The organism is Tsukamurella pseudospumae (genome assembly GCF_001575205.1).
GTDB lineage: Bacteria > Actinomycetota > Actinomycetes > Mycobacteriales > Mycobacteriaceae > Tsukamurella > Tsukamurella pseudospumae.
The window spans coordinates 229,243-282,215 of the sequence record NZ_LSRE01000012.1 but is presented as its reverse complement, the minus strand read 5'-3'; the positions used below and the strand labels follow the sequence as shown (position 1 = coordinate 282,215).

Sequence of the window (52,973 nt, the reverse complement as noted above, 5' to 3'; positions counted from 1 at the left end):
CGACAAGGCCTCACCCCGGATCTACAAGCAGCTCGTCGCGGTCTCGGCCGAGGTGGCCGCGGCCGCGGAGGCGGCCGGGATGAGCCGCGGGGTCATCGAATTGGTGAACCTGCGGTGCTCGCAGCTCAACGGCTGCGCGTTCTGCCTCAACCTGCACGCGCAGGCGGCGCGCGCCGCGGGCGTCAGCGATCAGCAACTCGACGTACTGCCCGCGTGGCGCGAGGCCCCGGGCCTGTTCGACGACCTGGAGCGCGCCGCGCTCGAGATCGCCGAGCTGGTGACCTCGCTGCCTCCGCATCACGCCGCGGACATCGCCTACGACCGCGCGACGGACGTCCTCGACGAGACTCAGACGTCCGTACTCATCTGGGCCGCGGTCACGATCAACGCGTTCAACCGCGTGTCCGTGGTCAGTGGGTACGAAGTGCGGCACCGGGGCTGATCCGCAGGGCGACGGTGCCACAGCGTCGCGAGAACGCCGACGATTCCCGCCGGACCCGGGACCAGCGTGGCCGATATGGTGTCACTCGTCCGTCCCCCGTCGCCTCCTTACCGATTGGACGCGCCGGGCGGCGGAACGGTTCCGTCAGATCGCGGGCTCGTACGAGATCTGGTAACCGTTCGGAGCGACGACGGCGAGGCCTCGACCCACGTCGAGGCGGTAGGTGTAGCCGTTGTTGACGGCGCTGTAGGACGAGCCGTTCGACCACACGACGGGCGCGGTCACCGCCAGGCCGTTGCCCTTGCCGAAGCCGCGGTACTCGGTGCGGCCGTCGCCCTTCCAGCGGCAGATCGACGCGCTGGAGCTGGGCGTCTCGATGTGGGCGACGACGGTCTGGTGGACGTCGCACGGGTTCGGCGACGCGTTCGCCGCTCCGGGTGCGACGAGGGCGAGGCCGGCTGCTGCGGCGACCGCTGCGGTGATGGTGACGGTCCTGGTGATCATGACGACTCCTCCGTCTTGCGGGTGTGCTGACCCCTCCACCGTGCGCCTCAACCCTTAAGCCTCGCTCAACATCCGCTGAATCGTCGCCGGACGACTCTCGCCAGCACGATGGCGGACGTGCTGAATCGGCCGGTGGAAGCTACTCCGCCTGACAGGTCACGCCGGGAGGCGGCCCTCCGCGACGTCGAGAACCCACTGCTCCGGCTCCTCGCCCCGGCGGCGAGCGACTTTGACCAGGATTTCCGCGCTGAGCTGTCGAGACCGTGGCGAATCGCCAGTGAGCTCGAACTTCGCGTTAGCTCGTGCTTTTGCGCTGTCGTAATCGCTCATGTCGCACCTCCTGAGCTGTCGTCGTCAGTGTTCATCATCGCGAGCCGCGCCGCCACTGCTGCGAGAATTGCCAGCTCACTGTCGGTTACCGGACTCTCGTCCGTCAGGGCACTCATCACTGCCTTTCCGAACTCCTGAGCACGGACGTTCTCCTGCTGATTCGCCTGCTCAGCGGCCCACTGATATCGACACCACCACTCTGTTCGCGCATCGTGACTGATCCGATGGGCGCGGTCCCTCGTCTCCGACCACGTGCGCTGCCCAAGGGTCGCGAGCACGCCGGCGACACCGGCCAGGCCGACCACCAACGTCACCAACGGTCCACTGAGCATCCCGCCCTCCCCTCACGAATTCGTCCCCTACCCATTGGACGCGCCGGGACGCCGAACGGTTCCGCGCATCTCCGCCCCGGGGCGGATGCCGCGCACCGTCGAGCGTGGTTGGGTGAGTGCATGACGGAACGGATCACGGAGTTCACCAGGTCGGGACTGGTCTTCCCGGTCGTCGACAGCGGACCGATCGACGGGGAGATCGTCGTTCTGCTGCACGGCTTCCCGCAGACGCCCACGTCCTGGGCGGCCGTATCGGAGCACCTGCACGCGCGGGGGTACCGCACCGTCGTCCCGTGGCAGCGCGGGTACGCGCGCACGGCGACCCCGCCCCGGCGCTGGCAGTACCGCAGCTCCGAGCTGGCGGCGGACATCGCCGCGCTGCTGGAGCGCACCGGTCCGGCGCACCTGGTCGGGCACGACTGGGGCGCGTCGACGGCCTGGCTGACCGCGTCGTCGTACCCGCACCTCGTGCGCACGCTGACCGCTGTCTCGGTGCCGCACCCGCTCGCCTTCCTGCGGGCCTTCCTCCGCTCGGACCAGGCCCTGAAGTCGTACTACATGTACCTCTTCCAGGTCCCGTTCGTCCCGGAGTTCCTGGCCCGACGGTTCCCGTCCCGGTTCGAGGCCTTCCTCCGCGCGAGCGGGATGCCGGGCCCGGCGATCGGCACCGTCGTCGACGAGGTGCTGACGCCCGGGCTCCTGGGCGGCGGCCTGAACTACTACCGCGGCATGCCCTTCACCGCGGTGAAGCCGGGCGAGGGCACGCGGATCGGCTGCCCCGTGACCTACGTCTGGAGCACCGACGACATCGCGCTCAGCCGCGCCGGTGCGGAGCTCGCCGGTGAGTACGTGGACGGGCCGTACCGGTTCGTCGTGCTCGACGGGGTGAGTCACTGGATCCCCGATGAGCGGCCGGAGCAGCTCGCGGGGCTCATCGCGGACAACGCCGCGCACGTGTGACGAGTCGGTGACGGGCGGCACGCGGATCTCGACGCGCCGCCCGGTGCCGGTCACGATGGATCCATGCGCGTACTCCTCACCGGCGCCGCCGGGTTCATCGGCTCGCACATCTCCGACCTGCTCGACGCGGGCGGCGAGCACGAGGTCGTCGGCATCGACACGATGCTCCCCCAGGCGCACGACACGGACGCGACCCCCGACGGCGTGCGGCGGCTCGACCTCCTCGACGCGCAGGGTCTCGACGACGCGCTGCGCGGCGTGGACGTCGTCTGTCATCAGGCCGCCGCGGTCGGCGCCGGTGTCGACGCCGCGGACGCGCCGCTGTTCGCCGCCAACAACGACCTGGGCACGGCCGAGCTGCTCGCCGCGATGGCCCGGGTCGGCTGCCGCCGCCTGGTGTTGGCCTCGTCGATGGTCGTGTACGGCGACGGTGCCTTCGTCGACGCGGACGGGCGGCCCGCGACGCCGCTGCCGCGCACCGTCGACGACCTGCGGGCCGGACGATTCGAGCGGATCCTGCCCGACGGCGCCGTCGCGCGGTGGGCCCCGACGAGGGAGGAGGCGCCGATCGCCCCGAACGGTCTGTACGCGGCTTCCAAAGCGGCGCAGGAGTTCTACGCCGCGGCGTGGACGCGGGCGACCGGCGGCTCGGTGATCGCGCTGCGCTATCACAACGTCTACGGCCCGCGGATGCCGCGAGACACCCCGTACGCGGGGGTGGCGTCGATCTTCCGCTCCGCGCTGGCCGCCCGGCGCGCACCGCGCGTCTTCGAGGACGGCCGGCAGACCCGGGACTTCGTGCACGTGCGCGACGTGGCCCGGGCCAACCTCCTGGCGCTGCACGCCGAGCCGCGGGAAGCCTTCCGAACGTACAACGTGTGCTCGGGCGTCCCGGTCACGATCGGAGAGGTCGCGCGGATCCTGGCCCGCGACACCGCCGACGCCCCCGAACCCGTGGTGACGGGCGAGTTCCGCGCCCCCGACGTTCGGCACATCGTGGCCGACCCCGCCCGCGCCGCGGCGGAACTCGGATTCACGGCGGCGATCGGGCCCGAGCGGGGCCTGGCCGAGTTCGCTACCGCTCCTCTGCGCTGAGCCCGCCCGGTAGCCGCACCTCGAACCGGGCGCCGCGCCGCAGGTTCGCCGCGACGACGGTGCCCCCGTGCACGTCCACGAGGCCCCGCGCGATGGCCAGTCCCATCCCGGTGCCCGCCGGGAGGCCGTCGGTGTTCACGGGCGACCGGTGCGCGGTACCACGGTAGGCGAGGTCGAAGATCCGCTCCAGGTCGACGTCGGCGATGCCGGTACCCGTGTCGTCCACGCGGAGCACCACCTCGTCTCCGTCGCGGCGAACGGCGATCGTCACCGTGCCGCCCGCCGGCGTGTGGGCGAGGGCGTTGAGCACGAGATTGCGCAGGATCCGGGCGAGCGCCGATACCCCGACGGGCGCCGGGACCGGCTCGGGCGCATCGAGTTCCAGTGTCACCTGCGCCCGCGCCGCGACCTGCGCCAGGCCCGCGCGGACCTCGTCCGCGACCTCCCGCACGTCGATCGTCTCGAGGTCCAGAGCGAGCGCACCGGAATGGATCCGGGACATCTCGAACAGGTCGTCCACCATGGCCGAGAGCCGCACGGTCTCCCGGTCGATCCGGTCCGCGAACTCGGTCACGTCGTCGGGGTCGGTGACCACCGCGTCGCGGAGTGCCTCCGACATGGCACGGATCCCGGCGAGCGGCGTCCGCAGGTCGTGGCTCACCCACGCGACGAGTTCGCGGCGCGAAGCCTCGGCCGCCCGCTCCTGTTGGCGGATCTGCCGCTCCCACACCGTGCGTCGGGCCTGGAACCGTCCGAGCGCGACCGCCGCCGGCACCGCGACCACGAGCACGGCGCCGAGCACCGTCACGGTGCGGGTGAAGTCGGCGGTGAACATGAACCCGCTGACCCCGATCACGCCGGACAGCACGGCGAGCACCGGGATCAGCACGAGGATCACCATCGACATCTGCAGCGACATGCGCCGCGCTCGCCACAGTACGAGCGCCCCCGCGAGCACCACCGGCGCCGACCACAGCAACGCGAGCAGCGCGATCTTCAGCACCTCAGGCATCGTCGTCCTCCTCACCGGCGCCCCAGCGGTATCCGCGGCCCCACACCGTCTCGATCCGGTGCTCCTCGCCGAGCTTGGCGCGCAGACGTTTCACGTGGACCGTCACCGTCGACATGTCGCCGAACTGCCACCCCCAGACCTGCTCCAGCAGGTCCTCGCGGCTGAACACCTCGCCGGGGTGGGCGAGGAAATGCGCGAGGAGGTCGAACTCGCGACGCGTCGTCGACACGACTCTGCCGTGCACCGTCGCGACACACGCCGCGGTGTCGACGGTGACCGCGCCCTCGCTGACCGCGGCCGTCGGTTCCCGGTGCGCGCGGCGCAGTACCGACGCGACGCGCAGCGCCAGCTCACGGGGGCTGAAGGGCTTGGTGACGTAGTCGTCGGCGCCCGCGGCGAGGCCCGTCACCCGGTCGTCCTCCTCCCCGAGCGCGGTGAGCAGGATCAGGGGCAGGTCCGACGGTGCGCCGGCCTCCCCACCGCGCACCCGGCGGCACAGCTCGATGCCGTCCGGGCCGGGCATCATCACGTCGAGCACCGCGAGGCGCACCCGGCCGGCGGCGAGGTGCTCGGCGGCCGCGGCACCGTCGGCGACGACGGACGTGAGCAGGCCGTCCCGCTCGAGATAGCGGCGCACGACGTCGCTGACCAGCGGGTCGTCGTCGGCGATGAGCACGTACCGTTCGTCGTTCACGCCCTGCTCCCTCCATCCTTCACTGGTAGATCAGCACCGTGTGGGCCACGAGCAGCGCGCCCACCGCCTGGGCCGCGAGCCAGGCCCGCGCGGTCGCGTCACCCCTTCCGTACCAGAGCATTCCCGCTCCGGCCGCGATCCACACGGTGAACGGCAACCAGATCCGCTCGACCTCCGCCTTGCTGAGCGCGGACAGGTCCGCGGCGAGCACCATCAGCGCGGCGCCCGCGACGAGGCCGATGAGTGCCGCCGGGGTCCCCAGCAGGGGGCGGCGGATGTGCCTCAGCAACCCCGGCACCCGGCCGATCGCGGCGGCGCCCGCGACGCCGAACGCGCACGCCGCGGCGGCGAGGTTCGCCCAGCCCCAGTAGACGAAGGGCCGGAAGGAGGCGATGCCCTGGTAGTAGCGCAGCACCACGCCGTGGTAGCCGTCCAGCCACCAGAAGCCGGCGAGCGCGAACAGCCCGACCACCGCCAGGGCCGCGGGGACCGCGGTGAACAGCGGGCGGGGGTTCCGGGCGATGAGCAGCACCGTCACCGCCATCAGGCCCATGAGGACCAGGCCGTAGTTGAGGAAGACCGACCACCCCAGGATCAGGCCCGCGAGCACGCCGAAGGCCGCCGCGCGCCGGCCGCGGGAGACCGCCGCGACCGCCAGCGCCGCGATCCCCCAGGCGGCCGTGCCGGCGAAGTAGGCGTCGCCCGACGGTGCTAGCCACAGCGCGCCCGGGAACAGGGCCAGGAAGGGCGCGCTGCACCGGGCGATCTCCTCCGTGCCCAGCGTGCGGACCGTGAGCAGGACCGCCGCCGCGGCCGAGGCGCCCGCGGCCGTGCAGAACAGTGCGGCCCAGGTGCCGCCGCCCAGGCCGATCCGGTCCAGCCCGACGAAGGTCAGCAGCGCCCCCGGCGGGTGACCCGAGACGTGCACCGTCCACGAGTCGGGCTGGTAGTCGGGGATGCGGCGGGCGAAGTCCCGGACGGCCGCCCCGACGTGCGCGCTCGCCCCGGGCACCTCGTGCAGGTACTGGTCGTAGCCGCTCAGCTTGGTCGCGAGGCGCTGCCACCCCGCGATGGTGCCCAGGCTCAGCGCCCATGCGAACAGCACCACCGAGGAGAGCGCGACGAGCCGGCCGAAGGGCAGGCGGCGGGCCAGCGCGGGGCCCCACAGTACGACCGCGAACGCGATGACCAGGGCGGGCACGGTGCCGGGACCGGTGTGCAGGCGGAACTTCCCGAACAGCGGCGCGGACTCCGCGACCAGGCGCATGCGGAACCCGACGTCGAACAGGTGCGGGACGATCATCGCCGCCGCGACGAGCAGCACCGCGCCCGCGGCCCACGCCAGGTCGCCGCGAGCAGGACCGCGGGACGTGCGACACGCGGCACCGCTGGACGCGACCGGTTCACTCGGCATGGCATCGACGGTATCGACGCAACCGCGCCACCGACAGCCCGAACGGCATGTGACGGCGCACCGTCACACTTTCGTCATCGCGAACGCCTGGCCCGGACGGCACGTCCTTCCTAGCGTGAAAGACATGACAGACATCGAGCCGGACACGGTCACCGTCGTGATCCCGTGCCGCGACGAGGCCTCGTCGATCGGACCTGTGATCGCTTCCCTCCCTGCCGGTTTCATCGCTCTGGTGGTCGACAACGGCTCCACCGACGGGACCGCCGAGGTGGCGCGTCGGGCGGGCGCCGAGGTGATCGTCGAGCCGCGTCCCGGATACGGCAGCGCCGTCCACGCCGGGGTCAGCGCGGCGCGCTCGGCGCTCGTCTGCACCGTCGACGGTGACGGCTCGATGGACCCCCGCGAGCTCCCGTCCCTGGTCGCCGCGGTGCGCGCGGGCGCGGACCTCGCCGTCGGGCGGCGCCGCCCCGCCTCCCCCGGCGTCTGGCCGTGGCACGCCCGGATGGGGTCGGCGCTCGTCGCCGCGCGTCTGCGCCGGAGGTACGGGCTGCCCCTGCACGACATCGGCCCGATGCGCGCCGTGCGCCGCGACGCCGTGCTGGGACTCGGCGTCGAGGATCGTCGCTCGGGCTACCCCGTCGAACTGCTCGCGCGCGCCGGCGCGGCCGGCTGGCGAGTGGTCGAGCGGCCGGTCCGCTACGGCCCCCGCACGGGTGGGCGCTCCAAGGTCTCCGGGTCGGTGCGCGGCACGGTCCGAGCCACCGTCGACTTCCTGCGGGCGGCGCGATGAGCACCGTGCTGGTGGTCGCCAAGGCGCCCGTCCCCGGACTGGTCAAGACCCGACTGACCTGCACGTACAGTGCTGATGACGCGGCCCGACTGGCCGCCGCCGCGCTCCGCGACACCGTGACCGCGGCGCTCGCCGTGCCCGGCGCCCGGTGCGCGGTGGCGCTCGGCGGGAGGCTCGAGGACGCCGTCGACGGTGCCGGACTGCGCGAGCTGCTCGTCCGCTGTGAGGTCTTCGGGCAGACGGAGGGCGGGCTCGCCGAGCGGCTGATCGCGGCGCACCACCGCGCCGCCGAGCTCGGCGACGGTCCCGTCCTGCAGATCGGCATGGACACCCCGCAGGTCCGGCCCGACCTGCTGGCGCTCGGCCTCGAAGCATCCCGACGGTCCGCCGCACTCGGCCCCGCCGAGGACGGCGGGTGGTGGGCGCTCGGCGTGCCGGAGGGTGCGGCGGACCGTCTGGCCTGTCTGCTGGACGTCCCGATGTCGACCGCATCGACGGGCTCGTCCACCCGGCGGGCGCTCGCCGACGCCGGGCTCGACCCGCGCGAACTGCCCGAGCTGCGCGACGTGGATCGGCCCGACGACGTCCGTGCGGTGGCCGCCGCATGCGCACCGGACTCGTGGTTCCGCCGAACTGCGGAAACCCTTCTCCCCGAGCGGGAGCGGAGCGCGTGACCGCGGCGCACTGGGACGCCGTGATGGCGGGCCGCGACGGCGAGCTGCAGACCGCCGGAGGCGAGGTGCGGCGGCTGCCCGTCGCGCGCTGGCTCGGGCACGAGCACGCCGACGAGTCGCTCCTCACCGTCGTGCTCGACTGGTGCCACGGCCCGACGGTGGACCTGGGCTGCGGCCCCGGCCGCATCGTCGACCTGCTGCTTCGACGGGGCATTCCCGCACTGGGCGTGGATGATTCACCGCATGCCGTACGTCTCACCCGGGAGCGAGGTGCCGCCGCGTTGCGGCGCGACGTGTTCGCCCCGCTCCCCGGCGAAGGACGCTGGTCGCACGCGATCCTGCTCGACGGCAACATCGGCATCGGCGGTGACCCCGCACGACTACTGCGCCGCGCGGCCTCACTGGTGGAACCCGGCGGCACCGTCGTCGTGGAGGTCGAGCCCGCGACCCGCGGCGTACTCCGGGAGGCGATCCGCGTGCGGGCAGCGGGCGGCACGTCCGTCTGGTTCCCCTGGGCGCGTGTGGGATCCGACGCTCTCGACGATCTCGCCGCCACCGCGGGGTTGCGGCTCGCGCGGTGGCTGGACCACTCCGGCCGACGGTGCGCGGAGCTGGTCCGGTGACCGCACCGTCGCCCACCGGCCCGCCCGCGCTCCGCCGCCCCGCGGTGGCGGCCCGGCTCGGCGCGATGCTCGGTGTGTGCATCATCGTGTGCTTCTCGACGGGGTTGTTCAGTCACTGGCTGCAGCACCCGCCCTCGTGGTTCGTGGAGCCGCGCTCGCCGATCTGGGTCTACCAGCTCACGCAGGGCGTGCACATCACATCGGGTGTGGCCGCGATCCCGCTGGTGCTGCTGAAACTGGCGGCCGTTTACCCGAAGTTGTTCGAGCGACCCATCATCGGGTCGCTGCCGCGGCTCCTCGAGCGCATCGCGACCTTCGCATTGGTGGCGTCGATGCTCTTCCAGCTGTTCACCGGCCTCCTGAACATCGCGCAGTGGTACGCGTGGAAGTTCTTCTTCCCGACGGCGCACTACGCGACGGCCTTCGTGGTGCTCGGCGCGGTCTCGATCCACCTCGCGATCAAGCTGCCGCTGGTGATCGCGGCATTCCGGCGCGGCAGCATGGAGGCGGCGTGGGTGCCCGGCGTGTCCCGGCGCACCGTCCTCACCGCCGGATTCGCCGCCGCCGGGCTGGCGGTGGTCACCGTCGGGAGCCAGTCGATCCCGGGGCTGCACCGGCTGGGCGTGCTCGCGCCGCGGTCCGGTCGAGGGCCGCAGAGCATGCCGGTCAATCGTACCGCCGCGGCCGCCGGCGTGGTGGAACACGTTCGCTCGCCGGACTTCCGGCTCATGCTCGACGGCCCGCGGAAGGTCGAGCTCACGCTCGCCGAGCTGCGGGCCCTCCCGCAGCACACCGTCCGGCTGCCCATCGCCTGCGTGGAGGGCTGGACGCAGTACGCCTGGTGGACCGGGGTGCGCGTCGCGGACCTCGCCGCGCTCGCCGGCCTCGACGGTGCCGACCTGCGGTTCGCGTCGAGGGAGCTGGGGCTGTACGCCCAATCGACGATGGCGTCCGCGAAGGTGCGCGACGAGACCTCGTTGCTCGCACTGCAGCTCAACGGCGAGGTCCTCGACCTCGACCACGGCTACCCGTGCCGGCTGATCGCCGCGGCGCGGCCCGGCGTGCATCAGACCAAGTGGGTGTCGAGGATCGGAGCGGCATGACGGAGGTGGGCACGGAACCGTCGGGCACGGGACGCGCAGGGACAGCGGTGACGGTACTGCGGGCCCTGCTCGTTGCGGCGGGCGTGGGCCTGATCGTCTACGGCGCACTGCGATTGACGGACCTGCCGCCGCGCGACCTGCTGTCTGCGGCGCTGTGGGCGGTCGCGATCCTCGTCGCGCACGACGGGGTGTTCGCGCCGCTGTGCCTGCTCGCCGGGCACGCCGCACTGCGGGTGCTGCCGCCCGCGTGGTGGCCGGGGGCGCTGTGCGGCGCGCTGGCCGCGGCGACGGTGTCGGCACTCGCCGCCGCCGTGGCGCTGCCACGCCCACCCGGGAAGGGCGCGCTGAACCCGACGGTGCTGGACCAGCCCTACGGGGTGGCGACGATCGCGCTGCTCGTCGCGATCGCGCTGGCCGTCGTGCTGTCCGGGGTGGTGCGGACGGTCAGAGGATCTTCTGCATGAGCACCAGGTCCATCCAGCGACCGAACTTGTAGCCCACCTGCGGCATCTGGCCCGTGACCCGGAAGCCGAGCTTGCGGTGCAGAGCGACCGAGGCGTGGTTCGACTCCTCGATCGCCGCGACGACGACGTGCACGTCGGACTGCTCGGCGCGCTCGATGAGCGCCTTCATCAGGGCCTCGGCGATGCCGCGCCGGTAGAAGCCGTCCGCCACGTACACCGAGTTCTCGACGGTGTGCTTGTACCCGCTCTTCGCGCGGAAGGGTCCGTACGAGGCGTATCCGCCCAGCTCACCGTCAACGATGGCGACGAGGACGGGGAACCCGGCGCCCCGGCGCGCGGACAGCCACGCCTCGCGCTCGGCGAGGTCGGCCTTCTCCTCGGTCCAGATCGCCGTCGAGTTCTCCACGGCGTCGTTGTGGATGACGAGGATCGCCGGCAGGTCGGACGGTTGCGCGTCGCGGATCTCCATGGGGTTCAGCTTATTGCTCGGCGACGAAGATGCAGAACGGGTGGCCGTCGAGGTCGGCGTAGACGCGGAGCGCCTCGACCGGATCGTCGAACCGGTCCTCGACGAGGGTGCCGCCCAACTCCAGGACCCGGCGGTGGTGCTCCTGCATCTCGTCGCGGTCGCGGACCGCGAGGTCGAGGTGCAGCTGCTGCGGCACGTCCATCGCGGGCCAGGTGGAGCGGGCGAAGGCGGGCACCGTCTGGAACGCGAGCAGGCGCCGACCGTCGGGCCCGGTCAGGACGAGGAAATCGTCGTCCGGGACGCCCTCGCGCGGCTCGTCGCCAGGGACATAGGCCAGGTCGAGGAGCTCACGGTAGAACTCCGCGGACCGTCGGGCGTCCGCGGCGTCGAGGACCACTTGCCGGAAGCGGGGAGGTGCCATGGATTCCAGCGTAGGCCGTGGCCGGCGCGGACAGGGCACTACCGACGGCGCGGGGACCGATGCCGGTGCACGTCGATCCGGCCGCACTGTCGTCGTGACCGTGACGGCCACCGTCGGCGACGGCTGACCGTGACGGTCAGGATGACAGGGGCCGCGGGACGCCCCCACGTCCCCCGAGCGGTGTGGAGCGCACCGGCGTAGGGCGAGACGTCAGTCCGCGACGATGCGGGGCAGCTCGGAAGCCTTCGCGGTGAACGCCGGATCGCGCTTCTCCAGGAAGGCCGCCACGCCCTCCTTGCCGTCGCCGATCGAGGTGTAGTACATGCCGAGCGAATCCATCAGGTGCTGGTCCAGCGGCTTCGCGGCGCCCAGGCCCCGGTAGATCAGCTGCTTGTTGATCGCGACGCCCGCGGCGGAGCGGCCCTTCACCCACGAGCGGGCGAGCTCCTGCGCGGCGGGGACGAGCTCGTCGGGCTCGTGGAGGCTGCGGACCAGACGACCCTCGCGGGCCTGCTCGGCGGTGAGGATGTCGGCGGAGTAGACCCACTCGAGGGCCTGCGCGGGGCCGACGATGCGCGGCAGGAACCAGCTCGAGCACGCCTCCATGACGATGCCGAGGCGGCCGAAGACGAAGCCGATGCGGGCCTTGGTCGAGGCCAGGCGGGTGTCCATCGCCAGCGTCATGGTCGCGCCGATGCCGACAGCCGGGCCGTTGATCGCGGCGATGACCGGCTTGGGCAGCGAGTGGATCGCGAGCGTGAGCTTGCCGCCGGTGTCGCGGACGCCGGTGTTGTAGGGCTCCTCGTCGTAGTGCGCGGCGAACTCCTCGGGCGTCGGCCGGACCGACTCGTCGAGGCCGAAGACATTGCCCTCTCCGGTGAGGTCCATCCCGGCGCAGAAGGCACGGCCGGCGCCGGTGACGACGACGGCGCGGATCTCGTCACTGTGGGCGTGCACCTCGAAGAACTCGGTCAGCTCGCGGGCCATCGTCACGCTGAAGGCGTTGAGCTGATCCGGGCGGTCCAGCACCAGCGTGGCGATGCCGTCGTCGTCGATGGTCCAGCTGATGGTCTCGAAGGAGTCACTCATGCTGGTCACGATATGCTGTGTGCCGTCGGCCTCAGGGCCACGCCTCCCTAGCTCAGTGGTAGAGCACCGCTCTTGTAAAGCGAAGGTCGTCGGTTCAATCCCGACGGGGGGCTCCAGGTCAGAGGCGGTTTCGACCCCCGCGAAGCCGCCTCAGCCGAGGGTTAGTGCCTCAGATTGCCTCAACTGGTCGCAAACTCTGCCCCGCCGCCTTCAGGGCGTCGTCCTGGCTGTGCACGTACGTGGCCAGCGTGAATGCCGCGCTCGCGTGTCCCAGCCACGCCGAGATCACCGCGATGGGCACGCCCTGGAGGTGCATGAGCGTGCCGCAGGTGTGCCGCGCGTCGTGGAGGCGCACGCGGTCGATCTTCAGCTTCTTCAGCATCCGGTCCCAGGCGTCCGAGATCCAGGTGGGGTCGTACGGCCGCCCAGCTTCGTCACAGGCCACGTACTCCCCGCCCGCGTACGCCGGGCCCAACGCCACCTTCTCGGCCCGCTGAGCGCGACGTGCAGCCTTCAGCGCCTTCACCACGTCCGGCGGCATCGGCAGGGTGCGGCGCGAACGCTTCGATTTCGGGGTCTCGACCACGACGCCGAGGTCCGGGCCCGCGTACACCCGCGCCTCGGAGATCGTCACCGTGCCGGCCTTCAGGTCGACGTTCTCCCACCGCAGACCCGCGATCTCGCCCCGCCTCAGCCCGTACAGGGCCAAAGTCCACAGGTGCCGCTCCCGGCACTGGTGATCGAGTACGCGCAGCATCTCCGCCTCGGTCAGCGTCCGGTACTCGGCGGCATCGTCGACCGCGATGCGCTCGACCAACGCCGCGACGTTGCGCACGACGTTGCCCTGCTTCAGCTCGGAGTCGATGACCTGCTCGAGCACGCGGAGCATCTTGTTCACCGTCCTGGCCTTGAACGCCCGTCTGCGCCCCTCGACTTCCCCAGCCCGGAGGTCGGTGACCAGCGAGTCCAAGTCGTCCTTGGTGAGTGCCTGCAGCCGCGTCGAGCCGTACCGGTCCCGGACGGGCTGCAGCGCTGTCGCGTAGCCGGTCCGTGTGGTCGCCTTCAGGTTGTGGCGGGATTCCAGCCACGCCTTGCACGCTTGCTCGACGGTGCGCTTGGAGACCGCGACGTAGGTGCCGGCCTGCATCGCGCCCAGCGTCTCGGAGTGGAAGGCCCGTGCCTCCCGCTCGGTGGTGAACGACCGGTTGACCTGGTGGCGTTCACCGGCCGCGTCGACGGGGTTGAGCTTCACCCGCCACCGGTCCTCCAGCTTCCCGGTGCGCCGGTTCGCGACCGCCACCTTCGTGATGCCCCGCGGGAGCTGCTGCCTAGCCATCGGTCGCCTCGACGAGCGAGGATTCCAGCGCGTAGCCCTTAGGTCCCGACACCCAACTCTCCCGCAGCTCCGCTAGATCGCGTTCTCGTTCCTTGAGGAGATCGTGAATCTGCTCCTGCCGTCTCATAGTGTCGCGCACGCGGTCCGGCTCAGACTTCCCGCTCAGCTTCCCTAGGAGACTGGTCGTAAGATCCAGATCCGTCCTCAGCCTGTCCACTTCGAAGGCTGTCGTGACGTAAGCGTGGGCCGCATAATTCGGTGGCACAGGGCCGCTCGCGAAGTGCGAACCGGTAGCCCACAGGGCGGCGCTGATCCCCGGCCACTCAACCCCGGGATACAACTGGACGGGCGTGTCATCAAGGTCGGGGTACACGAGGACCAGCGGCGACACCCCTAGTGCCACTGCAAGTATCGAGATCTCGGCAATGTCGGTGCGACCTCCGCGGATGTTGTTCTCAATCTTCGAGATGGTCACCCGTGGAATCCTGTAACCCAGCTCATCGGTGCGCTTTGACAGTTGCTCGGCGGTGAGCCCTTGTGCGATCCGCGCTCGCTTCACGCCGACTCCTAGTCGGGCGCCGATCTGGTCGCCCCACGTCTCAGCCTTGCCTTCAGTTTTGTTCGCCACAGGCACATTCTGTCACAACTCTCCATGATCGTGCTGGCGCTAGCGAACACGCCCGTGCTACCGTTCAAACGCGAACAAACACCAGATAGATTCCATCATCTGTTCGCCATAGGAACATGGGGTAGGTATGAATGACTGGAAGGGCGTGAGCGGTCAGCTCGGCGGCGTGAGCCGATCGACCGTGTTCGCGCTATGGAAGAGCGGCGAGTTGGCCTCGGTGACGATCCGTTCCCGCCGGTTCAGCACTGACAAGCAGATCGCGGACTATGTGGCACGGCTTGAGGCGGCGGCGTAGATGACCCTGCCCACCACCTCCGTCCGAGACGGAGAGACCGCGGTGAAGCCTGCCCGCAACCGTGAGCGCGCACACCAGATCCTTGACCGCGCTGGCATCACCTGGTCGCAGTCGCAGATCACACGGGCCGTGCGGGCGTACGAGCTGAAGGCTGAGCCGGCGGGGCAAGCGCTCGAGGTCTACCTGCGCGCCTTGCTCATCGAACGCGGGATGCAGCACGCCGCAGCCCGCATCCCCCGTGAGGACCGGGCCCGCGCGACCGTCCACACCGACATCACCGGTGAGACAGCGACCTGGCACTCACACCTCGCCGCACTCGCCCAGGAGGAACCGTGAACAGACCCCAGGAATCCCACTGCGACCTCGGACTCGTCGAGGACGACCACACCGAAGACCTCCGCAAGACGCGGAATGCCCCGGATCACCAGCTTGCAGGCACGAGATCCGAGGCAACCGACCACACCCCACCTAAGGAGCCGATCATGACCAAGTCTACCGCCACCACCCAGACCTCCCCGTGGATCGTCCGCGAGAAGGGCGTCGACACCGAGTGGCTGGCCGACGAGGTGGTCACCGTCGACGGCGACTCCGACACCGGTTGGGTCGAGTTCATCGCCGTCGCCGACCGCGACTGGGGACCGGAGATCGTGACTGAGCTGTGGATCACTCCGCAGCACGGCGCCACCATCAAAATCGGCCACCAGCCTCACCAGTGGCACGCGGCCCTGGACGCGATGACGAAGGTGGTCACCGCGCTCGACGCCGCCTACGCCGAGAAGGACGCTTGACCGGTAGCACCCAGGCCGCCCCCGACCGTGGGGGGCGGTCGGGGGCGTTCAAGTTCAACTGGCTCAAGCAGGTGACCCGGACGCCAGGACTCACGGCCACCCAGCTGTACGCGGCCACCGAGGCATTCAACAAGGCCGACGAGCACGGGCGGGACATCTTCCTGGGGTACGAGTCGCTGGCCGCGACCACCGGCATGGGGAAGACCAGTGCGCGCCTCGCGCTCAAGTCGCTTGTCGACCTCGGTCTACTGCGTCGTACCGCCCGCGGCGGTCGGTCAGGTGATGGCCGCAAGTGGGCATCCGCCTACGAGCTGACGTTCTCGATAAGCATGAGTGCCACTCAGGCTAACCGTGACGCACCCGCCACCGACAGCCCACTGACGGTTGATCCTGTGGAGGAATCCGCCTCAACCGTCAGTGGGCTACCTGTTGAGACCGATGTCAACCGTCAGTCCAGCGTTCCTCAACCGTCAGATCCACACGCCTCAACCGTCAGTGGGCTGCTACCCAATAAACCCGCTCCAATAAATCCGCTACCAATAGATCCGCTCGCTGGGGGCGTTGCGTTAGTAGACACGGGCGCGAGCGCGCGCGAGACCACCGCGATCCGACCCGCCAGCATCTTCGTCGAGAAGAACCAACCCTTCATCCCCGAGGACAAGAAGACCACCGCCCCCCGCTACGCGGAGTGGCAACACCTCCTCCGCCGAGACCTCATCGTCGAACTCGAAGACATCGCGCAACAGATCGTCGACGAGAACAACCTCGCCGGCCTCACCGACCTCGCCGACGACGCCGTGCGGAGCACAGTCGACTGGCTACTCACCGCATACAGCGAATCCACCAGGCCCCAAACCCGCAACGGGATCCACATCTGGTTGATGGAAATCAGGCCTGAGCCCGACGTACCGCTCTTCCAATCCGTGCTCTCCACCCTCCACCGCCGAGCCTCATGAAAGCGCACACCATGACCGAGCACATCCAACTCCCCCACGGGCTCACCGCCACGTACATCACCCACGCCGCGGCAGACGCAGCTGATGGAGAAGACCGTGATGGCCAAGACCGTCAGCCGTCCCTCTTCGGCGACGACTACCTGCCAACCAAACCCCAGCGAGACGGAGACTGCACATGACGGCGAGGCCGTGCATCAGCTGCGGTGACATCATCAACACCGGCACCAGGTGCACATCCTGCACGCCCGCCGAGACCGGACGCGACAAGACCAGCGCCCACTGGAACACCAGCAGGTGGAAGAACCTCTCCAGGCGTCTCCGCGCCGCACAGCCCTTCTGCGACATCTGCGCCGGCACCGCGCACCCACAGGTGGATCATCTGCTCCCCGTCGCCGACTTCCCTGAGCTGACGTACGAGACAGCCAACCTCCGCGTCCTCTGCCGCACCTGCAACGGGCGGCGCGGTGCCAACTACACGGTCGCTGACGCCGAACTCGTCCTGAGTCGCCTTCTAAGCGAGCAAGCACGCACACGCAAGGTCAAGTACCGAAAGCTCATTCCAGTCGCTCAGCGAGCCGTGCAGGCGGCAGGAACAGTGGGGAGGGTGCCCCCCAAGCGCCACGCTCCGCCCGTGGGCAAGGCGCAGAGACCGTTATACACCCCCGGGGGGTATGCGTGAAGGCCGGTCCGAAGGCCGCGGTGGACGCCACAGCGCTCCCGTTTCGCCCCAGGTCGACGGTGGAGTCCGAGCGGTTCCTCGCGTTCGCCGACAAGTTCCTGCGGGTGCCGAAGGGCACCGGCGCGAAGGGGAAGCTGAATCTGCGGGACTGGCAGGTCGACGTCGCCGAGGATGTCCTCGACTCCGGCGCGCGGACTGTCGGCATCATGTTCCCCCGCGGGCAGGGCAAGACGACCCTGAACGCGGCGATCGCGCTCTATCGATTCTTCACCGGTGGTGAGGGCGCAAACGTGGTGGTGGTCGCCGTGGACGAGCGGCAGGCCGGTCTGGCGTTCAACGCTGCTCGGCGCATGGTGGAGCTAAATGAGGATCTGTCGTCGCGGTGCCAGGTGTTCAAGGACAAGCTGGTGATCCCGACGACGGACTCGGTGTTCTCTTGCCTGCCCGCATCGCCGGCCGCTCTCGAGGGTCTGGACTATGTGCTGGCTCTGGTCGACGAGGCGGGTGTGGTGAACCGTGATGTCTTCGAGGTGGTGCAGCTCGCCCAGGGCAAGCGCGAGAAGTCCGTCCTGGTGGCGATCGGTACTCCGGGCCCGAACCTCGACGACCAGGTGCTGCTGTCGCTGCGGGACTACCACCGCGACAACCCCGACGACCGGACGCTGCTGTTCCGCGAGTTCTCCGCCGCCGGGTTCGAGCATCACCCGGTGGATTGCACGCACTGTTGGGAGCTGGCGAATCCCGCGTTGGATGACTTTCTGCATCGGGATGCTCTGGTGGCGCTGCTGCCGCCGAAGACGCGTGAGGCGACGTTCCGGCGTGCCCGGCTGTGTCAGCTTGCCACCGACACCGAGGGCTCGTTCCTGCCTGAGGGTGTGTGGGCGGACCTGTCCACCGGTGCGGCGATCCCACTCGGCTCGGACGTAATCGTAAGTCTCGATGGAAGTTTCAGTGACGACACCACGGCGCTGCTGCTCGCCACCGTCGACGAGGCGCCGCACCTGGACGTGCTCGGCGTGTGGGAGCGGCCGGCTGGTGACGACTCCTATCGGGTGCCGATCGCGGAGGTGGAGGACCGGATCCGGCGGGCGTGCAAGGACTACAAGGTTCTCGAGATCGTGGCGGATCCGTTCCGTTGGACCCGGACGCTGCAGGTGCTCGAGGCGGAACGTCTGCCGGTGGTCGAGTTCCCGCACTCCCCGTCACGTCTGACTGCGGCGACGACGGACCTGTACTCCGCGTGCGTGAACGGCAACCTGTCGCACTCCGGTGACGAACGCCTCGCCGCGCACATCGCCGCGGCGGTGGTCGCGGAGGACGCCCGCGGCTATCGGCTCGCGAAGCGGTCCCGCTCGAGGACCGCCAAGAAGATCGACCTCGCGGCGTGCGCCGTGATGGCCCACTCGCGCGCTACCTGGCGCGCGACCAACAAGCCACGGCGCCGAACGGTCGCCGTAGGGAGGTACTGAACATGACCGACACTCTGACCACTCTGCTGCAGGCCGTCGATGCCCCCGCCGGCCAGTACGCCCGCCTCGACCGGCAGTACGCCGGCAACACCCCGCTGTCCTACCTTGCACCCGAGGCCGCAGCGCTGCTCGGTGACCGTCTGCGGCGCGTCCGCGCGAACATCCCACGCGTGCTGGTCGACTCACTCGTTGAACGCTTGCGCGTCACCGGATTCACCGGAGCCGACGTCTGGGGCGATTGGCTGCGCAACGATCTGGACCAGTTCGCGCCAGTCGCTCACCGTGAGGCGCTGGTGCTCGGCGGGGCCTACGGCCTGGTGTGGGCCGACGCCACCGGCAGGCCTTCCGTGTCCATCGAGTCCGCGCACCAGATGGCCGCGCTGACCGACCCGGCATCCCGTCGCATCACCGCCGCCGTCAAGCGCTGGGAGACCACCACGACGACCGAAGCGACTCTGTTCCTGGCCGACCGCGTGCAGCGCTACCGGGCCAACAGCACCGGAGCGACGACCGCCGGATTCAAGCTCATCGACGAGTTCGACAACCCCCTCGGCGTGCCTCCCGTGGTCAGGTTCACCAACGCCGGCCGCCTGCTCGACACCGACGGTGTGAGCGAGATGGAGGACGTCATCGACCTCTCCGACGCGCTGGTCAAGCTGCTCACCGACATGCTCATCGCCTCGGAAACGTCCGCGCGCCCACGCCGGTACGCCACCGGAATCGAACTCGCCGAGGACGAGGACGGCAACGCTGTCTCGCCGTTCACCGAGGGCACCATGATGCTGCTGTCCGAGGAGAAGGAGGCGAAGTTCGGTGTTCTGCCCGGTTCGGACCTCGGCGGCTACGAGAACGCAATCGGCGTCATCATGCGGCAAATCTCCGCAGTGTCCGGGCTGCCCGAGCACATGCTCGGAATCGGCGGCGACAACCCGACCAGCGCCGACAGCATCCGAGCGTCCGAAGCAGCGCTGACCGCCCGCGCCGAGAGCAAGCAGGCACTGTTCGGGCGGACGTGGGAGGAACTTACACGCCTGATTGTCGGTGTCCGTGACGGTGCCGATCCTCGGTCGGTCGACGTGCGGGTGCAGTGGGCCGACCCCGCCACCCGCTCCGAGGCCCAGGAGGCCGACGCCGTCACCAAGCTATTCAGCGTGGGCCTGCTGCCGGCGAGCTACGCCCTCAAGAAGCTGGGCTATACCGACGCGGAAGTCGACGAGATCCACGCCGCCCGGGCCCGCGACAACATCGCCAATGCGGACGTCTCGCAGTTGTTCGGTGGCGCGGCATGACCCCGGACGAGCTTGCCGAGCAGTTCGAGTTGTACGTCGACCAGCTCGGCGACAAGCTCTCCGTCGCACTCATCGCCGCGTACGAGCAGTGGCGGGCCGGCACGCTCACCACCGCGGAGTTCGAGCAGGTGTTCATCCAGATGGTCGGCACGATGAATGCCTACGCCCGCACCGGCGCGGACTGGCTCGGCAGCATCTACCTGGCGTCCACGCCGAAAGGCACGACGCTGGTCACCGTCGCGAGTGAGACCGCGCGCCTCGCCGACGCCGCGGCCACCCTCGTCGCGCTGCTCGACACCGCCGACGACCTGAAGACCCAGCTCGACCGGATCGGCCACAACGAGCCCACCGAAGCCGCTCAGCAGCAACTCGTCCACACCTACCGTGGGCACGGTGCCCACGGTTACCGTCGCCGACTCAACGCCGGTGCATGCGAGCTGTGCACATGGCTCGTCAAGGCCCACCTCGACCCCGAGGGCATCGGATACGTCTACCCGACAGGGAAGTCGTTCCACCGCCACACCGGGTGCCGATGCACACCAGTCCCCGCAACCCGAATCGAAAGGACAGCAGCATGACCGAACAGCAGACCACCACCGAGGAAACCCTCCAGCAGACGGAGGGTCAGGATGGGGTAGACCAGACCGACCCCACCGAAGGGGGTACGCCAGACGAACACCCTTCAGACGAGCAGCCCAACGGCGACACGTTCCCGCGCACCTACGTCGAGCAGCTTCGGCAGGAGAACGGCAAATACCGGCAGGACGCCCGCGACGCTGCCGCGCGCGCCGACGGCCTGGCTCAGCGGCTGCACACCGCGCTGGTGGCCGCTACCGGAAAGCTGGCAGATCCCACCGATTTGCCGTTCGACACCGCCCACCTGGAGGACGATGGGGTGCGCCTCGCGCAGGCCATCGACGACCTCCTCAGCAGCAAGCCCCATCTCGCAGCCCGGAAGGTCAGCGGCGACGTGGGCCAGGGCCGCAACAGTCCCTCCAGCTTCTCCCTGCTGGACGCAATGAAAGGAATCCGATGAGCGACTTCACCGATAAGCAAGCCGAGGCGGCCAACGCCATTCTTGACGCCATCATCAAGAAGGCGCCAAGCGGCAACAGCCTGGATGGCCTCGCGCAGGCCTACGCGCTCGTCTCCCAGCACCCGCCCAAGAGCGGTGAAGGGCGCTCGGGCCGCGCAGTAACAGGTTAGGTACCCCAGGAGGGTATACACTGAAGGGGTCGCATCTGGAATGCGGCCCCTTCAGCGTCCTGGCGGCGCGGGTGAACATCTCCCCGAATCTGCCCCAGGAGGCGACCATGACCACCCAGACCACCGCAACATTCCCCACTCTCCAGCAGACCGAGATCCAGAACTTCCTCGTAACCCCGGTGGAATCCGCGAGCGTCTTCCTCGCATCGGGCCCGAAGATCATCGACACCAACGGGCCGATCCGCATCCCCCGCCTCGCATCCGGCGCGACCGTAGGCTTCGTCGCCGAGGGCGCACAGATCCCCGAGAGCGGCGTCGGCTTCGACGAGGTGTCCATGCTCCCGAGCACCCTCAAGAGCCTGAAGGTCATCTCCCGCGTCACCTCCGAGGTGCTCCGCAGCTCCGCGGTCAGCCTCGACGGGATCCTCAAGCAGCGCCTCGTCTCCGACACCGCCACCGCCCTCGACAACGCGCTGTTCACCGGCACCGGCACCTCCAACACCATCAAGGGCCTCCTCGCACAGAGCGGCGTCGCGACCGGCACCCTTGACGCCACCGAGCCCGACTCCCTGCTCGACGGAATCGGCATCGCCCGCGCGAACGAGGTTAAGCCCAATCGATGGTTCCTCAGCCCCGCGGACTACCTGTCCATCAGGAAGATCAAGGACACCGCGGGACGCTACATCCTGCAGCCGGACCTGACCGCTGTCGGTCAGGAAGTCCTGTTCGGTGTGCCGGTCACCGTCACGAGTCGCATCCCCACCGGCAAGGCAGCTCTCGCCGACATGTCGCTCGTGGCGGTCGCACGTGACGTGGCCCCGTCGGTCACCATCGACAGCTCGCGCTACTTCGACACCGACGAGGTGGCCCTGCGCGTCGTCGCCCGCTACGACCTCGCGCTGCTGCAGCCCAAGGCCGTGACCATCCTGACCGCGACCCCGTAGTCATGACCGTCACCGGCGCACAGGTCGCCGCCTTCCTCGGCCAGAGCGATGACGTTCAGCTCGTCGCTCTGGCCGACCAGGCGGCCCAGGTGGTGACCGCGATGGCGCGGGCGTACGTGCGCGATGAAGGCTTCACCGGCACCGAGCCGAACGACCAGATCGCGGCCGTCATCACCACCGCCGCCGCCCGCCTAGCCGTCCACCCCGAGCAGCTGGCAACCGATGTGGGCAGCGTGTCCGTGCGCGGCGGGTTCACCGGCTGGACCCTCGCCGAGCTGTTCGTGCTGAACCGGTACCGGAAGCGGGCGATCTAATGCTGTGGCCGCACCGCATCCGCGTCACCTACTCGACCCCGTTCGACCCTCCGCAGTACAACGAAGACGGAAACGAAATCTACGACGAGGTCGACAAGGTGGTGCCCGGCCAGGTGGTCCCGCTCACCGGCGGCACTCGCACCGAACTCGGGCACGCTTACACCGAGACCAGGTATCAGATGCTGCTGGCACCCGCGCTAAGCCTGCCGCTCAAGTCGGTGGCGGTCGGCTACGAGTGGAACGGCGTCCAGCTCGATCCCGAAGGCGCACCCGAGCGGCACATGCTCGGCGGGCGGCTTCACCACTACGAGGCGGTATCCAAGAGCCTCACCTAGACGGGCTCGGTGGGGTTCCTATCCCCCTGCTGCCGAGCAAGGCACGTGGACTTTGGTCCCTTTCACCCGTGCCTGCGCCCCCACCCTCAGCGGGTGGGGGCGTTTCCCGTCTCGATGCCTCATGCGTGCCTCAACTCGGTACGACAGCCACGGATTCCCACGGACGGTGATAGACAGTCTGCGCAGGTCACGCACCACATGCAGATTCACCTACACCTCCTAGAATCGGCTTCAGCGATCTTGTAAAGCGAAGGTCGTCGGTTCAATCCCGACGGGGGGCTCCGCGAAAGGATGGCGATGTCCACAACGGTCCCGGTCATCCTGATCACCGCGCTCGTCCTCGGCCTCGTCGCCGTGGTCTTCGGCCTGGTGTACCTCTGGAACTCGAAGGTCGAGGGCACCGAGCGCGAGAAGAAGATCGACGGCTTCTTCGACAGACTCAGCGACCGGTTCTTCGACCGCTGAGCGTCACTCCTCGTCGGGCGGGACGATCAGGTCCGCCAGATAGGCGTCGAAGGACTCGGCGACGGGGTACTCGATGTCGATCCGCTCGGTGTCGATGACGGTGACCGCAGGGTCGATGCGCAGGCCGGCCGCGTCGGCCGGCGAGCGTCGGTAGTCGAGGCACAGGTCCCAATGACCGTCACCGTCGAAGGAGATCAGCCAGTCCGGATCCGACGGGGTCGGGATGTCCGCGTCCTCGTCCTCCCACTGCCACCACGCCTCTTTGGCGAGGTGCGGAAACTTCTCACCGATACCCCGGATCTCGCCGTGGACGATGTCGTAGTCGCGATCCTGAGGCAGGGTCATGCGAATGGGGCCACCGTTGCGATGGGCCAGAAGCGCCACAAGGGAGGAGGGCAGCCGCACTCCCAGCGCGCGCTCCGTGGCGTCAAGGATCTCCGGCGTGAGCGGATCCTGGATGTACGGCTCGTAGCGGTCCTCCGACCACACCTTCTCCGGCTCCATGCCGTCAGCGTAAGGTCGTCGACCCGAGCATTCAAACGCACCAATGATAAATCCGTTATGGTGCACGTCATGGATGGTGGACTCTACGAGGAACTGGAGGCCCACACCGAGGTGCGCCTCGGTCTCGCTGCGGCGAACGCGCTGAGCACCATGCGGTCGCAGTGGACGTTCGTCGGCGGGAACGATGAACTCGTCGGGGAGCTCACCGCGCAGCTCGCGGCGAGCGATCCCTACCGGAGCTACGCGGCGAAGGTCCTCGAGCTCGCCGACGACCATCTCACGCGGATCCATGACGGCTCGGAGCCCTTCGTCGCAGACAAAGCGTTCACCCCCGAGGACGCGCGGGCGTTGGAACGGGCCGCCCTCGTCGCGCTGACCCTCGACGCGGACTGGGCCGCACCCGTCCCCCGCATTCTGGCGCGGGCGTCGGTCGCCCCGGATCCCGCAGTGAAGGCGGTTCCATCGCAGGCCGCGGCCTTCGCGATGGCGCGCGCCATCCTGGCCGCCCCCACGCCGGAGTCCGTATCGGCGCTCGCCGAGGCGACCAGCAACACCCGACATGCGGGCATCAAGAAGAAGTTCACGCGGTACACCAGGGACGCCCGGCGCCGCATGGCGACCCGACCCGAGGTGGCCCTTCGCCTGGACACCGAAGGTCCGACGAAGGCGCAGCTCACCACCTGGCTGAAGTCGTTGGAGGGTTCGTGGGCGGTCGCCGCCACCTGGCCGGCACAACGATGGACGCACGCCGCCTTCGCGGCCCCCGTCGTGCGGTACAGCGAGGCATTGATCTGGCAAGTCGTCGAGGGCCCATCGCTACTGGGCCGGCCGGGTGAATTCCGCGACCCGACGGGCACGCCGGTACAGGTCCCCGACGATGCGCGGGTCCGGCTCTGGCACCCGGCGGCGTCGACGGAGCCCGAACGGGCCGCATGGCGGGAACACGTCCGGGAGTCGAGGCTCGAACAGCCCTTCCCCCAGGCCTTCCGCGAACGCTACGAATCGTCGGACACCGACCGGTTGGTCGCCGCCGGAAGCGTGCACGACGTCCGACAGGTGCTCGGTCTCTACCGCTCCGAAGGCTGGCAGCACGACGGTGACGGCACCATCTCCCGCGGCAATCAGGCCGCAGTGGCCTCACTGGGGTTCGACGCCCCGATGTACCCGGGTTCCGGCGTCGAGCAGTGCCATCCGCTCGGATTGACCGTCGGCGCACCGTCGTTCACCGCGCAGGGCATCCGGACACTCGATGCTGAACCCGATACGGCGGCACTGTCGGAGCTCCTGCGGTCGGCCGACCTCATCCTCAGCGCATCGACGATCGCGCTCGACGAGAACGAGGACGGATACGAGTTCGGCCACGGGACGCGCGGCGCACAGTCACCCGCAGGCGTACTCGCCACCCGCAGAGTCGTTCTCGAACACATCCTGGCCGAACTGCCGACCGGCGCAGCGACCGTCACCTCCCGGCATGTGGAGGTGAACGGACACCGCGTGAGCATCGCGACCGGCCGCGTCACACACGACGGCGACCCCGTCGAGGTCACGCCTCGCCGCCGCCACGGACTGTGGCAGCCGGCCACCGACCGGCTGCTCACGACCATCGTCGGCACCGTCGTCGCGCTGCTCGACGACGCCTGACGGCGGACCGTCAGCCGCGCAGGGCGGAGGCGAAGATACCGGGCAGCTTGAGCCACGAGGGCTTCGACACGAAGTCCGTCAGGCGCTTGCCCGTCACCGCACCGGTGCGGTTGGTGACGAACCACGGCGGCTTCGGCGACATCGACAGCTCGCCGCCGACGAACGACCGGGGCGACGGCCGGAACGGCCCACGCACGACGGTGCGCTCGACATCGTCGAGGAGCAGCGCGTTGTGCACCACGCCGATGCCACTCTGCACGTCGTCGATGGTGTGGCCTGGGAACGCGCCCCACGAGGCGCGGGCCGTCAGGTAGCCGACACCGGTCCAGGCGTTCACGGCGATCGTGCCGTAGCGCAGGTCGGTGATCGCCTGGTCGAACCGGTCTCCGAGGGCCTTGATCGTGGACGGGTCGGCCACGATGTTCACGCCCAGCGTGCCCTCGAAGTCCTCGTTCGCGGCCCGCACGGCGTTCGCGAGGAAGGTCGCCGCGTCGCCGGGCAGCTCGAGCACGCCGTAGACGGGCGCGAAGTACTCGGTGTGCAGGGCCTCCTCGGTCTTGTCGGCCCGGAGACCGAACACGAGGGTGCGGGCACCGTCGGGACCGGCGGCCTGCGCCTGCGCGCCGTAGCCGGCCCGGGCGGCGGCCACGCGGTCGGCGGAGCCCGGGTAGTAGTCGCGGCGCTGCGGGGCGCGATCGAAGGCGGCGCGCAGCTCGGTGAGGAACTGCTCCTTCTGCGGCCAGTCGGCGCTGATCACGGCCACCTGCGAGGCGACGCAGTTGTAGCCGTTGTTGTGCAGGCGCTGCGTGGCGAGGTGCTCGGCCTGGAAGGTCAGGTCGGCACTCGACCACTCGCCGGGCACGACGATGGTCGGCGAGACGCCGCCGAGCTCGCTGGTGATGGTCTTGTCGAGGAGCGGGGCGTTCGCCGCCTTGCGCTGCGCCCCTTCGTCTCCCGTGCCGAAGACGATGGCGTCATGAGTGCGGGCGCTGCCCGTCATGTGCACCGTGGTCACACCGGGGTGGTTCACGAGGGCACCACCGACATCGGCGCCGCCGGTCACGATGCGGACCACGCCGTGCTCGATGAGCGGCGCGAACGCGGCGCGGAAGACGTCCAGCAGCGGGTCCGTCACCGGATTGAGCTTGAGCAGCACCACGCGGTTGTCGGCGTACAGCTGGTACAGGGTGTCGAGCGGCGGGATCGAGAAGATGTTGCCCGCGCCGAGGACGCCCGCAACACCGTGGGTGATCGTCGGATCGAGCTCGCCGAGGCCGGCGCGCTCACGCACCGCAGCGGCGTCGACGCCCGGCACGGTCCAGACCTGCGCCGAGAAGCCGCTCATCAACAGCTGATCGAACACGGTGTGCGGCAGCACCTCGACGGCGGACCGGCCGCCCGGGGCAGCGGTCACGGTGAAACCGTCGACGGGGCTGCGCCCCTCCTCGAGCGCCTGCAGCGACGCGGCGAGCGCCTCGCACGCGGTGATCACGGAGTACGGGCCGCTGAGCCACTCCTCGCCCAGCAGCGTCGAATCGGCGGGCAGGCCCTTGATCCCGGCCGCGGCGTCCACCCACTCCTGGGCGACGGCCGCGGTGGCCTCGCGGACGGCGTCGAGCAGGGCGCGGCGATCGGCGAGCGAGGTCGCGGCCCAGGTCCGCTCCCCCTGCTGCAGGTCCGCGACGGCGGCGTCCAAGATGTTCTCGGTGGTGGTCATTGCTTCTCCTCGCGGGTCATCGATCCTGTGAGCCCTGTCACGTCTCGCTCCATCCAGTGTGGTCCTCACGGAGGGCCGGCGCATCGTGCCGGAGCTACGGCCCGCTTGCGGTCGCGTTGTGCGCAAGCACACTCGACGCCGGAGGTCGCGCGCTAGCATCGAGGCGTGTTGACGATCACGGCCCCGGCCGGCGCCTCCCCCGCGGAGTTCGCCCGACTGCTGATGGCGGACCTGGAGCCACTCACGGATGAGCTGGTGCGGCGCATCCTCACGGGCGAGCACGCCTACGCCGAGAGCACTCTGCTCAGCGCCGAGGAGCTCCGCGAGGCTGTGCACACCAACCTCGATTCCGTCCTGCGCCAGCTCGCCGGCGAGCCCGACCACGGCCTCCACGCCGCCCGCGCCACCGGCCGCCTCAAGGCCGAGTACGGCTTCCCTCTCGCGGCGCTGCTGCACGCGTACCGCCTCGCGGGGCGACTCGTCTGGGACCACATGCGCGCCGCCTGCACCGAGAACCCGGAACTGCTCCCGGACATCGGCGCGGACGTGTGGCGGATCATCGACGACTACTCGACCGCCGCCACCGAGGAGTACGGCCGCGCGGTCGCCGAGCGCACCGGCCGCGACGCGGAACTGCGGCGCGTCGAGCTGCGGGCCCTTCTCGACGGGGTGCTCGAGCCCGGCCGGCTGCACGCCGCGGCGCAGACGCTGCAGCTGCCGGCGACGGGCGTCTTCCTCGTGGTCTGCGCGGAGTCCGGCGGCGCCACCGAGCCCCTCGCGGGGATCGAGCGCCGGCTGCGCGACAAGAACGTCGTCTCGTACTGGACGTCCGAGGTGCACACCCGCGTCGGCCTGCTCAGCCTGAGCACCGAGCACGTGCTGCCGCAGGTGCTGGACCTGCTGCGCCGCGAGGCGGGCGGGCGGGTCGGCGTCAGCGCGCGCTTCGCCGCGCCGCTCGGGGCACGGGCCGCCGTGCGGCAGGCCGAGCTCGCGATGACCGGCATCGAGCCCGGCGAGACGACCGCCGCGGCGTACGGCCAGGCAGCACTGCCACTGGCGCTGGCACACACCCCGGACGCGGCCCGCGAACTGCGCGACGCCGTGCTCGGGCCGGTACTGGCGCTCCCCGACCCCGACCGCGACGCGCTCATCACGACGGTCCGCGCCTGGTTCGACTGCGGCGGCTCCCTGGCCGCCACGGCCGAGCGCCTGCACTACCACCGCAACACGATCAACCACCGCCTGCGCCGCGTGGAGCAGCTCACGGGCCGCGACCGGTCCGACCCGCGCGCCGCCGCCGAGCTGTACGCCGCGGTCCTCGCCGACCGGCTCTTCCCGCTGCCCGAGGAGTAGCCCGGTCCGCGGTCCGCGGTCACGGATCCCCGAGAAATCATTGCGACCCGCGTCACATCGCCCTACACTCAGTCATACGACCGACTGTATATGCGGTGTCGCCGCGGACAGGAGCCCCTCATGACCGACTCGCCCGAGACCCGCCCCACGGACGCGGCGGCCGCACCGTCGGACCCCGGGACCGCGCAGCCGAGCACCGAACGGGCCACCGTCGTCGTCGTGGGTGCGGGGATCGCCGGACTGCGCGCAGCGCTGGACCTGCACGCCCGCGGCGTCGACGTGCTGGTCCTCGAGGCCGCACCCCGCGTCGGGGGTCGGGTGCTCACCGAGACCACCGCGCTCGGCACGCACGTCGACCTGGGCGGCCAGTGGATCGGCAAGGGCCATCACCGGTTCGAGGCACTCGCCGCCGAGTTCGGCGCACAGGTCTTCGAGATGGAGACGCCGAAGATGCCGAAGCTGGTCGATGGTGCGCGCACCATCGGGATGGCGAGCCCCACTCTCCTGCTCGCCGGCGCCGCGCTCGTCGCCTGGGAGGGCGTGGTCCGGCTCGGCGGTCCGTTCGCGGGAGGCGGTTCGACGGTGGCCGACCTCCTGCGCAAGGTGCCGGGGCGCGCCCGGCGGCTGCTCGACGTGCTCATCGCGATCGCGACCACCGCCGACGCCGACCGGTTCGCGCTGCGCGACTTCGCCGCCGCCGTCCGCGTGCAGGAGGGGCTGCTGACCGCCATGTCCACCCGGGGCGGCGCGCAGGACTCCCTTGTCGTCGACGGTGCCGGCACCCTCGCGGTCCGGATGGCGGAGCGCCTCGGCGACCGCGTGCACACCGACCGCGCCGTGCTCGCGGTCCACCGCGACGACGACGGCGCCACCGTGCACACCACCGCCGGCACCGTCCGCGCCCAGCGCGTGATCGTCACCGTGCCCCCGCCCATCGCCACCGCCATCGAGCACCGTCCGGCCCTGCCCACCGAGAGGTCCCACGCCGAGCGCGGCATGTACATGGGCTCGGTCTACAAGGCGCTGGCCGTGTACGAGAGCCCCTTCTGGCGCGCGAACGGGCACGCCGAGATGATCGACATCGACGGCCCCGGCGTCGGGGTGTTCGACACCACGCCACCGTCGGCCGACGGGACCGGGCCCGGGCACCTGTGCCTGCTCGTGGGCGGCGCCGACGCGCGCTCCCTCGACGACCTGAGCCCGGCGGACCGTCGGGAGACGATGCTCGCTCGGCTCGCCGTGCACCTGGGCGAGGGCGCCAAAACCCCCGCGAGCTGGCACGAGAAGTGCTGGCACCGCGACGAGTACGTCGGCGGCGGCTACCTCGCCGTCCCCGACCCGAAGGCGGGAGCGATGCCCTTCCCACTCGGGCACGCCCCGGCGGGCGTCGTCCACTGGGCCGGCACCGAGACGGCGGCGGAGCACGCCGGATACATCGAGGGCGCCCTCGAATCGGGCGAGCGGGTGGCCGGGGAGGTCGCGTCGGCACTACGGTGATGCACCGAGGAGGTGCCCCGACATGAAGCCCGCGTTCCGCGATCACCTCGCGCACGCCGTCCAGTCCCTGACCGGCCGGAACGCAGCGACCGTCGACACCGCGGGAATGCCGGTGCTGACGCCGCTGCAACCGGTCGACCTGCGCGACAACGAGACGGTCGGCGAGGTCCTCGAAGTGGCCATGAAGGTCGGCGAGGTCCTGCTGGACTCGGGGACCGGCGCCGTCGACACCGAGGCCCAGGTCCGCTACGTCGCCGCGACCTACGGCATCGACGATGTCACGGTCACCGTCACCTACAACGCGATCACCGTGAGCGTGCAGCGCGGGCGGGGACTGCCACCGTCGACCTACACGCGGACGGTGAGCCACCGGTCCCTGGACTACACCCGGCTCTCCCAGGTCGACACGCTGGTGCGGCGGATCGGGCGCGGTCGGATCCGGCCGGACCAGGCGCTCTCCGCGCTGGAATCGATCATGACCGCCGGGCACCCGTACCCGCGCGCCGTCGCGACCTTCGGCTGGGCACTCATGGCGGGCGCGCTGACCCTGCTGCTCGGCGGCAAGCCGGCGCTCGCGGCCGTCGCCTTCGCGACCACCGCGGTGATCTACGTCGTGAACGTCCGGCTCAGCAACTGGGGGCTGCCGTACTTCTTCCAGCAGGTGGTGGGCGGTTTCCTGGCGACTCTGCCGGCGGCGCTGATCTACCGGCTGTCCATCGAGTTCGGCTGGGACGTGCAGCCCTACCGGGTGATCGTCGCGGGCATCATCGTGCTCATGGCGGGGCTCTCGCTCGTGGGCTCGGTGCAGGACGCCATCACCGGCGCGCCCGTGACCGGCGCGGCCCGGTTCTTCGAGGTGGTGGTGTTCACCGGCGGCGTGGTCGCGGGCGTCGGCATCGCGCTGCGCGTCACCAGCGAGCTGGGTGCCACCCTGCCCCCGCTGCAGCAGCAGCCCTTCGACTACGCGCCGCTGCCGATCCTGGTGGCGACCGGCGGCGTGGCCGCGGCGGCGTTCGCGCTGGCCGGGTACGCGCAGATCCGGGCGCTCACCGCGTCCTTCCTGGCGGGCTGCTTCGGGGCGCTCGTCGCGGGCTCCATCCTCAACCTGGGCCTCGGGCCGATCGTCTCGTCCGTGGTGGCCGCCACCGTCGTCGGCCTGGCCGGCGGTCTCCTCGCCCGACGGGCCGTGGTCCCCCCGCTCATCGTCGCCGTGGCGGGCATCACCCCGCTGGTGCCGGGTCTCGCGGTCTACCGCGGGCTGTCGGAGCTGATGGAGGGGCAGACCACGTCGGCGCTGACGAACATGGCGACGGCGCTGACCGTCGGCTGCGCCTTGGCCGCAGGGGTCACGCTCGGCGAATGGGTGGCCCGCACGATCCGGCGCCCGCACATCGCGCCGATCGCGGTGCTCCGCCGCCGCCGAGTCCGCGAGTGAGCGGATCCGGGCCACCCGGGTAAGCTGGCCCGTGCTCGTCCCTTACCGATACGAAGGTGTGTTCATGCCCCCGAAGACCACGCAGGACATCAGCGAAGACGATCTCGAGCCCGTGGGCGACGAGACCGCGCGCCAGGCCCAGCGGGTCGTCGCGGCGTACGCGGAGGACGCCGACGAGTGCCGGATGCTGCTGTCGATGCTCGGCATCGGCGTCAAGGAGGCGTAGCCCTCCATGCCCGCTGCGGCGTTCGGAACATCTGATTTCGTCGTCGTGGCGAACCGGCTACCCGTCGACGTCGAGAAGGCGCCCGACGGGGAGCTGATCTGGAAGGAATCCCCGGGCGGGCTGGTCACGGCCCTCAAACCCATTCTCAGCGCGCGCAACGGCGCGTGGGTGGGCTGGCCGGGCGCACCCGACATCGGGGACGGGGCCGACGATCCGATCCCCGGCGAGGACATGCTCCTCGTGCCCGTGAAGCTCAGCGCCCAGGAGGTCGAGGAGCACTACGAGGGCTTCTCCAACGGCAGCCTCTGGCCGCTGTACCACGACGTCATCGTCAAACCCGAGTACCACCGCGAGTGGTGGAACACCTACGTCGAGGTCAACCGTCGCTTCGCGGAGGAGACGGCGCGCGTCGCCGCGGAGGGCGCCACCGTCTGGGTCCAGGACTACCAGCTGCAGCTAGTACCGAAGATGCTGCGCATGCTGCGGCCCGACGTCAAGATCGGCTTCTTCCTGCACATCCCGTTCCCCCCGGTCGAGCTGTTCATGCAGATGCCGTGGCGGCGCGAGATCATCGAGGGCATCCTCGGCGCCGACCTCGTCGGCTTCCACCTGCCCGGCGGCGCACAGAACTTCCTCTACCTGGCGGACAAGCTCGCCGGGTACGCCACCAGCAGGAACTCGATCGGGGTGCGCTCGAAGTTCGGCGTGGTCACCGTCGGGTTCCGATCCGTCCGGGTGGGCGCGTTCCCCATCTCCATCGACTCCGCGGAGCTCGCCGCGACCGCCAAGCTCCCGGAGACGCGCAAGCGCGCGCGGGCCCTGCGCAAGGAGCTCGGCGACCCGGAGAAGATCATGCTCGGCGTCGACCGGCTCGACTACACCAAGGGCATCGACGTGCGGCTGCGCGCCATCGGCGAGCTGTACCAGGAGGGCCGGCTCGACCCCGAGCGACACATCTTCGTCCAGCTGGCGACCCCATCGCGCGAGCGCGTCGAGTCGTACCGGGCGATGCGCGACGACATCGAGCTGCAGGTCGGCCGGATCAACGGCAACTTCGGGCGCATCGGCCACCCCGCCATCCACTACATCCACCGCCCCGTTCCGCGCCGCGAGCTACTGGCCTTCTTCGCCGCCTCCGATGTCATGCTGGTGACTCCGCTGCGCGACGGCATGAACCTCGTGGCCAAGGAGTACATCGCGTGCCGCACGGACTCCTCCGGCGCGCTCGTGCTCAGTGAGTTCACCGGCGCCGCCGCCGAGCTGCGCCAGGCGTACCAGTGCAATCCGCACGACCTGGAAGGCGTCAAGAACGCCATCGACGAGGCCGTGCACCAGGATCCCGAGGACGGCAAGCGCCGCATCCGCGCCATGCGCCGCCAGGTGCTGCAGTACGACGTCGACCGCTGGGCCCGCTCGTTCCTGCAGACGCTCGCCGGCACCGTCGACGAGACCCGGGCATGAGCCTGCACGCGGCGCTCGGGCGGTTCGCCGCGCTGGGCACGGTCCTCGTGGCCACGGACTACGACGGCGTGCTCGCGCCGATCGTCTCCGATCCGGCCGCCGCGTTCCCGTTGCCGGGATCCGTTGCGGCACTGACCTCCTTGTCCGGGCTGCCGGGCGTGACGGTGGCCGTGGTGTCGGGCCGGGACCGCGCGACGCTGGGCCGGCTATCGGGCGTCGCCGCGCCGATCGTCACCGTCGGCAGTCACGGGGCGGAGTGGGCCGAGGGCTTCGAGGCCGCGTTGGGAGCGGACCTGCTCCAACTGCGGTCGACGGTGCTGTCCGCTCTGTCCGCGATCGCCGACCGGTTCCCGGGCGCGGCCGTCGAGCCGAAGCCGCTGGGCGGCGCGCTGCACGTCCGGAACGTGGTGGACCCGGCCGCCGGCGCGCAAGCCCTGCAGGAGGCCCGACGGGGCCCCGCCGCCCTCCCCGGCGTGCACGCCACGGAGGGCAAGGCCGTGCTGGAGCTGACGGTGCTCGACGCCTCGAAGGGCCGCGCCCTGACGGTGCTCCGGGAGCAGGTACGCGCCGACGCCGTCCTCTACCTCGGCGACGACGTGACCGACGAGAAGGCCTTCGCCGTGCTCGATGCGCCCCGCGACGTGTCGATCAAGGTCGATTCGGATCCGGCCGTCGTCACCGCCGCCCGGTTCCGCGTGGACGGGCCGGCCGAGGCGCGGTCGGTGTTCGAAGAGCTGGCGGCGCTGCGGCGCAGCTGAGCGGGCGGAGGGGCGCGTGTCGTTCCGAACAGCCATGCGTCCGGCGCATGCCCGACGTTTTCGCAGGTAGAAGCCATTTTTCACCGGACTTGCCATGCGTGTCACGCTTGCCTCACCACACTCGTTCCGGTTTCGCGGGGCGTAGAACCGAAGCTCCGGGCGGCGTCCGGGCAAGGTCAGGAACGCCAGTGGTCGCGGCGGTTCGGGCGCAGGTATGCACGAAACGCATACCCCGAACAACGAAACAACCCTTTGACCGGCAGATTCGAGGGTATACGTGGGGTGTATAGCTACTCGGCAGGACACGTCCCACGATGACCGCGCGCACCGCACGGACGCGATCAGGCGATCGGGATCAGGGCGTACGGATCGTCGGCGGGGAGGGGCGCGAGGCTGTCGGCGGTCACCGTCAGGCGCTCGAACCGGATGGACCCGCCGTGGTTGTCGAGGAAGGCGATATCGGCGGCGTCGCGGCCGGTGGCGATCCGGACCATCGCGGCGCGGGGGGCGAGCCCCGTCGCGTCGAGCACCCACCAGCGGCCGTCGACCATCACCTCGGCGACGGCGTGGAAGTCCATCGGGTCGCAGCCGGGCGCGAAGACCGCGGACATCCGCGCGGGCAGCTTCAGCGCGCGCAGCAGCGCGATGGTCAGGTGCGCGTAGTCCCGGCACACGCCGGCGGACGCCAGCAGGGTGTCGGAGGCACCGTCGACGGACCTGCTGACCGGCAGGTAGTCGAGCCGCCCCGCCACGAACTCCCGCACCGCCACGGCACGCTGCGCGTCGCCGGTCACGCCGGCGAACTGCTTGGCGGCGAACCCGAAGAACCGGTCGACCTCGCAGTACCGGGAGGGCCGCAGGTACAGCGAGCGCAGGTACTCGTCGACGGGCTCGGGCAACGCGAACCCCGCGACCTGCGCGTGGTACTCGAGAAGCACCTTGCCGGGGGCAGCGTCGACGCGATGGATCCGGCCGCCGTGCGGCCCGACGACCTCCCGGACGGGGAGCGGCGCACCGTCGAGCGTGACGACGAGGGACTCCTGCAGGGCCAGACCCGGCACGCGCGCGACGGTGGCCTGGTACTCCAGGACCGTGGGCGCGACGACGGTGCACGCGACGCGCGCCGACATCGTCCGCGCGCCGGGAACGACTACTTCTGGTGGAGCGCCGACATCGATTGCCACGTCGGCCAGTCTAGGGTCCAGTCGTAGATGTCCCCGTCGGCCTCCGACAACTCGATCGACGTGCCCGTGACCTCGACCGGGTCACCGAAGATCGCGCTCTGGAAGTAGGTCTGGGCGTTCTCGAGCGACAGGTTGATGCAGCCGTTGGTGACGTTCGAGCTGCCCTGGTTCCCCACGGTGCCCGGGTTGGCGTGGATGAACTCGCCGTTGTTGGAGATCCGCACCGCGAACCGCTCGTGCACGTTGAAGTACCCGGCGGCGGGGTTGGACATGTAGAAGTCCTCGTGCTTCTCGCTGACCACGTGAATGCCGGACCGCGTGATGTTGCGCGGCAGATCCGCCTCGCCGTAGGAGCAGGGCAGGTCGAGGAAGACCTGGTCGCCGCGCATCACCCGGATCCGGTGCGACGGGGCCGAGGCCTTGACGATCTGCGACCGGCCGATCACGAAGCTGCTGGTCACGTCGTCGGCGCCGTACTTGCCGCCGCCGTGGTCGAGGCCGTACAGCTTGCCGGTCATCGACACCCTGGTGCCCGGCTTGTAGTACTCGCGGGGCCGCCAGTGCGCGCGGGAGCCGTTGTCCTCGGGCAGCCAGGCCCAGCCACCCTCGGTCGGCGGGGTCGTGACGACCTGCAGCGCCTTCTCGACGGCCGCCTTGTCCTGGACGGTGCCCGCGAACTTGAGGATCAGCGGCGCGGCGATACCGACCTCGGCATCGTCGGCGATGTTGATCTGGACGGACATCGTCGAGTCGGGCGAGACGACGGTGACCTTGCCGCTCAGGCTCGACCAGGTCCCGCCGGCACCGTCGGCGGCACCGGACCAGGCGTAGGTGGCGCCGTAGCCGAGCGGCTCCGCGGAGGTGTACGTCACACCGTCGGGAGAGGGGGTCAGTTTGACCTGTTTCCCGGTAGCGGTGTTGGTCAGCGCCACGCCCGGGCGGAAGGTGCCGCCCTGGACCCGCACGGAGACGGGGTCGCGGGGGCCGATCTGCTTGTCTCCGGACGGCGTGTAGCTGAAGGTGGGGGCATCGGCCCTGGTCTCGGCGGTATCGCCCGGCTTGTTGCACGCGGTCGCGACGACGGCCACCGTCGCCGCCGCACCACCGAGGAAGGCGCGCCGACCGAAGGGCGCGCGAAACATGTCGAACACCGTATGGATTCTACCGGCGTGACGAGGGCAGTTCCGCACCCACGAGGACGGGCTCCGGGTGCAGCTCGACCCCGAATCGGGCGAACACCCCATCTCGGACCTCGGCCGCCAGGGCGAGCAACTCGGCGGTCGTGCCGGTCCCCCGGTTGGTGAGCGCCAGCGTGTGTTTCGTCGACAGCGAGACGCCCGTGCGGCCACCCGCGAAGCCCTTGTGGAAGCCCGCCCGCTCGATCAGCCAGCCTGCGGACAGCTTGATCCCCGCCGGCGCGGGGTACCGCGGCGTGCTCTCGCCCGCGGCCTCTTCGACCCGGGCGACCGCGGCGTCGTCGGGCACGACCGGGTTGGTGAAGAACGACCCCACGCTCCACGTGTCGTGGTCTGCCGGGTCGAGCACCATGCCCTTGCTCCGGCGCAGCGCCAGCACCTCGGCGCGCGCCCGGGCGGGCTCGACGGTGCCCCCGGGCTCGACCTCGAGCGCGCGCGCGAGCTCGCCGTACCTGATCGGGGCCGAGGCACCGTCGGTCAGCGCGAACCGGACGCGCAGGACGACGTCGGCGGGGCCGTTCGCGCCGTGCTGCTTGAGCCGGGACGTGCGGTAGGCGAGGCCCAGAGTCTCGGGCGCGACCCACGCGGTCTCCCCGGTCGCACGGTGGTAGAGCTCGACGGCGTCGAGCCACGCCGCGACCTCGACGCCGTACGCGCCCACGTTCTGCACGGGCGTCGCGCCCGCGGAGCCGGGGATGCCGGAGAGGCATTCGAGGCCGCCGAGGCCGGCGTCGACGGACGCCGCGACGACGTCGTCCCAGACCGCGCCCGCGTCCGCGGTGAGCGTCATGCCCTCGATCTCGATCTTCTCGCCGCGCAGATGAACGACGGTGCCGTCGAAGCCGGCGTCGGAGACCACCAGGTTGGAGCCGCCGCCGACCAGCAGCACGGGCTCGCCGGCGGCGTCGCACCGCGCGACCTCCCGCGCGGTCTCGGCGGCGCTCTCGCACCGCACGTAGGCGCGTGCGGGGCCGCCCAGGCGCAGCGTGGTCAACTCCGATAGCAGTTCAGGCACCCCGCAACGGTAACGTGTCCCCCCATGACTACCCGTCTCGAACGCTCGCTCGACTACGCCACCGGTCCGGCCGCCCTGCACGCCGCGTTCACCGACGCCGCGTACTGGCCCGCCCGCGTGGCCGAGGTCGGCGGCGAGGGCGCGCGGGTCGCGGAGCTGACCGTCACGGGCGAGGGTGCCGGCGCGTCGGTGCGCGTGCTCGTGGTGCACGTGATCGGTGAGGACAAGCTGCCGCCCGTCGTGACCGCGATCCGGCCCGGCGGCCTGGAGATCCACCGCGTCGAGGAGTGGGGCCCGTTCGACGGCACCCGCTGCGAGGGCCGCTTCTCCGCCGACATCCAGGGCGTGCCCGCCCAGCTGTCCGGCACGACGGTGCTCGAGGGCGCGCCCGGCGCGGACGGCACCGCCCGCATCACCGCCGACGGCGAGGCCAGCGTCTCGATCCCGTTCGTCGCGAAGAAGGTCGAGTCGCTGGTGGTGGAGAACCTGCAGGAGCTCATGGAGAGCGAGCGCGAGTTCACGCTGCAGTGGATCGCCGAGCACTGATCCCCGAGTAAGGTCTCCCCTCATGGCACGACGTCTCAGCTATTCGGCGCGCTTCCCGTTCCCCGCGCAGGTCTTCTACGACGCGTACTCCACCAAGGAGTACTGGACCGAGAAGATGACCGACTTCCGCAACCTCACCCCGCTGTCCGAGCTCACCGAGTTCGACGTCGACGACGAGGGCATCACGGTCGTCCAGAAGCAGAACCTGCCGCACGAGTACCTGCCGCCGATCGCGCAGGGCGTCGTGAAGAAGGACATGATCATCACGCGCCAGGAGTTCTACGGCGCGTGGGACGGCGAGCACTCGATCGGCGACTACAAGGCGTCGATCCCCGCGGGCCCCGGCTCGCTCAAGGGCGAGGCCGACCTGTTCAACACCGAGACCGGCTGCACCATGCGCTACACCAGCGTGGTGAAGGTGTTCGTGCCCTTCGTCGGCACCAAGCTCGAGCAGCTGATCCTCATCAACCTCGTGGACCTGTTCCGCGCCGAGGCCGAGTACCTCAAGTACTGGGTCGACAAGCACTGACCCGTGGCCGCGCCGCAGGGCCGGATCACCCGCGGCACGACCGGACTCAACCGTCTCCGGCGCAGTGACCGCTGGTCGGCGCACTCCCCCGCCGTCGTGGCGGCGCTCGCCGGCCCCGCTCCGCTCGCCGTCGACGTGGGCTACGGCGCCCGTCCGAACACCACCCTCGAGTGGGCGTCCTGGCTGCGCCGCGTCAGTCCCTCCGTGCGGGTCACGGGCTTGGAGATCGACCCCGCGCGGGTGGTCCCCGGCCGGGACGGTGTGGAGTTCGCCCGCGGCGGCTTCGAGCTGGCGGGCCTGCGCCCGAACCTCGTGCGGGCCTTCAACGTGCTGCGACAGTACGACGAAGCCGAGGTGGCCGACGCCTGGGCGACGGTGGTCTCGCGGCTCGCCCCGGACGGGGTCTTCATCGAGGGCACGTGCGACGAGCTGGGCCGACGGTGCTGCTGGCTCACCCTGGGTGCGTCGGCGGACGCCGCTCCGGTGCCGCGCACGCTCACGCTGGCGTGGCACCCGGGATTCACCGACCACCCCTCCGACCTGGCGGAACGGCTGCCGAAGGCCCTCATCCACCACAACGTCCCGGGCGAGCGGATCCACGACCTGCTCACGCTCGCGGACCGCTGCTGGGACGAGTCCGCCGGTTACGCGCCGTACGGCAACCGCATCCGGTGGCGGGCCGCCGGGGCGGTGCTGGCCCGGCGGACCGACGGTGCCGCCCGCCCGCCGCGTCGCCCCGTCCGGGACAACCTGCTCACGGTCGACTGGGAGCTCGTCGCGCCGTAGTCGGTTCACGATCTGGACTTCTGCGGCACAGGACGTGCCACACGCGGCCCTGCACTGCCGCAGAACTCGACATCGTGAGCCGCGCGACCTATCGAACGCGAGTCAGTAGTGTGGTGCGCATGACATCGCTGACCGTCGCGCTGGCGCAGATCGAGGCCACCGCAGATCCCGCCGCCAACGCGGCGCTGGTCGAGGACGGTCTGCGCCGCGCCGCGGACGCCGGCGCGCAGCTCGCGGTGTTCCCCGAGGCCACGATGTGCCGGTTCGGCGTCCCGCTCGGACCCGTCGCCGAGCCCCTCGACGGCCCGTGGGCCACCCGCATCGCCGCGGCGGCCGCCGCCACCGGCGTGCACGTGGTCGCGGGCGTGTTCACGCCCGGCTCCGACGGCCGCGTCCGCAACACGCTGCTGTCCGCCGCGCCGGACGGCACGATCGCGCACTACGACAAGGTGCACCTCTACGACGCCTTCGGCTTCGCCGAGTCGCGCACCGTCGAACCGGGTGACCGGGCCGTCATCGTGCACGTCGGGGAGGTCGCCGTCGGGCTGAGCACCTGTTACGACCTGCGTTTCCCCGCCCTCTACCAGGCGCTCGCCGATGCCGGCGCGCAGGTGATCGTCGCGCCCGCATCGTGGGGCGACGGCCCCGGCAAGCTCGACGCCTTCACCACGCTGGCCCGCGCCCGCGCACTCGACTCGACCACGTTCGTCGTCGCCGTCGACCAGGCGCGGCCCTCCGACGCCGAGCCCGGCAGCGCCCCGCGCGGTGTGGGCGGCTCGCTGGCCGTCGGGCCCGACGGTGCCGTGCTCGCCTCCGCGGGCGCCGCCCCGGAGCAGATCGTCGTCGACCTGCCGCTGGACCGGCTCGACGAGGTGCGGGCCGTGCTGCCCGTGTTGACCAACCGTAGGGACTTCACCGTCTCCACCCAGGGATGAGGAACAATCGCCACCGATGGACACGAACCCGAACCACCCGCAGAACCCCGGCCCGCAGCATCCGGCCCCGCAGAACGTCGGCCCGCAGGACGGCCTGACGCGGCCGATCGAGTCTGCGGCGCGGCCCTCAGGCGCGCACGCGCGACCCGAGCCCGGCCAGCAGCCGCCGGTGCCGCCCGCCCAGATCCCGCCCAGCGGACCGTCGGGACAGGGAGGCCCGGGCGGCCCCGGTAAGCCCCCGAAGGCGAAGCGGTCCACCGGCAAGCTGATCGGATTGATCGCGGCGGGACTGGTCGCGCTCGTCGTGATCGCGTTCGTCGGTATCGAGCTGTACGTGCGCAACCACATCGAGGGTTGCCTCGCGGACAACATCAAGGGCGGCGCCAAGGCCAACGACGTCTCGGTCTCCTTCGCCAAGACGCCCATGCTGATCCAGAACGCGAGCGGCAAGATGTCGTCGATCGACATCAACATCGACGGCATGCAGGGCACCTCGGGCCTCAACGTGCACATCCTGCTCAAGGGCGTCGATCCCAGCGGCGACAACAAGATCGACGACGCGACCATCCTGGGTGAGTTCACCGCCGACGGCATCAAGAACAAGGTCTCGCAGGTGCCCCTCCTGTCCGACCCGAAGGTCACCCTGAATCCGTCCGCCAACCAGATCGAGATCACGACGGGCCTCATCACGATCAATCTCACGCCGTCCATCAAGGACAACAAGGTGGTGCTGACCGCCAGCAAGGCCTCGATCTTCGGCTTCGGCGTCCCCGACGATCTGGCGCAGCAGGTGATCACCGCGATCGCCGACATCCCGACCCCCAACGGCCTGACCGCGAGCGACCTGAAGATGACCGACCAGGCCGTCAGCGTGCGCTACTCGGGCCAGAACGTGCTGCCCAAGGACATCGAGAGCGGCAACGACGTGGGCGCCACCAACTGCTCGGTGCTCTGACGATGCTGCTGCCGGCGGCGCTGGCGACCCGGGTGCGCTGGGGGATCATGCACGGCCTCCCCCGGCGCGCCCTGCCGCGGCGCGCCGAGCGCGGCGACCGCATGGCCCAGATGCTGCTCGGCTACGGCGAACCCGGGTCGCAGTACGAGGTCTTCGACGCGCTGCGGGCGGAGGGGCCGCTCGTGCGCAGCGAGGTCGGCGCCACCACCGCGGATCACGCGGTGTGCCGGGAGATCCTGCGCGACCAGCGCTTCGGCACCGTCCAGACCGCGGACTTCGGTTTCCCGGGGCCGCTGCTCCGTCTCCTGGAGCTGCTCGACCCGCAGCTGCCCAACCCCGTCGAGCCGCCGTCGATGCTGGTCAGCGAGCCGCCGGCGCACACTGCCTACCGACACCCGATCGCGAAGACCTTCACGCCCCGGTCCATCGAGCAGCTCACCGACCGCGCGCGCACGGTGACCGCCTCGCTCCTGGACGCGATGGCGGAGGCGCCCGCGCCCGACCTGGTCCGCGACTTCGCGGCGAGGCTGCCGGTCACCATGATCGGGCGGCTCCTCGGCCTGCCCGAGAAGGACGACGACTACATGCTCGAGTGGGGCGAGGCCGCGGCGCCGCTGCTCGACCCGGGTCTGTCGTGGCCCGTCTACCGGCGCTCGCAGGTCGCGCTGACCGGGCTGCGCGAGTACCTCACCGCGCACTTCGCGCGGGTGCGCGCCGACCCCGACGCCGACGCCGACCATCCGTTCGCCCTCCTCGCCTCGAGCGGCGAGCTGTCGGACCGCGAGCTCATTGCGAACGCGGCGCTGCTCATCGGGGCGGGCTTCGAGACGACCGTCAACCTGATCGGCAACGGCATCGCCCTGCTGCTGGCGCACCCGGACCAGCTGGCGATCCTGCGGGAGCGCCCCGAACTGTGGCCGAACGCCGTCGAGGAGGTCCTGCGCTTCTCGAGCCCCATCCAGCGCACGGCGCGCGTCGCGCGGGAGGACGTGGAGGTCGCGGGCGTACGCATCGGACGCGGCACCATGGTCTCGCTGCAGCTCGCCGGCGCGAACCGCGACCCGAAGGTCTTCGACCGGCCGAACGAGTTCGACGTGACTCGCCCCGACGCGAAGAAGAACGTCAGCTTCGGCTACGGCATCCACGCCTGCATCGGCGCCGCGCTGGCGCGGATGGAGGGCGCCGTCGCCCTGTCCGGGCTGTTCGAGCGCTACCCCGCGGTCGCCCTGTCCGACGGTGCGCGGCATCGCGGGCTCTCGACCCTGTACGGGTACGCCGCGCTCCCGGCCCGCCTGCGCTGAGCCCGGCGCACCGTCGGGCGGCCCGACGGTGCCGGCCTACTCCGGGAAGCCCGCCAGCACGGCGCGCGAGCCGGAGAGGCCGAGCCGGTTGGCACCGGCGTCGATCATCTCCTGCGCGGCCTCGGCCGTGCGGATGCCACCGGAGGCCTTGACGCCCACGTCGGGACCGACCGCGGCGCGCATGATGCGCACCGCCTCGGCGGACGCGCCACCGCTGGGGTGGAAGCCGGTGGAGGTCTTGACGAAGGTCGCGCCGCCCTTGACGGACCGCTTGCACACCTCGGTGAGCAAGTCTGCGTCGCCGAACTCGAGCAGCGCGGCGGACTCGACGATGACCTTGAGCACGGGATCGGCGCCGATGGCCTCGCGGACCGTCAGCACGTCGGCGAAGACGCGGTCCAGCTCCCCGGCGAGGGCGAGTCCGACGTCGATCACCATGTCGACCTCGTGCGCGCCCTCCTCGATCGCCATCCGCGCCTCGGCGGCCTTGATGAGCGTGTGGTGCTTACCGGACGGGAATCCGGCGACGACGCAGGTCCGGGGAGCCCAGCGCCCGCCGGCGGCGTGCGCCTCCTGCGCGTCGATCGCGACGCGCAGCGGCAGCATCGACGGCGACAGGCAGACGGCGTAGACCCCCAGGTCCAGCCCCTCCTGGTAGGCCGCAGCAGCGGCGGCCTCGGTGGCCTCCGGCTTGAGCAGGGTGTGATCGACGAGGGCGGCGACTTCGGAGCGTGTGAGCACGTTTGAGACGATACCGTCCGTGACCCGCGATACCCGCTATGTCCTGACCCTGGGCTGCCCCGACACCACCGGCATCGTCGCCCGCATCTCGACCTTCCTCGCCGACGTCGGCGGATGGATCGTCGAGGCCGCGTACCACTCCGACGCCGACTCCGGCTGGTTCTTCACCCGCCAGGCGGTCCGGGCGGACAGCGTCTCACTGTCGCTGGACGAGCTGCGCGCGCGGTTCGCCGCCGAGGTCGCCGCGGAGCTCGGCCCCGAGACGGAGTGGCGCCTGACCTCGAGCGCCGAGCCGAAGGACATCGTCCTGCTGGTCAGCAAGGAGGGGCACTGCCTGCACGACATCGTCGGGCGGGTCGCGACGGGTGAGCTGAACGCGCGCATCGCCGCCGTCATCGGCAACCACGAGGACCTGCGCGATTTCACCGAGCGCCTCGACATCCCGTTCCACCACGTGCCCTTCCCCGGGCCGGGCGAGGACAAGTCCGCGGCCTTCGCTCGCGTCGCGGAACTCACTGATGCGCTGAACCCCGACGCGGTGGTGCTGGCCCGGTTCATGCAGGTGCTGCCTGCGGATCTCTGCGCGGCGTGGGCGGGGCGGGCGATCAACATCCACCACAGCTTCCTGCCGTCCTTCGTCGGCGCGCGGCCGTATCACCAGGCCTTCGCCCGCGGCGTGAAGCTGATCGGCGCGACCTGCCACTACGTGACCGCCGACCTCGACGCCGGCCCGATCATCGAGCAGGACGTGGCCCGCGTGGATCACGCCGACGCCGCCGCGGACATGGTGCTCCGCGGCCGCGACATCGAGAAGGTCGTGCTGGCCCGCGGCCTGCGCTGGCACCTCGAGAACCGGGTCCTCGTGCACGGCCGCAAGACCGTCGTCTTCTCCTGACGCGATTGAACACCGTTATGGAGAAACCGACCTGCGGGTTCCCCCTCCATAACGGTGTTCAATTGCGACGGTGCGCTACTCCGGGGCGCCGGAGGCGACGGGCCGACCGTCGAGGATGGAGTCGAGGAGGGCGTTGAGCTTCTCCGGCTGCTCCAGCGGGAGCATGTGGCCGGAGTCGCGGATCACGGCGAACCGGTCGAGATGTCCGGAGACGCGCAGCTCTCCCGCGATGACATCGGCGTCGGACGGCGGCGTCAGGTGGTCGTACTGGCCGACCACCACGGAGGTGGGGACGCTCAGCGTGCGCAGACCCTCGGTCACGTCCAGCCCCGCCAGTACGTGGCCCCACTCGCCCCGGACATCGGGCGGGCAGGTGGCGAGCATGTCCTCGGTGTACTTCACGGCGCCGTAGGAGGCGTAGCCGCACAGCGCCGAGTACCGGATCACCGCGGTGTGCAGCCGGTTGTTCCGGACCCGCACGGGCGCTCCCAGCACCGCGTCGCCGAGGCGGTCGGTGAAGCGCGGCACGAGTCGCGGGAGCGCGGCGAGCGGTGTCGCACCGACGAAGTTCGCGACGGCCTCGCGGGCGTAGGTGGACACGAGCACCGCGTGGTGCGCGTACCGCTCGACCTCGTCGGAGTACTTGCCGGCCCACGCCATGATCGTGATGGCGCCCATGCTGTGGCCGACGAGCAGCGCCTGCTTCCCGTCCGGCACGTGGGCCTCGAGGACGGCGTGCAGGTCGTCGGCGAGGACGTCGGTGGAGAACGCGAACGCGCCGGCCTCGGACTCGCCGTGGCCGCGCTGGTCGTAGCCGATCACGCGGTAGCCGCGCGCGACGAGGTGCTCGACCTGGCGCGGGAAGTTGGTCACGTTGCACGTCCAGCCGTGGATCAGCACCGCGAGCGGACCGTCGACGGGGCCCCAGACGCGGGTGTGCAGCCGGGTCCCGTCACCGGAGACGACGGTGCCGTCCTCGGACGGGCCGTCGTAGTCCTCGATCAGCTTGGCGTTGGCCGGCTCCGTCGGCGACGACAGCGCGTACGCGGCGGCACCGGCGGCGACCGCCGCGGCACCGGCTCCGAGGGCGCCGAGCGCACCGACGACGAGCTTGCTGGAGATCTTCATGCGACCAACCTTACTAACTAATGCTCAATAGCGCGGGCGGCGGACCTCGTCCAGCTTGGGCTTGACGTCCAGCATGTAGACCAGGACGCCGATCGCCCCGATCACCAGCCCCATGCCATTGAGACCGGCCAGGGCCAGCAGTATGCACGCGACGAGCGTCAGCGACCAGTACTTCTTCTGCCACTTCCCGGTGGCCCGGAAGGCGTCCTCGGGCGCACGCAGAGCGTGCACCAGCGCGAACAGCCCGCCACCGACGATGAGCACTGTCACCACCAGATAGGCGTAGAAAGTCACGGAGCCGAACGCGTACAGCAGGTTCATGGCACCAGCCTAAAGGTCGGGCGCCCGGCGGCAGTGCCGCCGGGCGCCCGGGGTGGAGCTGAGGGTGTGACGATCAGGCGTCGGCCTTCTTCGGCGCAGCCTTGGGGGCGGCCTTCTTGACGGCGGCGGTGGCCTTCTCGGTGGTCTCCTTGACGGTGGCCTCGACCTTGTCGGCGGCGGCCTCGGCCTCGTCACCGGCACGGTTGACCAGCTTCGCGGCGCGCTCGCCGACCTGCTTGGTGGCGGACGCGACCTGGCCCAGCGAGGACTCGGTCAGCTCGACGGCCTGGTTGTAGGCCTTGGTCGCCTGCTCGGTGGCGTCCTCGATCACGGAGCCCGACTTGATGCGCTCGAAGGCGCTCTCGCCGCGCTCGGCGAGCGACTCGTAGATGTCGGTCGCGACCTGGATGTAGGCGGCGGCCACCTTGCGCAGCTCCTCGGGGGTGAACTTGGCGCGCAGCTCGTCGACGTCCTTGGGCAGGCCGTCCTTGGCCTCGGTCAGCTTGGCCTGCGCGGAATCGGCGGCCTCCTCGACCTTCGCCTGGGCCTCCTCGACCTTGGTCTGGAAGTCCTTCGACGCGTCGGTGGCTGCGGCGCGCAGCTTCTCGACGACCTCGGCCACGGCCTCGTAGGCGTAGTCACCGGCGCCGAGGGCGGCGAACAGGGGGGTCTTCAGGTCTTCGAGGGTGTTCTGCTCGGTCATGGGACGTTCTCCTTCAATGCGGTCTCGTTCTCGCGGCGGAAGCTCTCGTAGACGTCGAGTAGGGCCTGCTTCTGCCGCTCGTTGATGGCAGTGTCCGCGATCAGTGCGTCGCGTACCGGGGACTCCGGACGCTCCTCGAGGATCCCGGCCTGCACGTAGAGCACCTCCGCCGAGAGCCGTAGCGCTTTGGCGATCTGCCCGAGCACGTCGGCCGACGGTCGTCGGAGCCCCCGCTCGATCTGGCTGAGATACGGGTTGGAAACCCCCGCCCTCTCCGCCAGTTGCCGGATGGACACCTCCGCCGCAAGACGTTGCGCCCGGATGAACGCTCCAATATCGGATCCCGAGTTCACTGAATTCACTTCGGGCTCTTCATTGCTCGTCATGTCCGGTCTCCCGTCTGCGCGGCTGACACCACGCTAACAGCTAGTGCTAGCTCTTGCAAGCAGTTGGTTAGCAGTGTGATTCTGATCATTGACACGAACCGCGTGCCTCAGAAGAAGATCTGAGTGATCGTGTAGATCGCCAGGCCGGCCAGGGCGCCGACGACGGTTCCGTTGATCCGGATGAACTGCAGGTCCCGACCCACCGCGAGCTCGATCTTCCCCGACGCCTCGTCGGCGTCCCAGCGCGCGACGGTGTCGGTGATGATCGAGGTGATCTGCCCCGCGTAGTTCTCGACGAGGTGCCGCACCGAGCGATCGACCCAGAAGTCGACCTTCCCGCGCAGCGCCGGGTCGTCGCGCAGTCGCACGCCGAACCGGGCGGCGGACTCGCTGAACTTCTCGCGCAGCGTCGAATCGGGGTCGTCGACCGACGCCTCGATCATCCGCTTGGCCGCGCGCCAGGCCGCCTGCGCCGCGGTGCGCACCTCCTCGCGCCCCATCAGCTCCGCCTTGACGTCCTCGACCTTGGCGATGGTCCGCGGGTCGTGCTGCAGGTCGGAGGCGAAGTCCCAGAGGAAGGTACTCATGGCGTGCCGCACCTCGTGGTCGGGGTCGCTGCGCACCTTCCACGTGAACTCGACGAGCTCGCGGTAGATCCGTTCCCCCAGCAGCGAGTTGACGAACTTGGGCGACCACTGCGGACCGTCGGTGTCGACGATCTTGTCGATGACGCCCTGGCTGCCCAGGGCCCAGTGGTGGGCGCGCTCGGCGAGCAGGTTGATCAGCGGCAGCTGGCGCTGCTCCTGCAGCAGGGTCTCGACGAGGCGCCCGATGGGCGGCCCCCACTCGGGTTCGGCGAGCCGTTTGATGATGGTGGAGTTGAGCACGGCCTCGACGTCCTCGTCGCGCAGCACCTCGCTCATGACCTTGACCAGCTTCGCGGCCTCGGCGCCCAGCTTCTGCGAGTTGTCGGGGTCCGCCATCCAGTTGGCGACGCGGCCGCTGAGCTCGAGCGAGCCGACCTTCTCCGCGATCACGTCGGGCGTGAGGAAGTTGCTCTCGACGAACCCGCCGAGCGCGTCGCCCAGCTGGTCCTTCTTGCGCTTGATGATGGCCGTGTGCGGGATCGGCAGGCCCAACGGGTGCCGGAACAGCGCGGTCACCGCGAACCAGTCCGCGAGGCCGCCGACCATGCCCGCCTCGGACGCGGCCTTGACGTACCCGACCCACGGCCCGGCGATCGACAGGTGCGCACCCTTGGTGTCCAGGTACTCGCAGATCAGGTAGATGATGGCCGCGCCGATGAGGAAGGAGAGGGCCAGCGCCTTCATCTTCCGCAGGTCTCGGCGCTTCTGCTCGTCGGGCGTGCCGAAGGGGCTCGCCTGCGGGGCGAGGGGCGTGGCCGCCGGGGATGACACCGTCACGAGTCGATCTTGCCCGAAGATCCGTACCTCCGACGGATAGGGTGACCCCATGGCGAAGAAGAGCGGTTGGTCCGGTTCCGTCTCCGAGGCCCTGCGGTGGCGTCCCGGGGGTCTCGTGCAGGACATCGACACCTCCGGCAAGCCGGGTTTCGACGGTGACAAGGCGGCGGGCGAGGCGCTCCTCGCCGAGCGCGGCGAGCGGCTCTCGCAGCTGCAGGAGCTGCTGTACGCGAACGGTCGCGCGGGCGATCACCGTTCGGTGCTGCTGGTGCTGCAGGGCATGGACACGGCCGGCAAGGGCGGCATCGTCCGGCACGTGATCGGCATGGTCGATCCGCAGGGCGTCAAGACCGCCTCGTTCGGCAAGCCCACCGAGGAGGAGCTGGCCCACGACTTCCTCTGGCGCATCCACCAGCAGACCCCCAAGGGCGGCCAGATCGGTGTCTTCGACCGCTCGCACTACGAGGACGTGCTGGTCGTCCGCGTGCACGACCTGGTGCCGCAGTCGGTGTGGGAGCCGCGCTACGGGATCATCAACAGCTTCGAGGAGGACCTGGCCGCGTCGGGCGTCACCGTGGTCAAGGCCGCGATGTTCGTCTCGCTGGACGAGCAGAAGAAGCGACTGCAGGAGCGACTGGACCGCCCCGACAAGTACTGGAAGTACAACCCCGCCGACATCGACGAGCGCGGCTACTGGCCGAAGTACCAGGAGGCCTACCAGGCCATGCTCGACCGCACCAGCGTCGACGGCGCTCCCTGGCACGTCATCCCCGCCGACCGCAAGTGGTTCTCCCGCCTCGCGATCACCGAGCTGCTCATCGAGGCGCTCGAGGGCCTCGGGCTGGACTGGCCGCCCGCCGATTTCGACGTCGAGCACGAGAAGGCCCGCCTGGCGGACGCGTAGCCCGCTCGCGCTCCACATGCCCGACGGTGCGCCGTCGCCCGGCCCGCCGCTGAGATGTCGACCCCATGCCGGCGGGCACCCGGAGTAGCGATCACGCCAGGCGCGCAGCCCGGCGCTTGCCGGACCACACCTCCTCGACGACGACCTGCACCAGCAGGGCGATCGCGCTCCACACCAGCGCGGCGAGCGGCGTGGCGCCCGCGGCCACGGCCGCGACGCCGGCGCCCAGGAGGGCGAGGGTGATGCACACCGCGAAGGCGCGGTGGCCGTCGAAGCCGGTGAGGTAGGCGTCCATGACGCCGATCCCGAGGACCGCGACCGCCAGCGGCACGACGAACGCCGACGCGACCACCACGTTGCTCACGTGGGCCTCGTGCGAGATGCCGAGTGCCTCGACGTGCAGCCCGGCGCCGAACGCCGCGATCCCCATGAAGATCACCATGTGGCCGTAACCCCAGGCGAAGCACTTGTTCGGATTCCGCACGAGCGCCTCCCCGACCGGGATCGAGAAGTAGATCCACCAGATCGACAGGTTGAGCATCATCGCGGCGACACCGAGTACGGCGATGTCGGGGCTCCAGCCCTGGGCCTTGAGCAGCGCCTGCAGCGCGACGACGGTGCCGACCACACCCTCGCCGAGCGTGATGATGGTGAGCAGGCCGTAGCGCTCGGCGATGTGGTGCGGGTTCCACGGAGTCCGCTCGCGCCGCTCGGCGACGTACGGCCCGCCGAGTTCGACGACGAACAGGATCAGGCCCGCGACGAGTACCTGCGCCAGGGTCAGCGGCGCGAACGCGCTGAAGATCCACCCGATCTGCGCGGTGGTGATCGCGACGATGTAGATGACTGCCGCCTTGCGGTACTGGGGCGACGAGACGGCCACGCGGGTCCACTGCGCGAGCAGCGCGACGCGCATCACCACGTATCCGATCACCAGCACCGTGTTGTTCGGCTGCTCGTGGGCGGCGACCGACGCGAAGAAGGGCTCCACGCCGAGACCCATGATGCAGACGCCGATCATCTGCAGCGCAGTGACGATGCGGAAGAGCCAGTCGTCCGTGTCGAACGCGGAGGCCATCCAGGTGAAGTTGATCCACGCCCAGATCGCGGCGAAGGCGCAGAACCCGAATCCGAGGAAGGCGGCGAAGTAGTGCCCCTCCGCGATCGCGTCGGCGAGCTGCACGCCCGCGAGGGAGAAGACCACCACGAAGGTGAGGTCGAAGAGCAACTCCAGCGTGGTGGCCGTCCGGCCCTCCTCGTGCGGATCGCGCCCGGACATCCGTACCAATCGACGGCGCATCGCCGACGGTGCTTCACTCACTCGCGTCTCCCTCTTCGCAACCCCACGGAACGAAGCTCATCGTAGGCACGCCGAGCGTCCTCCGCGCGCCCGGATCAGCGGGTGGTGTAGCCGCCGTTGGCGAACAGCGTCTGGCCGGTGATCCAGTGCCCGTCGGTCGCGAGGAAGTCGACGATCGGGGCGATGTCCTCGATGAGGGTCAGGCGATCGCCCATGCCCTGCGACTTGTGGAACGCGACGCGCTCGGGCGTCTCCTGGCCGTAGAAGAAGGGCGTGTCCATGGGGCCGGGCGCGATGGCGTTGACGGTGATCCCGCGGCCCGCGAACTCCTTGGCCGCGGCGCGGTTGAAGTGCTCCACCGGCGACTTACCGCCCGCGTAGGTGGAGTAGCCGTCGGTGAAGGCGCCGAGCAGCGCGGTCACGATCGTGATCAGCGTGCCGCCGTCGCCCAGCGTGCGGCCCGCCTCCTTGATGAAGAAGTAGGCGGCCTTGGCGTTGATGTCCAGCATCGAGTCGTACTCGGCCTCAGAGGTTTCCAGGATCGGCTTGCGCAGCACCTTGCCGACGGTGTTCACCGCGACGTCGACGCCGCCGAACTCGGCCACGGCCGCGTCGAACAGCTCAGTGACCTTCGACGGTGCCGTCAGGTCGCCCTGGAAGAGCAACGCCTTCCCACCCGCGGCCTCGACGGCGGCCGCCGTCTCCCGCGCTTCCGCCTCCGACGACGGGCTGTTGTAGTGCACGACCACGTTCGCGCCGAGGCCGGCGAGATGGCGGCTGACCAGGCCACCGAGGTTCTTTCCGCCGCCGGCCACCACTGCCGTCTTCCCTGCGAGCTTCGTCATGTCTTCTCCCTCGTCGTCGTGCGCGCCGGTGTTGGGCGCATCGGTGTTTGCAGTACCCAACGTAGGCGCGGGAAAGACAACCGACAATCGAATGTTTTCGGACTATTCACCAGTGCTGTTTGTGAATAGGATGGTGAGGTGACCACGCCCGACCTCCGCCGCCTGGAACAGTTCGTCGCCGCGATGGAGGAGCCCTCGCTCGCCGCCGCGGCCGCCCGACTGCACCTGAGCCAGCAGGCCCTCTCCGCCGCGCTCCGCCAGCTCGAGCGCGAGCTCGGCACGTCGCTGTTCACGCGCTCCGGGCGCCGCCTCGCCCCCACCGCCGCGGCCCGCACCCTGTACGACGGTGCGCCGTCCCTCCTGTCCGGCGCCCGGCTGCTCGCGGCGCGCGCCCGGGACGCGGGGGCGCAGCGCCGGCCACCGTTCGTCGTCGGCCGCAGCCCCGCGGTGACCGCCGACGAGGCCTACGAGATCCTGGAACCGCTGATCACCCAGGAGGATCCGCCGTCGGTCACCGTGCGCGAGCTGTTCCCGGCGGCGATGGTGGCCGAGCTGCAGGAGGGCACCGTCGACCTGGTGCTCCGGCGCGGCGCAGCCCTACCGGACCAGCTGGCGGGCGGCACGCTCGTCTACCACCCACTGCGGGTCGCCCTGCACCGCGACCACGAGCTGGCCGGTCGCGAACGCCTCGCGCTGGCCGAGCTCGCGCCGTCGCCGATCGTGGTGTGGGCGCCGCCGCACGCGTCGTTCTACACGGATTTCCTGGTCGCGCAGTGCCGTCGGGCCGGCTTCGAGCCGGACCTGCTGATCAACCACGTGCAGGGCACGCCGCCCGCGACGGCGGTGCTCGCCGCGCCGCACGCGGCCGCGTTCGTGACCGGTCCGCCCGGGGAACGCCTCGGGGGCCGGGTCACGGTCGTCGAGCTCGACGATGCCCCGCAGGTCCCGGTGCAGGCGCTGTGGCTGCCGCACACCACCGATCCGGTCCGCGCCGCACTCCTCGCCGCCCACCCGCCGGCCTGACACACGCTTCTTCCCGCGAGGCCCAGCGGCACGCCCCGTCTCAGCTCACTGTGGTGGCGATCAGTCCGCGCGCCGCGCGGTGACGAACTGGCCCTGACCGCTGACCGTCTGCTTGACGTCCACGAGGCCGTTGTCCCGGAGCCAGCCGGTGATCTCGTCCTTGCCGAACCAGCGGAAGCCCGAGACCCGTTCGGCCGTGGACGATCCGAGGACCGAGGTGAGCGGGGTCTGCAGCGAGGTGAACAGCGCGACCCGCCCGCCGGGCTTGACCACGCGACAGATCTCCCGGACCGCCAGCCGGGGCGCCGGGATCAGGTACAGCGCGGCCAGGCAGACGACGGTGTCGAAGGCACCGTCGGGGAAGGGCAGCTCGAGGGCACTGCCCCGGACGTAGACGACGCGATCCCCCGCGTTGTCGCGCACGGCGCGCTGCAGCATCGCGTCGGAGACGTCCAGGCCGACGACCACCCCGTCGCCGCTGAGCTTGCGCGCCAACGGTTTCGTGTACAGCCCCGGACCGCAGGCCACGTCGAGGATCTTCTGGTCGCCGCGGCCGGTCAGCTCGTCGAGGAGCACGTCCTGCCGGCTCAGGGTGCCGGAGCCACCGAGGCTGAACAGACGGGTGAACGCGGGCCGCCACGCCTTCTCGTACACCGCGGCCAGCGCCGGGTTGTGCATGAGCGCATTGCTCAGCCCCGTCGGCTTCGCGCTCTCGGGCTTGAGCACGTCGAGGTAGCCGTGAGTGCGGTCCGGCTCGCGGCCGAGCCGGGTGGGGTCGAGCATCGCCTCGACCCGGTCGATCGCGCCGGTCATGCGGCCCACGCTAGCGCGCTCCGCGCCGACCCGGGTCCGTTCCCGTTCGATGTCGCTCTGCAGCAGGTGCGCACTGATCGCAGTGGCCGCGACGGAGCCCGCACCGGCGGCGACGATGACCTGGGCCATGGGGTTGACGACATTGCCCGCCGCCCACACGCCGGGCTGTCCGGTGACGGCACCCATCGGGTCGACGGGCACCGTCGGGAAGGGGCCCGCGGCGACGCGCTCGGCGCCGAGTCCGATGAGCAGGTCGTCCTGCGGGACGAACCGCGGGCCGACGAACACGGCCTCCCGCTCGATCTCCGTGCCGTCGGCGAGCCGGACGGCG

The 52,973-nt window shown here is 70.5% G+C and carries 64 protein-coding genes, 1 tRNA gene and 1 pseudogene (2 of these 66 only partly in view); 40 read left to right on the top strand and 26 right to left on the bottom strand.

Features of this window, described 5'->3' with window-relative positions; all coding sequences use genetic code 11:
- Positions 1 to 442 carry the 3' portion of a carboxymuconolactone decarboxylase family protein gene (locus tag AXK61_RS10195; RefSeq protein ID WP_068572927.1) on the top strand. The gene continues 23 nt to the left of window position 1, outside the view, so 442 of the gene's 465 nt are visible here — the last part of the coding sequence; its start codon lies off the left edge, out of view; it ends in the stop codon at positions 440 to 442.
- 144 nt (positions 443 to 586) lie between these two features.
- Here AXK61_RS10195 and AXK61_RS10190 read toward each other — a convergent pair whose 3' ends face one another.
- The 3 genes from AXK61_RS10190 to AXK61_RS10185 form a co-directional block, all read right to left on the bottom strand.
- Entirely contained in the window at positions 587 to 946 is a 360-nt protein-coding gene (locus tag AXK61_RS10190; RefSeq protein WP_068572925.1) for a hypothetical protein, read from the bottom strand.
- A gap of 156 nt (positions 947 to 1,102) precedes the next feature.
- Positions 1,103 to 1,276: a hypothetical protein gene (locus tag AXK61_RS24925; RefSeq protein WP_156485629.1), complete on the bottom strand. Its 174-nt coding sequence runs from the start codon at positions 1,274 to 1,276 to the stop codon at positions 1,103 to 1,105.
- Complete coding sequence (locus AXK61_RS10185) at positions 1,273 to 1,608, bottom strand: hypothetical protein (protein WP_068572923.1); 336 nt, start codon at positions 1,606 to 1,608, stop codon at positions 1,273 to 1,275. The genes AXK61_RS24925 and AXK61_RS10185 overlap by 4 nt, the downstream gene beginning before the upstream one ends.
- Positions 1,609 to 1,728: 120 nt before the next feature.
- Here AXK61_RS10185 and AXK61_RS10180 point away from each other — a divergent pair, with 120 nt between their 5' ends.
- Both AXK61_RS10180 and AXK61_RS10175 read left to right on the top strand, forming a co-directional pair.
- The gene (locus AXK61_RS10180; protein WP_068745139.1) at positions 1,729 to 2,568 is read left to right on the top strand and encodes an alpha/beta fold hydrolase; all 840 of its coding nucleotides are present in this window, start codon (positions 1,729 to 1,731) and stop codon (positions 2,566 to 2,568) included.
- A gap of 63 nt (positions 2,569 to 2,631) precedes the next feature.
- Positions 2,632 to 3,663 (top strand): NAD-dependent epimerase/dehydratase family protein, encoded by a 1,032-nt coding sequence (locus AXK61_RS10175; RefSeq protein WP_068745137.1) that lies wholly within the window; start codon positions 2,632 to 2,634, stop codon positions 3,661 to 3,663.
- Here AXK61_RS10175 and AXK61_RS10170 read toward each other — a convergent pair.
- From AXK61_RS10170 to AXK61_RS10160, 3 genes are read right to left on the bottom strand one after another with little or no spacing between them, the layout of a single operon-like run.
- Positions 3,644 to 4,675 (bottom strand): sensor histidine kinase, encoded by a 1,032-nt coding sequence (locus AXK61_RS10170; RefSeq protein ID WP_068745135.1) that lies wholly within the window; start codon positions 4,673 to 4,675, stop codon positions 3,644 to 3,646. The two genes, AXK61_RS10175 and AXK61_RS10170, sit on opposite strands and share 20 nt — an antisense overlap.
- Positions 4,668 to 5,369 carry a response regulator transcription factor gene (locus AXK61_RS10165; RefSeq protein ID WP_231855500.1) on the bottom strand — a complete coding sequence of 234 codons (702 nt, stop codon included), beginning with the start codon at positions 5,367 to 5,369 and terminating at the stop codon, positions 4,668 to 4,670. The genes AXK61_RS10170 and AXK61_RS10165 overlap by 8 nt, the downstream gene beginning before the upstream one ends.
- 19 nt (positions 5,370 to 5,388) lie before the next feature.
- Positions 5,389 to 6,783 carry a hypothetical protein gene (locus AXK61_RS10160; protein WP_231855499.1) on the bottom strand — a complete coding sequence of 465 codons (1,395 nt, stop codon included), beginning with the start codon at positions 6,781 to 6,783 and terminating at the stop codon, positions 5,389 to 5,391.
- 124 nt (positions 6,784 to 6,907) lie between these two features.
- On the opposite strand from AXK61_RS10160, the gene AXK61_RS10155 reads away from it, so the two are divergent.
- Genes AXK61_RS10155 through AXK61_RS10135 form a run of 5 tightly spaced genes read left to right on the top strand, consistent with a single transcriptional unit; the run spans position 6,908 to position 10,437 of the window.
- Entirely contained in the window at positions 6,908 to 7,573 is a 666-nt protein-coding gene (locus tag AXK61_RS10155; protein ID WP_068570949.1) for a glycosyltransferase family 2 protein, read from the top strand.
- Positions 7,570 to 8,247, top strand: a complete 678-nt coding sequence (locus AXK61_RS10150) for a TIGR04282 family arsenosugar biosynthesis glycosyltransferase (RefSeq protein ID WP_068570948.1) — start codon at positions 7,570 to 7,572, stop codon at positions 8,245 to 8,247. The genes AXK61_RS10155 and AXK61_RS10150 overlap by 4 nt, the downstream gene beginning before the upstream one ends.
- The gene (locus AXK61_RS10145) at positions 8,244 to 8,870 is read left to right on the top strand and encodes a class I SAM-dependent methyltransferase (RefSeq protein WP_231855498.1); all 627 of its coding nucleotides are present in this window, start codon (positions 8,244 to 8,246) and stop codon (positions 8,868 to 8,870) included. The genes AXK61_RS10150 and AXK61_RS10145 overlap by 4 nt, the downstream gene beginning before the upstream one ends.
- A complete protein-coding gene (locus tag AXK61_RS10140) occupies positions 8,867 to 9,973 on the top strand; it encodes a molybdopterin-dependent oxidoreductase (RefSeq protein WP_068745133.1) in 1,107 nt (368 codons plus the stop codon). Before AXK61_RS10145 ends, AXK61_RS10140 begins: the two co-directional genes overlap by 4 nt.
- On the top strand, positions 9,970 to 10,437 hold the full coding sequence (locus AXK61_RS10135) for a hypothetical protein (RefSeq protein ID WP_068745131.1): 468 nt from the start codon (positions 9,970 to 9,972) through the stop codon (positions 10,435 to 10,437). Before AXK61_RS10140 ends, AXK61_RS10135 begins: the two co-directional genes overlap by 4 nt.
- Here AXK61_RS10135 and AXK61_RS10130 read toward each other — a convergent pair.
- A complete protein-coding gene (locus tag AXK61_RS10130; protein ID WP_068745129.1) occupies positions 10,418 to 10,906 on the bottom strand; it encodes a GNAT family N-acetyltransferase in 489 nt (162 codons plus the stop codon). The genes AXK61_RS10135 and AXK61_RS10130 overlap by 20 nt on opposite strands.
- Positions 10,907 to 10,916: 10 nt before the next feature.
- Positions 10,917 to 11,327: a VOC family protein gene (locus AXK61_RS10125; protein ID WP_068570944.1), complete on the bottom strand. Its 411-nt coding sequence runs from the start codon at positions 11,325 to 11,327 to the stop codon at positions 10,917 to 10,919.
- Here AXK61_RS10125 and AXK61_RS25885 point away from each other — a divergent pair.
- Positions 11,326 to 11,454, top strand: coding sequence for a hypothetical protein (locus AXK61_RS25885; RefSeq protein ID WP_269451161.1), 129 nt, complete (start codon positions 11,326 to 11,328; stop codon positions 11,452 to 11,454). The two genes, AXK61_RS10125 and AXK61_RS25885, sit on opposite strands and share 2 nt — an antisense overlap.
- Positions 11,455 to 11,537: 83 nt before the next feature.
- On the opposite strand, the gene AXK61_RS10120 is transcribed toward AXK61_RS25885, so the two are convergent.
- Positions 11,538 to 12,416 (bottom strand): crotonase/enoyl-CoA hydratase family protein, encoded by an 879-nt coding sequence (locus tag AXK61_RS10120; RefSeq protein ID WP_068745127.1) that lies wholly within the window; start codon positions 12,414 to 12,416, stop codon positions 11,538 to 11,540.
- A 41-nt stretch (positions 12,417 to 12,457) separates the two neighbouring features.
- Here AXK61_RS10120 and AXK61_RS10115 point away from each other — a divergent pair.
- Positions 12,458 to 12,532 (top strand) — tRNA-Thr (locus AXK61_RS10115).
- Between the two features lie 53 nt (positions 12,533 to 12,585).
- Here AXK61_RS10115 and AXK61_RS10110 read toward each other — a convergent pair.
- Positions 12,586 to 13,752, bottom strand: a complete 1,167-nt coding sequence (locus AXK61_RS10110) for a tyrosine-type recombinase/integrase (protein WP_068745125.1) — start codon at positions 13,750 to 13,752, stop codon at positions 12,586 to 12,588.
- Complete coding sequence (locus AXK61_RS10105; protein ID WP_175399978.1) at positions 13,745 to 14,380, bottom strand: helix-turn-helix domain-containing protein; 636 nt, start codon at positions 14,378 to 14,380, stop codon at positions 13,745 to 13,747. Before AXK61_RS10105 ends, AXK61_RS10110 begins: the two co-directional genes overlap by 8 nt.
- A gap of 127 nt (positions 14,381 to 14,507) precedes the next feature.
- Between AXK61_RS10105 and AXK61_RS25355 the strand changes: the two genes are divergently transcribed.
- From AXK61_RS25355 to AXK61_RS25350, 14 genes are all read left to right on the top strand, one after another.
- Positions 14,508 to 14,675, top strand: coding sequence for a hypothetical protein (locus AXK61_RS25355; RefSeq protein WP_197466787.1), 168 nt, complete (start codon positions 14,508 to 14,510; stop codon positions 14,673 to 14,675).
- On the top strand, positions 14,676 to 15,011 hold the full coding sequence (locus AXK61_RS10100) for a hypothetical protein (RefSeq protein WP_068745123.1): 336 nt from the start codon (positions 14,676 to 14,678) through the stop codon (positions 15,009 to 15,011).
- A gap of 146 nt (positions 15,012 to 15,157) precedes the next feature.
- Positions 15,158 to 15,463, top strand: a complete 306-nt coding sequence (locus tag AXK61_RS10095) for a hypothetical protein (RefSeq protein WP_068745121.1) — start codon at positions 15,158 to 15,160, stop codon at positions 15,461 to 15,463.
- On the top strand, positions 15,460 to 16,419 hold the full coding sequence (locus AXK61_RS10090) for a hypothetical protein (protein ID WP_068745119.1): 960 nt from the start codon (positions 15,460 to 15,462) through the stop codon (positions 16,417 to 16,419). The genes AXK61_RS10095 and AXK61_RS10090 overlap by 4 nt, the downstream gene beginning before the upstream one ends.
- Before the next feature lie 175 nt (positions 16,420 to 16,594).
- The gene (locus AXK61_RS26045) at positions 16,595 to 17,098 is read left to right on the top strand and encodes an HNH endonuclease (RefSeq protein ID WP_082789295.1); all 504 of its coding nucleotides are present in this window, start codon (positions 16,595 to 16,597) and stop codon (positions 17,096 to 17,098) included.
- Positions 17,095 to 18,567 (top strand): terminase large subunit domain-containing protein, encoded by a 1,473-nt coding sequence (locus tag AXK61_RS10080; RefSeq protein ID WP_068745116.1) that lies wholly within the window; start codon positions 17,095 to 17,097, stop codon positions 18,565 to 18,567. Before AXK61_RS26045 ends, AXK61_RS10080 begins: the two co-directional genes overlap by 4 nt.
- 2 nt (positions 18,568 to 18,569) lie before the next feature.
- Entirely contained in the window at positions 18,570 to 19,856 is a 1,287-nt protein-coding gene (locus AXK61_RS10075; protein ID WP_068745114.1) for a phage portal protein, read from the top strand.
- The gene (locus AXK61_RS10070) at positions 19,853 to 20,434 is read left to right on the top strand and encodes a hypothetical protein (protein ID WP_068745112.1); all 582 of its coding nucleotides are present in this window, start codon (positions 19,853 to 19,855) and stop codon (positions 20,432 to 20,434) included. The genes AXK61_RS10075 and AXK61_RS10070 overlap by 4 nt, the downstream gene beginning before the upstream one ends.
- Entirely contained in the window at positions 20,431 to 20,892 is a 462-nt protein-coding gene (locus AXK61_RS10065) for a hypothetical protein (RefSeq protein WP_068745110.1), read from the top strand. Before AXK61_RS10070 ends, AXK61_RS10065 begins: the two co-directional genes overlap by 4 nt.
- Entirely contained in the window at positions 20,889 to 21,062 is a 174-nt protein-coding gene (locus AXK61_RS24920) for a hypothetical protein (protein WP_156485628.1), read from the top strand. Before AXK61_RS10065 ends, AXK61_RS24920 begins: the two co-directional genes overlap by 4 nt.
- Positions 21,063 to 21,133: 71 nt before the next feature.
- Positions 21,134 to 22,006, top strand: coding sequence for a phage major capsid protein (locus AXK61_RS10060; RefSeq protein ID WP_331710554.1), 873 nt, complete (start codon positions 21,134 to 21,136; stop codon positions 22,004 to 22,006).
- A gap of 2 nt (positions 22,007 to 22,008) precedes the next feature.
- Entirely contained in the window at positions 22,009 to 22,320 is a 312-nt protein-coding gene (locus AXK61_RS10055) for a hypothetical protein (protein WP_068745109.1), read from the top strand.
- Positions 22,320 to 22,655, top strand: coding sequence for a hypothetical protein (locus AXK61_RS10050; protein WP_068745107.1), 336 nt, complete (start codon positions 22,320 to 22,322; stop codon positions 22,653 to 22,655). The genes AXK61_RS10055 and AXK61_RS10050 overlap by 1 nt, the downstream gene beginning before the upstream one ends.
- 297 nt (positions 22,656 to 22,952) lie before the next feature.
- Positions 22,953 to 23,120, top strand: a complete 168-nt coding sequence (locus tag AXK61_RS25350) for a hypothetical protein (RefSeq protein ID WP_175399994.1) — start codon at positions 22,953 to 22,955, stop codon at positions 23,118 to 23,120.
- Positions 23,121 to 23,123: 3 nt separating this feature from the next.
- Here the strand turns inward: AXK61_RS25350 and AXK61_RS10045 are convergent, their stop codons facing one another.
- The gene (locus AXK61_RS10045; RefSeq protein ID WP_068745105.1) at positions 23,124 to 23,624 is read right to left on the bottom strand and encodes an SMI1/KNR4 family protein; all 501 of its coding nucleotides are present in this window, start codon (positions 23,622 to 23,624) and stop codon (positions 23,124 to 23,126) included.
- A 69-nt stretch (positions 23,625 to 23,693) separates the two neighbouring features.
- Between AXK61_RS10045 and AXK61_RS10040 the strand changes: the two genes are divergently transcribed.
- The gene (locus AXK61_RS10040) at positions 23,694 to 25,265 is read left to right on the top strand and encodes a DUF4132 domain-containing protein (protein ID WP_197466786.1); all 1,572 of its coding nucleotides are present in this window, start codon (positions 23,694 to 23,696) and stop codon (positions 25,263 to 25,265) included.
- Between the two features lie 10 nt (positions 25,266 to 25,275).
- Here the strand turns inward: AXK61_RS10040 and AXK61_RS10035 are convergent, their stop codons facing one another.
- Positions 25,276 to 26,982, bottom strand: coding sequence for an aldehyde dehydrogenase family protein (locus AXK61_RS10035; RefSeq protein WP_068745100.1), 1,707 nt, complete (start codon positions 26,980 to 26,982; stop codon positions 25,276 to 25,278).
- Between the two features lie 165 nt (positions 26,983 to 27,147).
- Between AXK61_RS10035 and AXK61_RS10030 the strand changes: the two genes are divergently transcribed.
- The 6 genes from AXK61_RS10030 to otsB all read left to right on the top strand — a co-directional run bounded on the left by AXK61_RS10030 (position 27,148) and on the right by otsB (position 33,712).
- Positions 27,148 to 28,335, top strand: a complete 1,188-nt coding sequence (locus AXK61_RS10030) for a PucR family transcriptional regulator (protein WP_068571106.1) — start codon at positions 27,148 to 27,150, stop codon at positions 28,333 to 28,335.
- A gap of 120 nt (positions 28,336 to 28,455) precedes the next feature.
- Positions 28,456 to 29,832 carry a flavin monoamine oxidase family protein gene (locus AXK61_RS10025; RefSeq protein ID WP_082789294.1) on the top strand — a complete coding sequence of 459 codons (1,377 nt, stop codon included), beginning with the start codon at positions 28,456 to 28,458 and terminating at the stop codon, positions 29,830 to 29,832.
- 22 nt (positions 29,833 to 29,854) lie between these two features.
- Entirely contained in the window at positions 29,855 to 31,267 is a 1,413-nt protein-coding gene (locus AXK61_RS10020; RefSeq protein ID WP_068571107.1) for a threonine/serine exporter family protein, read from the top strand.
- Positions 31,268 to 31,331: 64 nt separating this feature from the next.
- Entirely contained in the window at positions 31,332 to 31,493 is a 162-nt protein-coding gene (locus AXK61_RS25345) for a hypothetical protein (protein ID WP_175399996.1), read from the top strand.
- Between the two features lie 6 nt (positions 31,494 to 31,499).
- Positions 31,500 to 32,954, top strand: a complete 1,455-nt coding sequence (locus AXK61_RS10015; protein ID WP_068745098.1) for an alpha,alpha-trehalose-phosphate synthase (UDP-forming) — start codon at positions 31,500 to 31,502, stop codon at positions 32,952 to 32,954.
- The gene (gene otsB, locus AXK61_RS10010) at positions 32,951 to 33,712 is read left to right on the top strand and encodes a trehalose-phosphatase (protein ID WP_068745095.1); all 762 of its coding nucleotides are present in this window, start codon (positions 32,951 to 32,953) and stop codon (positions 33,710 to 33,712) included. The genes AXK61_RS10015 and otsB overlap by 4 nt, the downstream gene beginning before the upstream one ends.
- A 341-nt stretch (positions 33,713 to 34,053) precedes the next feature.
- Here the strand turns inward: otsB and AXK61_RS10005 are convergent, their stop codons facing one another.
- From AXK61_RS10005 to AXK61_RS09995, 3 genes are read right to left on the bottom strand one after another with little or no spacing between them, the layout of a single operon-like run.
- Positions 34,054 to 34,896 (bottom strand): transglutaminase-like domain-containing protein, encoded by an 843-nt coding sequence (locus AXK61_RS10005; RefSeq protein WP_156485627.1) that lies wholly within the window; start codon positions 34,894 to 34,896, stop codon positions 34,054 to 34,056.
- Positions 34,863 to 36,038, bottom strand: coding sequence for a L,D-transpeptidase (locus AXK61_RS10000; protein ID WP_082789304.1), 1,176 nt, complete (start codon positions 36,036 to 36,038; stop codon positions 34,863 to 34,865). The genes AXK61_RS10005 and AXK61_RS10000 overlap by 34 nt, the downstream gene beginning before the upstream one ends.
- Before the next feature lie 19 nt (positions 36,039 to 36,057).
- Positions 36,058 to 37,107: a UDP-N-acetylmuramate dehydrogenase gene (locus AXK61_RS09995; RefSeq protein WP_068745090.1), complete on the bottom strand. Its 1,050-nt coding sequence runs from the start codon at positions 37,105 to 37,107 to the stop codon at positions 36,058 to 36,060.
- A gap of 24 nt (positions 37,108 to 37,131) precedes the next feature.
- On the opposite strand from AXK61_RS09995, the gene AXK61_RS09990 reads away from it, so the two are divergent.
- The 6 genes from AXK61_RS09990 (at position 37,132) to AXK61_RS09965 (ending at position 42,159) form a co-directional block, all read left to right on the top strand.
- Complete coding sequence (locus AXK61_RS09990; protein WP_068745088.1) at positions 37,132 to 37,653, top strand: DUF2505 domain-containing protein; 522 nt, start codon at positions 37,132 to 37,134, stop codon at positions 37,651 to 37,653.
- Positions 37,654 to 37,675: 22 nt separating this feature from the next.
- Complete coding sequence (locus tag AXK61_RS09985; RefSeq protein ID WP_068571113.1) at positions 37,676 to 38,182, top strand: DUF2505 domain-containing protein; 507 nt, start codon at positions 37,676 to 37,678, stop codon at positions 38,180 to 38,182.
- A gap of 3 nt (positions 38,183 to 38,185) precedes the next feature.
- Positions 38,186 to 38,968: a methylase gene (locus tag AXK61_RS09980; RefSeq protein ID WP_068745086.1), complete on the top strand. Its 783-nt coding sequence runs from the start codon at positions 38,186 to 38,188 to the stop codon at positions 38,966 to 38,968.
- Between the two features lie 128 nt (positions 38,969 to 39,096).
- Positions 39,097 to 39,903, top strand: a complete 807-nt coding sequence (locus AXK61_RS09975; RefSeq protein WP_068745282.1) for a carbon-nitrogen hydrolase family protein — start codon at positions 39,097 to 39,099, stop codon at positions 39,901 to 39,903.
- Between the two features lie 16 nt (positions 39,904 to 39,919).
- Positions 39,920 to 40,858, top strand: a complete 939-nt coding sequence (locus AXK61_RS09970; RefSeq protein ID WP_068571115.1) for an LmeA family phospholipid-binding protein — start codon at positions 39,920 to 39,922, stop codon at positions 40,856 to 40,858.
- 2 nt (positions 40,859 to 40,860) lie between these two features.
- The gene (locus tag AXK61_RS09965) at positions 40,861 to 42,159 is read left to right on the top strand and encodes a cytochrome P450 (protein WP_197466785.1); all 1,299 of its coding nucleotides are present in this window, start codon (positions 40,861 to 40,863) and stop codon (positions 42,157 to 42,159) included.
- A 36-nt stretch (positions 42,160 to 42,195) separates the two neighbouring features.
- Here the strand turns inward: AXK61_RS09965 and deoC are convergent, their stop codons facing one another.
- Complete coding sequence (gene deoC, locus AXK61_RS09960) at positions 42,196 to 42,912, bottom strand: deoxyribose-phosphate aldolase (RefSeq protein ID WP_068571486.1); 717 nt, start codon at positions 42,910 to 42,912, stop codon at positions 42,196 to 42,198.
- Positions 42,913 to 42,919: 7 nt separating this feature from the next.
- Between deoC and purU the strand changes: the two genes are divergently transcribed.
- Positions 42,920 to 43,795 carry a formyltetrahydrofolate deformylase gene (gene purU, locus AXK61_RS09955; RefSeq protein WP_156485625.1) on the top strand — a complete coding sequence of 292 codons (876 nt, stop codon included), beginning with the start codon at positions 42,920 to 42,922 and terminating at the stop codon, positions 43,793 to 43,795.
- Positions 43,796 to 43,870: 75 nt separating this feature from the next.
- On the opposite strand, the gene AXK61_RS09950 is transcribed toward purU, so the two are convergent.
- The 5 genes from AXK61_RS09950 to AXK61_RS09930 form a co-directional block, all read right to left on the bottom strand.
- A complete protein-coding gene (locus AXK61_RS09950; protein WP_068745082.1) occupies positions 43,871 to 44,923 on the bottom strand; it encodes an alpha/beta fold hydrolase in 1,053 nt (350 codons plus the stop codon).
- A 24-nt stretch (positions 44,924 to 44,947) separates the two neighbouring features.
- A complete protein-coding gene (locus AXK61_RS09945) occupies positions 44,948 to 45,244 on the bottom strand; it encodes a DUF2516 family protein (protein ID WP_068571118.1) in 297 nt (98 codons plus the stop codon).
- Between the two features lie 73 nt (positions 45,245 to 45,317).
- A complete protein-coding gene (locus AXK61_RS09940) occupies positions 45,318 to 45,947 on the bottom strand; it encodes a hypothetical protein (protein WP_068571119.1) in 630 nt (209 codons plus the stop codon).
- On the bottom strand, positions 45,944 to 46,333 hold the full coding sequence (locus tag AXK61_RS09935; RefSeq protein WP_068571120.1) for a helix-turn-helix domain-containing protein: 390 nt from the start codon (positions 46,331 to 46,333) through the stop codon (positions 45,944 to 45,946). Before AXK61_RS09935 ends, AXK61_RS09940 begins: the two co-directional genes overlap by 4 nt.
- A gap of 107 nt (positions 46,334 to 46,440) precedes the next feature.
- Positions 46,441 to 47,757, bottom strand: a complete 1,317-nt coding sequence (locus AXK61_RS09930; protein WP_068571121.1) for a DUF445 domain-containing protein — start codon at positions 47,755 to 47,757, stop codon at positions 46,441 to 46,443.
- A gap of 49 nt (positions 47,758 to 47,806) precedes the next feature.
- On the opposite strand from AXK61_RS09930, the gene AXK61_RS09925 reads away from it, so the two are divergent.
- Positions 47,807 to 48,661 carry a polyphosphate kinase 2 family protein gene (locus tag AXK61_RS09925; RefSeq protein WP_068571122.1) on the top strand — a complete coding sequence of 285 codons (855 nt, stop codon included), beginning with the start codon at positions 47,807 to 47,809 and terminating at the stop codon, positions 48,659 to 48,661.
- Positions 48,662 to 48,752: 91 nt separating this feature from the next.
- On the opposite strand, the gene AXK61_RS09920 is transcribed toward AXK61_RS09925, so the two are convergent.
- Together AXK61_RS09920 and AXK61_RS09915 are read right to left on the bottom strand one after the other, a co-directional pair.
- Complete coding sequence (locus tag AXK61_RS09920) at positions 48,753 to 49,982, bottom strand: low temperature requirement protein A (protein ID WP_231855497.1); 1,230 nt, start codon at positions 49,980 to 49,982, stop codon at positions 48,753 to 48,755.
- Between the two features lie 74 nt (positions 49,983 to 50,056).
- Positions 50,057 to 50,806: an SDR family oxidoreductase gene (locus AXK61_RS09915; RefSeq protein ID WP_068745078.1), complete on the bottom strand. Its 750-nt coding sequence runs from the start codon at positions 50,804 to 50,806 to the stop codon at positions 50,057 to 50,059.
- A 138-nt stretch (positions 50,807 to 50,944) separates the two neighbouring features.
- Here AXK61_RS09915 and AXK61_RS09910 point away from each other — a divergent pair, with 138 nt between their 5' ends.
- On the top strand, positions 50,945 to 51,829 hold the full coding sequence (locus AXK61_RS09910) for a LysR family transcriptional regulator (RefSeq protein ID WP_068745076.1): 885 nt from the start codon (positions 50,945 to 50,947) through the stop codon (positions 51,827 to 51,829).
- 60 nt (positions 51,830 to 51,889) lie between these two features.
- On the opposite strand, the gene AXK61_RS25975 is transcribed toward AXK61_RS09910, so the two are convergent.
- On the bottom strand, positions 51,890 to 52,642 hold the full coding sequence (locus AXK61_RS25975) for a class I SAM-dependent methyltransferase (protein WP_068745280.1): 753 nt from the start codon (positions 52,640 to 52,642) through the stop codon (positions 51,890 to 51,892).
- A gap of 108 nt (positions 52,643 to 52,750) precedes the next feature.
- Positions 52,751 to 52,973: pseudogene (locus AXK61_RS25970) on the bottom strand (NAD(P)/FAD-dependent oxidoreductase) (its annotated part continues 629 nt past the right edge of the window); the annotation flags it as partial.

Excerpts from the sequence above, each read along its gene's own strand:
- AXK61_RS10190 (WP_068572925.1), bottom strand. The coding sequence starts at position 946 with ATGATCACCAGGACCGTCACCATCACCGCAGCGGTCGCCGCAGCAGCC.
- AXK61_RS24925 (WP_156485629.1), bottom strand. The coding sequence starts at position 1,276 with ATGAGCGATTACGACAGCGCAAAAGCACGAGCTAACGCGAAGTTCGAG.
- AXK61_RS10185 (WP_068572923.1), bottom strand. The coding sequence starts at position 1,608 with ATGCTCAGTGGACCGTTGGTGACGTTGGTGGTCGGCCTGGCCGGTGTC.
- AXK61_RS10180 (WP_068745139.1), top strand. The coding sequence starts at position 1,729 with ATGACGGAACGGATCACGGAGTTCACCAGGTCGGGACTGGTCTTCCCG.
- AXK61_RS10175 (WP_068745137.1), top strand. The coding sequence starts at position 2,632 with ATGCGCGTACTCCTCACCGGCGCCGCCGGGTTCATCGGCTCGCACATC.
- AXK61_RS10170 (WP_068745135.1), bottom strand. The coding sequence starts at position 4,675 with ATGCCTGAGGTGCTGAAGATCGCGCTGCTCGCGTTGCTGTGGTCGGCG.
- AXK61_RS10160 (WP_231855499.1), bottom strand. The coding sequence starts at position 6,783 with ATGCCGAGTGAACCGGTCGCGTCCAGCGGTGCCGCGTGTCGCACGTCC.
- AXK61_RS10155 (WP_068570949.1), top strand. The coding sequence starts at position 6,908 with ATGACAGACATCGAGCCGGACACGGTCACCGTCGTGATCCCGTGCCGC.
- AXK61_RS10150 (WP_068570948.1), top strand. The coding sequence starts at position 7,570 with ATGAGCACCGTGCTGGTGGTCGCCAAGGCGCCCGTCCCCGGACTGGTC.
- AXK61_RS10135 (WP_068745131.1), top strand. The coding sequence starts at position 9,970 with ATGACGGAGGTGGGCACGGAACCGTCGGGCACGGGACGCGCAGGGACA.
- AXK61_RS10130 (WP_068745129.1), bottom strand. The coding sequence starts at position 10,906 with ATGGAGATCCGCGACGCGCAACCGTCCGACCTGCCGGCGATCCTCGTC.
- AXK61_RS25885 (WP_269451161.1), top strand. The coding sequence starts at position 11,326 with ATGGATTCCAGCGTAGGCCGTGGCCGGCGCGGACAGGGCACTACCGAC.
- AXK61_RS10125 (WP_068570944.1), bottom strand. The coding sequence starts at position 11,327 with ATGGCACCTCCCCGCTTCCGGCAAGTGGTCCTCGACGCCGCGGACGCC.
- AXK61_RS10120 (WP_068745127.1), bottom strand. The coding sequence starts at position 12,416 with ATGAGTGACTCCTTCGAGACCATCAGCTGGACCATCGACGACGACGGC.
- AXK61_RS10110 (WP_068745125.1), bottom strand. The coding sequence starts at position 13,752 with ATGGCTAGGCAGCAGCTCCCGCGGGGCATCACGAAGGTGGCGGTCGCG.
- AXK61_RS25355 (WP_197466787.1), top strand. The coding sequence starts at position 14,508 with ATGAATGACTGGAAGGGCGTGAGCGGTCAGCTCGGCGGCGTGAGCCGA.
- AXK61_RS10100 (WP_068745123.1), top strand. The coding sequence starts at position 14,676 with ATGACCCTGCCCACCACCTCCGTCCGAGACGGAGAGACCGCGGTGAAG.
- AXK61_RS10095 (WP_068745121.1), top strand. The coding sequence starts at position 15,158 with ATGACCAAGTCTACCGCCACCACCCAGACCTCCCCGTGGATCGTCCGC.
- AXK61_RS26045 (WP_082789295.1), top strand. The coding sequence starts at position 16,595 with ATGACGGCGAGGCCGTGCATCAGCTGCGGTGACATCATCAACACCGGC.
- AXK61_RS10075 (WP_068745114.1), top strand. The coding sequence starts at position 18,570 with ATGACCGACACTCTGACCACTCTGCTGCAGGCCGTCGATGCCCCCGCC.
- AXK61_RS10070 (WP_068745112.1), top strand. The coding sequence starts at position 19,853 with ATGACCCCGGACGAGCTTGCCGAGCAGTTCGAGTTGTACGTCGACCAG.
- AXK61_RS10065 (WP_068745110.1), top strand. The coding sequence starts at position 20,431 with ATGACCGAACAGCAGACCACCACCGAGGAAACCCTCCAGCAGACGGAG.
- AXK61_RS24920 (WP_156485628.1), top strand. The coding sequence starts at position 20,889 with ATGAGCGACTTCACCGATAAGCAAGCCGAGGCGGCCAACGCCATTCTT.
- AXK61_RS10055 (WP_068745109.1), top strand. The coding sequence starts at position 22,009 with ATGACCGTCACCGGCGCACAGGTCGCCGCCTTCCTCGGCCAGAGCGAT.
- AXK61_RS10050 (WP_068745107.1), top strand. The coding sequence starts at position 22,320 with ATGCTGTGGCCGCACCGCATCCGCGTCACCTACTCGACCCCGTTCGAC.
- AXK61_RS25350 (WP_175399994.1), top strand. The coding sequence starts at position 22,953 with ATGTCCACAACGGTCCCGGTCATCCTGATCACCGCGCTCGTCCTCGGC.
- AXK61_RS10045 (WP_068745105.1), bottom strand. The coding sequence starts at position 23,624 with ATGGAGCCGGAGAAGGTGTGGTCGGAGGACCGCTACGAGCCGTACATC.
- AXK61_RS10040 (WP_197466786.1), top strand. The coding sequence starts at position 23,694 with ATGGATGGTGGACTCTACGAGGAACTGGAGGCCCACACCGAGGTGCGC.
- AXK61_RS10035 (WP_068745100.1), bottom strand. The coding sequence starts at position 26,982 with ATGACCACCACCGAGAACATCTTGGACGCCGCCGTCGCGGACCTGCAG.
- AXK61_RS10025 (WP_082789294.1), top strand. The coding sequence starts at position 28,456 with ATGACCGACTCGCCCGAGACCCGCCCCACGGACGCGGCGGCCGCACCG.
- AXK61_RS10020 (WP_068571107.1), top strand. The coding sequence starts at position 29,855 with ATGAAGCCCGCGTTCCGCGATCACCTCGCGCACGCCGTCCAGTCCCTG.
- AXK61_RS25345 (WP_175399996.1), top strand. The coding sequence starts at position 31,332 with ATGCCCCCGAAGACCACGCAGGACATCAGCGAAGACGATCTCGAGCCC.
- AXK61_RS10015 (WP_068745098.1), top strand. The coding sequence starts at position 31,500 with ATGCCCGCTGCGGCGTTCGGAACATCTGATTTCGTCGTCGTGGCGAAC.
- otsB (WP_068745095.1), top strand. The coding sequence starts at position 32,951 with ATGAGCCTGCACGCGGCGCTCGGGCGGTTCGCCGCGCTGGGCACGGTC.
- AXK61_RS10000 (WP_082789304.1), bottom strand. The coding sequence starts at position 36,038 with ATGTTTCGCGCGCCCTTCGGTCGGCGCGCCTTCCTCGGTGGTGCGGCG.
- AXK61_RS09990 (WP_068745088.1), top strand. The coding sequence starts at position 37,132 with ATGACTACCCGTCTCGAACGCTCGCTCGACTACGCCACCGGTCCGGCC.
- AXK61_RS09985 (WP_068571113.1), top strand. The coding sequence starts at position 37,676 with ATGGCACGACGTCTCAGCTATTCGGCGCGCTTCCCGTTCCCCGCGCAG.
- AXK61_RS09970 (WP_068571115.1), top strand. The coding sequence starts at position 39,920 with ATGGACACGAACCCGAACCACCCGCAGAACCCCGGCCCGCAGCATCCG.
- AXK61_RS09965 (WP_197466785.1), top strand. The coding sequence starts at position 40,861 with ATGCTGCTGCCGGCGGCGCTGGCGACCCGGGTGCGCTGGGGGATCATG.
- AXK61_RS09950 (WP_068745082.1), bottom strand. The coding sequence starts at position 44,923 with ATGAAGATCTCCAGCAAGCTCGTCGTCGGTGCGCTCGGCGCCCTCGGA.
- AXK61_RS09945 (WP_068571118.1), bottom strand. The coding sequence starts at position 45,244 with ATGAACCTGCTGTACGCGTTCGGCTCCGTGACTTTCTACGCCTATCTG.
- AXK61_RS09940 (WP_068571119.1), bottom strand. The coding sequence starts at position 45,947 with ATGACCGAGCAGAACACCCTCGAAGACCTGAAGACCCCCCTGTTCGCC.
- AXK61_RS09935 (WP_068571120.1), bottom strand. The coding sequence starts at position 46,333 with ATGACGAGCAATGAAGAGCCCGAAGTGAATTCAGTGAACTCGGGATCC.
- AXK61_RS09925 (WP_068571122.1), top strand. The coding sequence starts at position 47,807 with ATGGCGAAGAAGAGCGGTTGGTCCGGTTCCGTCTCCGAGGCCCTGCGG.
- AXK61_RS09915 (WP_068745078.1), bottom strand. The coding sequence starts at position 50,806 with ATGACGAAGCTCGCAGGGAAGACGGCAGTGGTGGCCGGCGGCGGAAAG.
- AXK61_RS25975 (WP_068745280.1), bottom strand. The coding sequence starts at position 52,642 with ATGACCGGCGCGATCGACCGGGTCGAGGCGATGCTCGACCCCACCCGG.